We start from the raw sequence: 55,521 nt of genomic DNA on the forward strand, positions 1-55,521 counted from the left end.
GACCGGCGCGCCAGACCCGCAGTCACAAATACTTACATTTGCCAGAAGCAGGCGACACTAGAATCGAACCCGGCCATGAAACACCCCCACAAACTCAACGCTTTTGCCATTCCAGTGCGTATTTACTATGAAGATACCGACGCCGGCGGCGTCGTCTATTATGCCAACTATCTGAAGTTTTTCGAGCGCTGCCGTACCGAATGGCTGCGCGAGGTCGGCCATCAGCAGACAGATCTGCTGCGCGACCCCGGCATTGCTTTCGTCGTGCGCAGGGTCAGCGTCGAGTACCTGAAGCCGGCACGGCTCGATGATCAACTCGTCGTCGGCCTCGAAGTCGAGAAGATCAGCCGCGCGCAGATCTTTTTTCGTCAGCACATACGGCGCGCCGATCAGGCCGTCGCCGGCGGCTGGGAAGAGCTGGTCAGCGGCGCGATCCACATCGTTTGTGTAAACTCCGCGCTGATGAAAGCGACTCCGATCCCCGCTCTCCTGCGCTCCAAACTGGAATCTCTGCAATGAATGTCTCGCAAGACCTCTCGATCCTGCAACTGATCATCAACGCCAGCGCCGTCGTGCAGGGGGTCATGCTGCTGCTGGCTGCCGTCTCGTTCATGTCCTGGTACTATATCTTCCGCAAGTGGTTCACGGTGCGCGCGGCGCGCGCGCAAACCGAGCATTTCGAGCGTGACTTCTGGAGTGGCGGCGATCTCAACAGCCTCTATCAGAGCGCGATCAATGACCGTCACAGCACCGGCAACATGGAGCGTATCTTCGAGGCCGGTTTTCGCGAATTCACCAAACTGCGCAGTCAGAAGAACCTCGACCCGAAAGACGTGATCGACGGCTCGCGCCGCGCCATGCGCGCCACTTACCAGCGGGAAATGGACAGCATCGACTCGCATCTCGCCTTCCTCGCTTCGGTTGGCTCGGTCAGCCCCTACGTCGGTCTGTTCGGAACCGTCTGGGGAATCATGCATTCGTTCCGCGGCCTCTCCAACGTCGGCCAGGCGACACTCGCTGCGGTCGCACCCGGCATCGCCGAAGCGCTGGTCGCCACCGCCATCGGCCTTTTTGCGGCGATTCCGGCGGTGGTCGCCTACAACCGCTTCGCGCACGAAATCGATCGTCTCTCGTCGCGCTTCGAGTCCTTCATGGAAGAGTTCTCGAACATCCTGCAACGGCAGATGAGATAAGGCCATGCGTCCGCGTCGTCTGAAGAACGAAATCAACGTCGTCCCCTACATCGACGTCATGCTCGTGCTGCTGGTCATCTTCATGGTCACCGCACCGATGATGACCACTGGCACGATCGACGTCCCTTCGGTGGGCAAGGCGGCACAGACGCCGGGAGAAGCCCTGCGGGTAGACGTCACCGCTGACGGGAAGCTCACGCTGGTTCTCCCGGGGAAGTCCGATGGCAAGCGCGTGAGTCTCGGTGATCTCGGGGCAATGGTTGTCGCGGCGCAGAAGACTCCCGAACAAGCCGTGGTCGTTGCCGGCGACAAAAAGGTAAACTATAAGGCGGTGATGGATGTCATGGCAGCGCTGCAAAAGGCACAGGTCAAACGCATCGGCCTCCTCGTCGAACAGAGCGGGCAGTGAGTTACTGAGCGGTGGAAGCTGTCGACCAGATCATCCTGCCGCCGCAGGACGACCCCGCGAAATGGCCATCGCTGGTCCTCTCGGCGACCGTCCACTTGCTGCTCATCGCTGCGTTGTTCCTCGGCGTGCAATGGAAGAGCAAGCCGCCCAGCTCGGTCGAAGTCGAAGTCTGGCGCTCCGCACCGGCACCGACGGTGGTCAGCGAACCCGAGCCAACACTCGAAGCCAAGCCCGAAACCCGGCCAGCACCCGAGCCGAAACCCGAACCCAAGCCTGTTCCAAAACCCGAGCCGACGCCCGAACCGAAGCCCGAACCGAGACCGATTCCAAGGCCGGCGCCAAAGCCTGAACCCAGGCCGGTTGCCAAAGCAATACCCAGACCCGAACCTAAAGTGGAGCCGAAGCCACCAGCCAAGCCGGATATCGCGCTGAAGGAAGACAAGAAGCTCAAAGAGCCGGAGAAGAAGGAAGAGCCCAAGGTCAAGGAGCAGCCGAAGAAAGAGGAGCCCAAGGCCAAGGAACTGCCCAAGAAGGAAGAGCCCAAGGTCAAGGAGAAGCCGAAGAAAGAGGAACCCAAGGCCAAAGAACCGCCCAAGCAGGAAGAGCCCAAGGTCAAGGAGAAGCCGAAGAAAGAGGAACCCAAGGCCAAAGAACCGCCCAAGCAGGAAGAGCCCAAGGTCAAGGAGAAGCCGAAGAAGGAAGATCCCAAGCCGAAGGAACCTCCCCGGAAAGAAGCTCCAAAGCCCAAAGAGTCTCCCGGCAAGGATGAAGCGAAGCCGAAGGAGGTCACCAAACCTGCGCGCCCAAGTTTTGACGATGAACTGAACCGTGAAACGAAGCAACTGCAGCAACAGAAAGCTGGGCAGAAAGCGCTTCAGGACCAGCACGCCCGCGCCGAAGCCGAGGCGCGCCAACTCAAGCAACTTCAGGCTGAACAGGCGTCTGCCGACAACAAGCGCGGGCTCGCCGAATACATCGAAAAAGTGCGCGGCAAGATTCGCGGCAACATCTCTCTGCCGCCGGGCATCCAGGGAAACCCGCAGGCCGTGTTCGAGGTCACCCAACTTCCCTCGGGCGAGGTGCTCGAGGTCAAAGTTCGCCGGTCTAGCGGCAACCCGGCGCTCGACGCTGCCGTCGAGCGCGCCATCCGCAAATCCTCGCCCTTGCCCAAGCCTGCCCAACAGGAACTGTTCTCGCGCGTGCTGAGCATTCCCTACAAACCACACGACGATTAGAGCCCGCGGCCGGCTGCCGATGATCAAGACCATCGCCTTGAACGCCCATCAACTCGACCTTTTTTTCGATTCGCGCGAGGTCACGCTGGTCAACGAGGTGGTCGCTGCCTTGTGCGCGCACGACAGCGAGCGCGCGGCGCAGAGCATCGCCTGCCTGCGTGCCGAAGCGCCGGCGCACCGGGATCTGGAACTTTTCGACAGCCTGCTGGCTTTTCTGGCTCTGTTCGGGCAGCTATGCCGCGACGCCGACCTTGCCACGCTCGACCAGGAGGCCCTTGAAGAGGTGCTGGTGATTCTCGATACGCAGATCATCCCGTGTGCCAACGTCCTTGGCGCTGCTGCCAAGGGCTTCCTCAGGTTCTTCTGGCGGCAACTGGCGCGCGTCGCCAATCACCCTTTCGACCCGGCACGACCGCAGCTTCACGCCGCCGATCTGTTCCTGCACGCCGAAGCCTACGATGCGGTCGAAAAGGCGGCGAACGGCATCGTCGGCCACGCACGGGAGCGCGCAGTCCTGCGTTGGCGAGCCATTGCCCGTCATCGCCTGAGCGGCCTGAAGGGCGCACGCCCGCAGATCTTCTTCCTCGCCTGGCACGCTGCCGGCGATTTTCCAGCCGTGCTCAAGGAACTGAATGACCCGCTGCTCGACCGGAACTGGCTCGACTTTCAGGCCGACCTCGACGATCTGGACGCGAGCTGGTTTCCCGCCTGGTATCTCCTGCGCTACCCGGAAGCGGCGAGCGATGTTGGCACCACGCTCGTGCAAAGCATCGACCAAGGCAGCCAACCAGTCCCTGCGGCGCAGGCCTTCCTTCTCCTGACACGAATACTCGACCTCGATAAACTGGGCCACAGCCGCGCACTGGTCGAACAGCGCGAGCGGCTGCGAGCCATTGAGGGCGGATTTTTTGCCGCTTACATGCGCTCGAGAAGCGTCCAGCAGCGCTAGCTCCAAGGTGTCGCCGGCAAGAAGCGCGTGCCGTTTGCCGGTCGCTGGCGACATGATCACGTTTCGTTACCAATTGACAGCATTCAGAGGCGATATAATCGCGCATTCTGTCCTGGACTGCCCCATGTTTCCACTCGTGCTCAAACTCCGTCGGCTCGGCCTGCTCGCCGTCAGCACACTGGCTCTGCTGCAGGCGCCGGCGTACGCCCAACTGACCATCGAGATTACTGGCGCCGGGGCCAACCGCATCCCCGTGGCGATTGCCGAATTCGGCGGAGAAACAAGCGCTGCTCGCGTCGTGACCACCGTCGTGCGCGGTGACCTCGAACGCAGTGGCCTGTTCAAGATGGTCGACACCAACGGCATGGCCATGACCGAGGCGTCGACCCCGGTCTATGACGACTGGCGGAGCAGGGGCGCCGACGCGCTGGCGGCCGGCAGCATCGGCGAGACTCCTGATGGTCGAAAGGAGGCGCGCTTCCGCTTGTTTGACGTCAACAAACAGAGCATCCTGGGCGGATCTGCATTCGTCACCTCGAAGCCCATGCTGCGTGCCGCCGGCCATCGCATCGCCGACATGATCTACGAGAAGCTGACCGGTGAGCCGGGCATCTTTTCCACCCGCGTCGCCTACGTCGTCAGGGCCAGCGCGACGCGCTACGAGTTGCACATCTCCGACGCCGACGGACAGAACGAGCAGGTGGCGCTGATCTCCAAGGAACCGATCATTTCGCCAGCCTGGTCGCCTGATGGCACGCGCCTGGCCTACGTTTCCTTTGAAAACAAGAAACCGGTGGTCTACGCTCACTCGCTGGCCTCAGGGAAGCGTATCGTCGTCGCCAACTTCAAGGGCTCCAACTCGGCGCCCGCCTGGTCGCCCGATGGTCGCAAGCTGGCCGTAGTGCTGAGCAAGGACGGCGGCTCGCAGATCTTCACCGTCAACGCCGACGGTTCGGGCGTGCAGCGGCTGACGACCGCCAGCGCGATCAATACCGAACCGAACTTCTCTCCGGATGGGCAGTCGGTGTACTTCACCTCGGATCGTGGCGGCAGCCCGCAGATCTATCGCGTCGGCGTCGGCGGCGGCGAACCGCAGCGCGTGAGCTTCGATGGCAGCTACAATGTGACCCCGCGCCTGTCACCGGACGGCAAGTCGATGGCCTTCATCAGCCGGCGCGAAGGCAGTTTTCGTCTCAGCGTGATGGACCTTGCCAGCCGGCAGGTGCAGGTCCTGACCGACTCGCACAAGGATGAATCACCCAGTTTCTCACCCAACGGGAGGATGATCCTGATCGCCACCGAGCAAGGCGGTCGCGGTGTGCTCTCGGCGGTATCGATCGATGGCCGCATCAAACAGCGTCTTTCCATTACGGCGGGCGATGTGCGCGAGCCGGCGTGGGGCCCCTTCAACAAATAAGCATTCGTCGTCAGTCCGAATTTTCTGCAGGAGAAACACCATGAAGCAACTCGTCATCCCCGCCGCTCTGATCCTTTTGATCGCTGCCTGCAGTTCGACGCGCGAGGGCAGCGACCAGGCCGCCGGTGGTGGTGCGCCCGTCGAGACGCGTGGCGGGTCGGGAGGCGTGACCACGGTCACGACGGGCGGCGTCGAAACGCGCGGCCTGCCGGCAGCGCTCACCGATCCGCAAAGCATTCTCTCGAAGCGCAGCGTGTATTTCGATTATGACAGCTACGAAGTCAAGGCTGAATACAAGGATCTGGTGACCGCCCACGCCAAGTTCCTCACCGATAATCGCCAGTTCAAGATTCTGATCCAGGGCAATACCGACGAACGCGGCAGCCGCGAGTACAACCTGGCGCTAGGTCAGAAGCGGGCCGACGCAGTCAAGAAGATGCTGGCCTTGCTCGGGGCCCGCGAAGAGCAACTCGAATCGGTCAGCCTGGGCGAAGAAAAGCCCAAGAACGAAGGCCATGACGAAAGTGCCTGGGCCCAGAACCGCCGCGGCGACATGCTCTACACCGGCGAGTTCTAGGATGTCGGAGCCGTCGCATCGTCGCTGGGCCGCCCTGCAGGCGGGTGCGCTGTTACTCGTGGCCATCGGCGCGCAACCCGTGCGTGCCGGTATTCTGGATGACGACGAAGCACGCCGTCAGGTCAAGGACTTGTCGATCAAGACCAGCGAACGCTTCGACACCGTCTCCAAAGGACAGATCGAGCTGGCCAACCAGACGCAGGCGCTGCGTGAAGAGAACGCGCACCTGCGTGGCCAGATCGAGACGCTGACCTATGAGCTCGATTCGGCCAAGAAGCGACAACAGGACTTCTATATCGACCTCGACGGACGCCTGCGCAAGCTCGAAGCACCGCTGACGGCCAGCGTGGAGGCAAAGCCTGCCGAGGAGAACAAGGCCGCCGCCGAAGCGCCGAGAAAGCCAGCCAGCGACCCGGCCATCGAAACGCGTGAATACGAGGCCGCTCTCAATCTGTTCAGAGCCAAGAAGGTCAAGGAAGCTGCCGCGGCTTTCGACGCTTTTGCCAAAGCGCACCCGGACAGCACGCTGACGCCAAGTGCTTACTACTGGCTCGGCAACGCCCATTACGCGCTGGGCGACTGCAAGAAGGCGATCGATGCTCAGCGGGTGGTGGTCAGTAAATGGCCCGCCAACCCCAAGGCGCCCGAAGCGCTGCTCAATGTGGCCACCTGCCAGCACGAACTTGCCGACGCCAGGGGAGCGAAAGGTACGCTGGAAACGCTGGTCGCCAAGTACCCGGAAAGTACGGCGGCGGTCACCGCCAGGCAGCGCCTCAAGAAGTAGGCGGGTGAACGCCTCCCTACGACCGCTGTCGCTGAAAATCAGCGAGATCTTCCTGTCCCTGCAGGGCGAGACCTCCCGTGCCGGGCTACCGACCGTTTTTGTCCGCCTGACCGGCTGCCCGCTACGCTGCGTCTGGTGCGACACTGCCTACGCTTTTTCCGGCGGCCAGACGATCTCGCTTCCGGAAATCATCGAGCAAGTGGCGTGTCATGGCGTCAACCATGTTTGCGTGACCGGCGGCGAACCTCTCGCACAGCCAGCGTGCCTACCCTTGCTGAGCGCCTTGAGCGATGCCGGCTATGCGGTGTCTTTGGAGACCTCTGGCGCACTCGATGTGGCCGAGGTAGACGCGCGCGTTTCGCGCATCGTAGACCTCAAGGCGCCTGGTTCCGGCGAGTTTGGCCGCAATCGGTGGCAGAACCTGGCGCTGCTGACCGCCAACGACGAGCTCAAGTTCGTCCTCAAGGACCGGGCAGACTACGAGTGGGCGCGCCAGTTGGTCCTCGATCGCCGGCTGGCGGCCCTCTGTCCGCTGCTCTTCTCCCCGGTCGACGGTGAACTGCCTGCGGCAACACTGGCCGACTGGATACTCGCCGATCGCTTACCGGTACGCTTTCAGTTGCAGTTGCACAAGCTGCTTTGGGGTAACATCCGGGGCAAGTAATCTTTGCGAGCAAACTGCCGTGAACGCCGATCGCCGCCACTCTTCCCGCATCGCCTTTGCTTCACCGGCGCAACTGATTCTCGCCGACCGCAAGCTTGAAGTGCAGGTCCTGGACCTGTCCGTGAAAGGCGCGCTCGTCGGCTTGCCGGAGGACGCCGATGTCGTCGGCGGAGCCACTTCCGTACTGCACATCAACCTCGAAGACGGCGAGGAGATCTGCATGGAGGGCACGATTGCTCATGTCGAAGGTCGCCAGGCCGGCCTTGTTTGCCACTCGATCGACATCGACAGCGTGACCCACCTGCGCCGCCTGGTCGAACTCAACATCGGCAACGCCGACCTCCTGCAGCGGGAACTTTCGGCGCTGCTTGCCCAGCATTCAGGCTCTTGATCAGGCAGCTCCGGCTACCAGCAAGACTGAATAGGGCAGCGCTGGCGGGTCATTGCCGCATGGCGTTGCGCACTGCGTCGCCCACATTCTCTTGATCTCTGGCTACCAGATCGGCCAGAGGCCCCGGCTGAGCAAGTCAGTTGCTGCGCCACAGCTTGTCATGTGCGGCGTGTCAAGGGAGCGACGAATCTCTCGCCAGTCGCGCCTGCGTCAGTTCAGGTCGATCGCGTGCCGCTTCAGGTCGTCAAGGGTGACGATCAGCAAGCAGGCTTCATTGGTGGAACTGAGGACGACGCGCGGTGCCTTGCCGGCGTGCAGCGCTTCGCGCCAGCGCGCCGCGCACAGGCACCAGCGATCACCCGTTTGCAGGCCGGGGAATCCGAACTCGGGGCGGGGCGTGGACAGGTCGTTGCCGCGGGCTTTCGAGAAGTCGAGAAACTCGGCGGTCAACACGACACAGATCGTGTGACTGCCGAGATCCTCGTCGCTGGTGCTGCAGCAGCCGTCACGAAAGAAACCGGTCATCGGCCTCTCGCTGCACGACCCGAGCAAGCCGCCGAGAACGTTGCGCTGGCTGCCGCCAGTATCGTCTGGTTTCATGTGACTTCGTCGATCCAGGCCTGCTGGATTGCCTCGAGAATCTTCTCGCCGCAGTGGCGGGAATCGTCTTCGAAGCCGGGCAAGGCGAGAACCCAGTTCATCAGGTCGACGAAATTGATCTTCAGCGGGTCAAGCTCGGGATGGGCCTCGGCAAGTTCGATGGCCAGGTCGTTGATGTCGGTCCATTTCATCGCTTGCCCTCCTTGGTCATGTTGATGGAGTAACGCGGAATCTCGATCACCAGCGGTGTGTCGTTGACCATCGCCTGGCATGACAGACGCGAGTTCGGTTCCAGGCCCCAGGCCTTGTCGAGCAGGTCGTCCTCGACCTCGTCGGACGCTTCAAGCGCGTCAAAACCTTCGCGAACGACGACGTGACAGGTGGTGCAGGCGCACGACATCTCGCAAGCGTGCTCGATAGCGATGCCGTTCTCGAGCAAGTTCTGACAGATCGATTCGTCGGCTCGCGCGTCGATGACCGCGCCGTCGGGGCAGAGTTCGATGTGCGGCAAAACGATGATCCGGGTCATGCCACTTCTCCGGTCGTCGCGACGGCGGCTTCGCTATCCAGCTCGCTGATGTGGCGGCCGGCAAAAGCCCGGCGAATCGACTTGTCCATGCGTCGCGCGGCAAAATCCTTGGTCTCGGCTTCGAGGTCATCCATGGCCAGCACGATCTGCCGGCGGTTGTCGCCGAGCGTGGCATTCTGTAGTCTGATGATGCCGTTCTCGACGCGCGCCATTTCGTCGGCCGCCAGCAGATCGCCATCGGCCTTGAGCGCCGAGCGCACGGCTTCGATCAAGCGTTGCGCCTCGACCTGGGATTCCTTGAGTGCTCGGCGCAGCGCGTCGTCCCTGACGTGCGCCAGCGAATCCTTGAGCATGCCGGCAATCTCGTCGTCCGACAAGCCGTACGATGGCTTGACGACGATGCTGGCCTCGACTCCCGAAGTCTGTTCCTTGGCGGCGACCGCCAGCAGTCCGTCGGCGTCGACCTGAAAAGTGACGCGAATGCGCGCTGCGCCGGCGACCATCGGCGGGATGCCACGCAGTTCGAAGCGCGCCAGCGAACGGCAGTCGCTGACCAGTTCGCGCTCACCCTGAACGACATGTACGGCCAGTGCCGTCTGACCATCGCGGAAAGTGGTGAATTCCTGCGCGCGCGCGGTCGGGATCGTCGCGTTGCGCGGAATGATCTTCTCGACCAGGCCGCCCATCGTTTCGAGACCCAGCGACAGGGGAATGACATCGAGCAGCAGCCAGTCGTCGCCGGCAGCGCGGTTACCGGCCAGCAGATTGGCCTGCGTCGCGGCACCGATGGCTACCACCTTGTCGGGATCGAGATTGTTCAGCGGTTCCTGCCTGAAGAATTCACCGACGGCCCGCTGTACCTGTGGCATGCGCGTGGCGCCGCCGACCATCACCACGCCCTTGACCTCGCTCACCGACAGCCCGGCGTCGCGCAGCGCCTTCTTGACCGGCTGGATGGTCTTGGCGACCAGGGTCTGGGTGATTTCGGCAAAGGTTTCGGTGGTCAGCGTCAGATCGACCACCTCACCGCTGTTGAGCCTGGCCGTGACCGGCGCAGCGCCATGAAAGGTCAGGTACTCCTTGGCTTCACGGGCACGCGTCAGGAGCATGCTCGCATCCTCGACGGACAGGGGCTTCAGCTTGGCTGTTTCCAGGATCCAGCAGAAGATTCTCTGGTCGAAGTCATCGCCACCGAGCGCCGAATCGCCTCCGGTCGACAGGACCTCGAAGATGCCGCGCGAAAGTTTGAGGATCGAGATGTCGAAAGTACCGCCGCCGAGGTCATAGACGGCATAAACACCCTCGGCCGCATTGTCGAGCCCGTAGGCGATGGCTGCCGCCGTCGGCTCGTTGAGCAGTCTCAGAACCGGCAGCCCGGCGACCCTGGCGGCGTCCTTGGTCGCCTGGCGCTGCGCGTCGTCAAAGTAAGCCGGCACAGTGATCACGGCACCGACCAGCGGTCCGCCCAGCGACGCTTCGGCACGCTGGCGCAGCGTGCGCAGGATGTCGGCCGATACCTCGACCGGGCTTTTCAGCCCGGCGGCGGTGTGCAGGCGCAGCATCCCGCAGCCATCCTGAAAGACGTAGGGCAGCGCCTCGCGGTGGGCGATGTCGGCGAGCCCCCGGCCCATGAAACGCTTGACCGAAGCAATCGTGTTGCGTGGATCGACTGCCTGCCTGGCCTGCGCCTCGTAGCCGACCTCGCAGCGGCCGTCGGCAAGATAGCGGACCACCGAAGGCAGCAGGGGGCGGCCGAGCTCATCGCTGAGGGCGACGGCCAGCCCGCTGCGCACCGTCGCCACCAGCGAATTGGTCGTCCCGAGGTCTATGCCGACCGCCAGCCGGTGCTGGTGCGGCGCGGCTGAATCGCCCGGTTCCGCAATCTGTAGTAGTGCCATGAACAGGTCCTGGTGCTTGTTGCTGGTGGTTTGGCGGCGAGCGATCGACTTCGTCGTCTTACTCGTCCTACTCTTCGCACTCCGCGATGGCTTCATCGATCTCGACCAGCAATTTGTCGAGAAACATCAGCCGCCGCACGCGGTCAGCCGCCTGACCCAGGTCGTGCTGATCGTCGAGCAGCAGCGCGAGTTCCTCGTGGCGCTCAACGATATCGCGTTTCAGCCGATGGTGCAGATGCTCGAGTTCGTGGTGTTGGCCGGCGGCACGTGCTTCCTCCACTGCCTCGCGCCATTCCATCTGTTCAACGAGAAAGTCGGCCGGCACGTTTTCGCTGCCCAGGTCGTGCGCTGCCAGACGCAGCAGGTACTTCGCTCGCAGCAGCGGCTTCTTCAGCGTCTGGTAGCCCTCATTGACCCGCGTCGCCCACTGCAACGACAGGCGCTGCTCGGCGTCGCCGGCGCTGGCAAAGCGGTCGGGATGAACCAGCAACTGCATTTGCAGATAGCGTCGCTCAAGCAGTGCGGCATCCAGCCGGAACGTCCGCGGTAGCTCGAACAGAGAAAAGTGATCGGCGTTGAAGTCCATGGGAAACGGTCAGTCGAGCAGGTGAAGCGGCGGCGAGTGGAGACGAGTGGAGAGGGCGGGGCGGCCACCCTGGCGCCAGGGCGGTCAGACGTTGAAGCTCTCGCCGCAGCCGCAGGCGTCCTTTACGTTCGGGTTATTGAACTGGAAACCCTCGTTGAGCCCTTCGCGCGCGTAATCGAGCTCGGTGCCGTCGAGGTAGGGCAGGCTCTTTGGGTCGACCAGCACCCGCACCCCGTGCGATTCGAACTCGATATCGTCTGGCTGCGCGACATCGGCAAACTCAAGCTTGTAGGCCATGCCGGAGCAGCCACTGGTACGCACTCCCAGGCGCAGCCCGATGCCTTTGCCACGCTTGACCATGTAGTTGGCGACGTGACTGGCTGCCCGCTCAGAAAGTGTTACTGCCATTGATAACCTCCTGCTGTAAGTGCGTTGACGGGTGCGGCATTAACTGGACACATGCTCACTGTGCTTTTTCTTGTAATCGGCGACGGCGGCCTTGATTGCATCCTCGGCAAGAATCGAACAGTGGATTTTCACCGGCGGCAGCGCGAGTTCTTCGGCGATCTGCGTGTTCTTGATGTTCAGCGCCTGATCGATGGTCTTGCCCTTCACCCACTCGGTCACCAGCGATGACGAAGCGATGGCCGAGCCACAACCGTAGGTCTTGAACTTGGCATCTTCGATGACGCCACCCTTGCCAACCTTGATCTGCAGCTTCATCACGTCGCCACAGGCGGGTGCGCCGACCATGCCGGTAGCCACACCCTCCTCATCCTTGGCAAACGAACCGACGTTGCGCGGATTCTCATAGTGATCCAGAACCTTGACACTGTACGACATGCTGTTTCTCCTTTACTGCATTGATCAATGTGCGGCCCACTGGACCGTACTCAGGTCGACACCTTCCTGCACCATTTCCCATAGCGGCGAGAGTTCGCGCAGCCGGCCGATCTTGTCGTGCAGCAGCTTGATCGCGTAGTCGATGTCCTCGGCGGTCGTGAAACGGCCAAGCGTGAAGCGGATCGAGCTGTGCGCCAGTTCGTCCTCGCGGCCGAGGGCGCGCAAGACGTAGGAAGGTTCTAGCGAGGCCGAGGTGCACGCCGACCCGGACGACACCGCGAGATCCTTGATCGCCATGAGCAGTGATTCGCCTTCGACATAGGCAAAGCTGATGTTCAGATTGTGCGGCACGCGGTGTTCCATATCGCCATTGACGTAGACCTCGTCGATGTCCGAAAGGCCTTTGAGCAGACGGTCGCGAAGCATGCGGATGCGCTCGTTCTCGACGCCCATCTCCAGGCGTGCCAGGCGGAAAGCCTCACCCATGCCGACGATCTGATGCGTCGGCAGCGTACCGGAGCGAAAACCCCGCTCGTGACCTCCACCGTGCATCTGAGCGGTCAGGCGAATCCGCGGCTTGCGACGCACGTAGAGAGCACCGATGCCTTTCGGGCCGTAAGTCTTGTGCGCCGAAAAGCTCATCAGATCAACCTTCAGGGCGGCCAGATCGATCATCACCTTGCCCGTCGCCTGCGCCGCATCGACATGGAAGACGATTCCCTTCGCACGACAGATTTCGCCGATCTCGGCGATTGGCTGGATGACCCCAATCTCGTTATTAACGAACATCACCGAGACGACGATTGTGTCGGGACGCAGGGCCGCCTTGAAGACTTCGAGGTCGAGCAGGCCGTTGTCCTGCACGTCGAGGTAGGTCACTTCAAAACCCTGGCGCTCGAGTTCGCGGCAGGTATCGAGGATGGCCTTGTGCTCGGTTTTGACCGTCACCAGGTGCTTGCCCTTGCCAGCGTAGAACTGCGCTGCACCCTTGAGGGCCAGGTTATTCGATTCGGTGGCCCCCGAGGTCCACACGATTTCCTTGGGGTCCGCGTTGACCAGCCGGGCGACCTCGTCGCGCGCTGCTTCGACAGCCGCTTCCGACTCCCAGCCAAAGGAGTGCGAGCGCGAGGCCGGATTGCCGAATCTCTGGAAAAGATAGGGGATCATCGCCTCTGCGACACGCGGATCAACCGGGGTGGTGGCCGAGTAATCGAGATAGATGGGCAGTTTCAGCATTGCTTTTGCTCCGGGTTGTACGTGTTGTGCAAATTGTTGACTGTTCAGAGCTGCGCGCTCAGACGGCCATCGCGGTTAGCCGCTGCAGCCTGGAAACGGTTGCCTGCAGCGTGCTCAGGAAACCGTCGATCTGTTCTTGCGTGTTGCTGCCGCCGAGACTGGCGCGTACGGCGCCCCGTGCCACATCTGGCGTCACCCCCATCGCGCGCAGCACGTGCGAGGACTCGGGGTTGGCGCTCGAACAGGCAGCGCCGCTGGCGGTGGCGTAGCCGTCACGGTCGAGCTTTCCGACCAGCGTGTCGCCATCGAGTTCGGGAAACGCGAAATAGACCGTATTTGGCAGGCGCTCAACCGCCTGGCTGAAGAGCGTCGCGCCGAGTCCGAGCAGTCCCCGTTCGAGTCGCACGCGTAGCGTGAGCAGTCGCCGGGCCACAGCGATCCGGCGTTGAGCGGCCAATTCACACGCCACGCCGAAGCCGACGATCGCCGCCACGTTCTCGGTGCCCGAACGCAAGCCGCGCTCGTGGCCACCACCGGCTATCAGAGGCTCGAGCTCGACGCGCTTGTCGAGCACCAGCGCCGCAGCTCCCTTCGGACCGCCGATCTTGTGCGCCGAAAGGCTCAACGCGCAGACCCCGGCCGCGTTGAGGCGGCGAAAATCGACGCCAATCTTGCCGACCGCCTGCACGGCATCCGTGTGGAAGTATGCGCCCACACTTCGCGCCCGTTCGGCCAGGCACTCGATATCCTGCACCACGCCGGTCTCGTTGTTGGCCAGCATCACCGAAACGATTTTTGGCTTCAGCGCCATCACCGCTGCAAAGTTGTTTTCATCGACCCGCCCGTCGCCATCGACGGTCAACTGGCGCACGGTCCAGCCACGCTTGCCGAGTTGCTCGGCCGGTTTGATCACGCACGGGTGTTCGATGGCACTGACCGCCACGACGCCGGGTTTCAGGCACGCGGCGGCACCCTTGATGAAGAGGTTGTTGGCTTCCGAACCGCCACTGGTGAACACCACTTCGCTGGCGTGTGCGCCAACCGCCTCAGCCACCTGGCTACGCGCCTGGTCGATCGCCCGCCGCGCCGCGCGGCCGTACTCGTGCCCGCTCGAGGCGTTGCCGAACTGACCCGAAAGATAGGGCAGCATGGCCTCGACGACCGCCGGATCGGCGGCTGTGGTGGCGTTGTGGTCGAGATAGACGGGCGCAAACATGGCTGCTGGAAGCTCAGCTATTGAGCGCCATCGCCTTGGCACGCGGTCGTGCGCTGACCCGACGCCGCGCATCGTGCAGGACGGCGATCTCGCCACCCTGCTTCTTGAGCTGTTGCTCGACGAGTTCGTTCAGCGTCACCGAGCTCAGATACTCGAACATCTTGTCGTTGAGCGTCGACCATAACTCATGCGTCATACAGCGTTCGTCGTCGTGGCAGTTCTCACGGCCACCGCACTGCGTGGCGTCGAGGGGCTCGTCCACCGCGCGGATGATATCGGTGACGGTCATCAGGGTCGTTGAGCGCGCCAGACAGTAACCACCACCAGGACCACGCACGCTGTCTACCAGTCCGTAGCGACGCAGCTTGCCAAACAATTGCTCCAGATAGGACAGCGATATTTTCTGGCGCTCGCTGATTCCAGCCAGAGTTACCGGCCCCTCGCTGCAGCGCAGCGCCAGGTCGATCATCGCGGTCACCGCGAAACGTCCTTTGGTCGTTAGTCTCATCTTGTCTCCACCCATAATAGTTGATTGGATTGGTACACTATAGTGACTGCTTTCATATTAGTCAACTATTTTACTCAAGTATTGCGGATCGAACTGGTCGGCTGTCGCCAGTTCGCCTTCGACATCGACACCGGCCTTCTCCAGCTTCCTGAGCAGCAATTCGAAGCGCCGATCAACCGCCACTGCATGGTCGAGAAGGCCATGAATGGCCTTGGCCAGCGGGTCGTCCTGATCACCGGCCAGCGCGTACGCCGAGAAGCCCAACTGCCCGGCCATCTCCTCGCGCTTGCGGGCCTGCGCGCTATCGATGATGCGCGCCGGATTGCCCACCGCCGTCGCTCCCGCCGGCACGTCCTTGACGACCACGGCGTTGGAACCGACCTTGGCCGAAGCGCCGATCGTGATTGGCCCCAGCACCTTGGCGCCGGCACCGATCACCACGCCGTTCTCCAGCGTCGGATGGCGCCGGCCCTTGTTCCATGAGGTGCCACCGAGCGTGACCCCGTGGTACAGCGTCACGTCGTCGCCAATGACCGCCGTCTCGCCAATCACCACGCCCATTCCGTGATCGATGAACAGGCGACGTCCGATAGTTACTCCGGGATGGATCTCAATGCCGGTGAAGAAACGTGCCAGGTGCGAAACCAGGCGACCGAGCCAGCGCAAGCGGTGCGTCCATAACCAATGCGCGCGTCTGTGCGCGACCATCGCGTGAACGCCCGGATAACAGGTCAACACTTCCCAGAAGTTGCGGGCAGCAGGGTCACGGTCGAACACTGATTGGATATCTTCGCGCAGGCGGCTGAACATGTGAGAGAAAGTCCTTGTTCATGTAGGGGCAGGATACAATACCCTACTGTTTACGTCCACTATCGTCCTGCCTCGCCTCGCGCGACTCGCCCTTCCCAGTCAGCGTATGTTCTACCGCGTCGAGCAGCCCGCGCAGGATGTTGATCTCATCGCTTTCGAGTTCGGCTCGTCCGAACAGGCGCCGCAGCTTGGGCACCAGGCGGCGCGGGTGCTGCGGGTCGAGGAAGCCGCTAGCCACCATCACCCGCTCGAGATGCTGGTAAAAGCGCTCTACATCCTGATAAGCCGCCAGCGGCGTGGCAAAGGGCACGGCTTTGCTCACCACCGGCGGGCGACCACCAAAAGCCGCCAGGCGCAATTCGTAACACAACAGTTGCACCGCCGAAGCCAGGTTGAGCGAAGTGTACTCAGGGTTCGCTGGAATGAACACCGTCCGCTGGCAGCGCTGTACCTCGGCGTTCGACAGGCCCGCGGTCTCGTTGCCAAACAGCAAGGCAACCTCACCCTCGTCGGTCCTGGCCAGAATATCGGTCGCTGCCAGACGCGCCGGCATCGCTGGTGGGCCAAGGTTGCGATGTCGCGCCGACAGTGCGTAGGCATGGACGGTATCGGCCAGCGCTTCATCGAGAGTCGCATACACCTCGGCCTGCGCGAGGATGTCGTCGGCCCCTGCCGCTCGGGCGACCGCTTGGTCATCCGGAAAACGCTTCGGATTGACGAGCAGCAAGCGCGACAGGCCCATCGTCTTCATCGCGCGGGCCGCCGCGCCGATATTGCCCGGATGGCTGGTGTGCGACAGGACGACCCGGATTCGGTCGAGCGGCAAACCGGAAGAATGAGACCTTGCAGGCCTGTTCATATTAGAATCGGGGATCTTCCACACCAATCGGGCGGCACCGGCGGCGCGTCGGGTTGTTCACAATCATGCATCCAGCTCTCAACATCATCATCAAGGCGGCGCGGCGCGCCAGCCAGATCATCAACCGCGCATCGCTGGACCTGGGTCACCTGCAGGTCACGACCAAGCGCCAGAGCGACTTTGTCACCGAAGTCGACAAAGCTGCCGAAGCTGCGATCATCGAGGTATTGCGTGACGCGTATCCAGAATATGGCATTCTAGCAGAAGAGTCGGGCCTGACTGCCGGCCAGGCCAGCGGCGGCGAGTATCAGTGGATCATCGATCCGCTCGACGGAACGACCAACTTCATCCACGGCTTTCCGCAATACGCAATTTCGATTGCGCTGGCGCATCGCGGACAGATCACCCAATCGGTGGTCTACGACACGGTGCGCAACGAGATGTTTACCGCCAGCAAGGGTGGCGGCGCCTTCCTCAACGACCGCCGAATCCGCGTCAGCAAGTGCCTCAGGCTAGAAGACGCGCTGATCGGTACCGGCTTCCCCTACCGCGTCTATGACCACATCAACGCCTACCTCGCGATTTTCAAGGATCTGGCGAAAAAAACTTCCGGCATGCGCCGCCCTGGTGCCGCTTCGCTTGATCTGGCCTACGTCGCCTGTGGCCGCTTCGACGGGTTCTGGGAATTTGGTCTTTCCCCATGGGATATTGCCGGTGGCGCGCTACTGATAACCGAGGCCGGCGGACTGATCGGCGACCTTGCCGGCAACGAAACCTACCTGCAATCCGGCAACGTCGTCGCCGGCAATCCCAAGATTTTCGCACAACTGCTGCAGGTGATAGACAGCCACCGCACGCCTGCTCTGATGGCCTGAGCGGCGGCGACTGCCGCTCGTTGGAACTTCCGCAAGGAAGTTAGTCGTTGCCGACACGAATGATGAGCTTGCCGAAGTTCCTGCCGTCAAGCAGACCGATGAAGGCCTGGGGAGCGTTCTCCAGTCCGTCGACCAGGTCTTCGCGGAATTTCACCTTCCCCACCTTGAGCCAGGTGCTCATCTGGCTCAAGAACTCGCCGTAGCGCGGGCCGTAGTCGTCGAAGATGATGAAACCCTGCATCTTGATGCGCCGGGTAAGCAGCGTGCGGGTCAGCAAACCGAGCCGGTCCGGACCCGGCGGCAAGTCGGTGTCGTTGTAGTGGGCGATCAGCCCGCACAAGGGAACGCGTGCGCTGACGTTCAACAAGGGCAGGACAGCGTCGAAGACCGCGCCACCGACGTTCTCGAAGTAGACGTCGATGCCTTTCGGGCAGGCAGTTGCCAGTTGTTGGCTGAGACCGGTGCTGCGGCGGTCGATACAGGCATCGAAGCCCAACTCGTCGACCACGAAGCGACATTTGTCCTCGCCACCGGCGATACCCACGACGCGGCAACCTTTGAGCCTGGCGATTTGCCCCACCACCGAGCCGACAGCCCCGCTCGCTGCGGCGACGACCACCGTTTCCCCTGCTCTTGGCTGGCCGATGTCGAGCAAGCCCATGTAGGCCGTGAAACCGGGCATGCCGAGGGCGCCGAGGGCCAGCGAAGGGTGCGGCATCCGGGTATCGAGCCGGGTGAGATTCGTTCCGTTGGCGAGAGCATAGTCCTGCCAGCCGCCGTAGCCGACGACCAGGTCGCCTGCCTGATAGTCCTGGTGTCGCGAAGCTTCCACCCGTGCGATGGTGCCGCCGACCATCACGTCACCCACCGCCACCGGTTCGGCATAGGACGGTGCCTCGCTCATTCGGCCGCGCATGTACGGGTCAAGCGAGAGATACAGAGTACGCATCAGCACCTGCCCGGTTGAGGGAACTGGAACGGCGCCGGTTTCAAGGCGGAAGTTTTCCGCAGTCGGCGCACCAGCAGGGCGGGAGTTGAGGACGATCCTGCGATTGACGGTGTTGCCTTGGGCCATGGGGGGTCCACCTTACTATAACTTGCCCCCTTCTCCCCCTCGCCGGAACTGCTGTTCTGGGCCGACAAGCGGGCCGGTGGACTGCTCGAAGCCCTGCAAGTGGACTCCTGAATACCCGTAAATCGGTGGCCGATGGGGGGCGCACTGGCCAAGGCGATCGTTTACAGTCTGCGGCGGTGGCTGGCCTGTGTCTGGCTTACCGACACCCTGGAGAAGCTCCCCTCCTGGCCGAACAGCCGGCATCGACGAGTTGTTGCCTCTCAAACAATCCGCGTGATTGTGCGCACCCAGCGGTGGGTGCGCTGAACGCTTACACCACAAGCCTTTGAAGCGATGCTGTACTGCCGCATCAGGCCGCTGCCTAAAAACGCGGAATCGCTGGCGTCCCCACGGGGATTCGAACCCCGGTACCTACCGTGAAAGGGTAGTGTCCTAGGCCTCTAGACGATGGGGACCTGAACAGGTTTCCTTCGACTTGCTGGTGGAGGTACGCGGGATCGAACCGCGGACCTCTTGCATGCCATGCAAGCGCTCTCCCAGCTGAGCTATACCCCCTCGAAAGAAGGACGGATTATAGAGTTCCCGGCCTTCGTTGTAAAGCACTGCACTAGCACTGCTCCACCTGCAAGCAAGAATCTCAGATTCAGTCAACGGTCGTGTCTGGGGCTTTTGAGGAGTTACCTCCAAGGATACTTGAGACTTCGTTTCCACGTGCAAATTCCACTCGCGCTGGAAAGCGGAATGCGAAGAGAGGACAACAGCAAAAGTTGGCCAAGACTGCCCCATAGGAAACAGCCTGGCCGACAGGACTCTCGCTCTCCTCGTATCGAACGGCGTATCGTCGTCACTGACACGCGCAGTAAGTGCGGCTGCTTTCGCTGCCAGAGCAGAGTCTGTGTGCTACAGTCGCTGCCTTCCAGCCGGGGTGAATCGCTTGCCGGGCGGGCGACTGGCCGGGGTGCTCGAGCGCTGCCCGCCAACCACGGTAACTCACAGGAAAGCTGAAACCTGCAGGGAGAGATAGTCGATGAGTGTCCGTTCCGAGTTGTCGCGCTGGCTGGCCGGCGGCACGCCGGCATTCGCCGAATGCCACGTCCGCTGTGCTTCGGTTTCCGGCCTGCATCGCATGGCCTACACCGAATGGGGCGAGCGCGACAATCCGAACGTTCTGGTTTGCGCGCACGGCCTGACGCGCAATGGGCGTGACTTCGATGATCTGGCACGGTCGCTGGCCGCGGACTACCGAGTGGTCTGTCCCGATGTCGTCGGGCGCGGGCGCAGCGACTGGCTGCGTGACCCCTCGTGCTATGCCTTTCCACAGTATGTGGCCGACATGATGGTACTGCTTGCCCGCCTCGACGCCGAATCGATCCATTGGCTCGGCACTTCGATGGGTGGGCTGATCGGCATGTGGATCGCCAGTCAGGACGACTCGCCGATCACTCGCCTGGTGCTCAACGACGTCGGACCGCTGATCACGGCGGCGTCGCTGCAGCGGATCAGCGAGTACGTCGGTCGGGCACCGAGGTTCGACACCCATGAGGATGCCGAGAAGTACGTGCGTCTGGTCAGCCAGCCCTTTGGCCCCCTGAGCGACGCGCAGTGGCGCCATCTCACCGAATTCTGCCTGCAGCGTGCGCCTGATGGACGGCTCGAGATGCGTTACGACCCGGCCATCGGCGAGTCGTTCCGGCAGGCATTGAGTGCGGGCGACGTTGATCTGTGGCCGATCTACGACTGCATTCGCTGCCCGACGCTGGTTCTGCGCGGTGCCGAGTCGGATCTGCTGACGCGCGAAACGCTGCACGAGATGGCCTTGCGCGGGCCACGCCCGCAAACCGCAGAAATCGCTGGCGTCGGGCACGCACCGATGTTTCTCGACGCCGGCCAGATCGGGATCGTGCGCGATTTTCTGCTCGTCGTGTAACGGTGGCCCACATCGAGATCGATGGGCTGACGCTTGAATATCAGCTCATTGCAGCGCAGCGGACCGATCGCCCGCCGCTGGTCTTTCTCCATGAGGCGCTGGGCAGTGTGGCGCTGTGGCGTGATTTCCCGGCGCAAGTGGCACAAGCGACCGGCTGTCCGGAGTTGATCTGGTCGCGCATTGGTCACGGACAGTCGGCTCCGCTGGCCGCACCGCGGACGCCTGGTTACCTGCATGAAGAGGCGCTGCAGCGCCTGCCGCCGCTGCTCGCCGCGCTGGCCATTGAACGGCCGGTGCTGATCGGGCACAGCGACGGCGGTTCGATCGCCTTGATTTACGCTGCAGCTCTGCCGGATCGGGTAGCCGGCGTCGTCGTCCTGGCGCCGCACGAGTTCGTCGAGGACAAGGCGCTCGATGGCATCCGTCGTGCGGGTGAGTCGTATGCGCACAGCGAGCGACGGCAGAAACTGAGGCGCTACCACCGTGACCCGGATGCCCTTTTCCGCGCTTGGCACGACATCTGGCTGGCCCCGGAATTCCGCTCCTGGGACATTACCGGCTGTCTGCCGGCGATTCGTTGTCCGCTCCTGGCGATTCAGGGCGAAGACGACGAATACGCGACGATGCGCCAGATCGAGTGCATTGCCGAAGCGGCCCCCGATGTCGATCTGCTCAAGCTGGTTGACTGTCGTCACTCGCCACACCGCGACCAGCCGCGGTCGGTCATCGAGGCCCTTGTCCGCTTTGTTGACCGCCTGGGTGGATCATGAAGCACGTAATGGCGCGTGCGACGGTCACCGGTCAAAGCCGGCGCCCGTCGTACGTCGTACCCGCTGTGCCTATTTCTTCTCCGGCATGGCGGACGAATGATGGCTGGTAATCAGCCACTCGGCGCCATTCCAGCGATAGGTGTAGCTGTAGCGGCCGCTGACCACGGCGCCCGTCCTGGCAAAGGTGAAGGTGTACAGGCCGGCATCAAAAGCCGTGTTGCAATCCAACTCGACGAAGCGCAGATCGATTTTGCCGGTGGGCCGGTCTGCCAGGAAATGGTGGAAATAATCCTCTTTTTCAGCCGGGGTCAAGCGAGGCTTGTTGGAAACGGTGGGCAATAGGATCGACCGCTCGGCGTAGTTGGCTACCACCTTGTGCGCGTCGCCGGTCTGCAAGGACTGATTCCAGCGATCGAACAAGGCAGCGACTTCCTGTTCGGTCACTGCCTTGCAGCTTTCCGTTCGTGCGCCCTGCGCAGCGGGCGGCATTGTCTCCTGGGAAGCACATCCGGCAAGAGCCGCAGCCAGCGCAAACAAACCGATCAGTTTCATTTGAACGTTCCTTTGGTCGTGGGTTGATACAGGGCCGGCTAAGCATGCCTGCCGCGTCACTGCACTATTGGAAAAGCCACCGGGCCTCGGCTTTGCGACGCACCTCATAGGCTTTGATCTTGTCGGTGTGCAGCAGGGTCAGGCCGATGTCGTCGAGGCCATTGAACAAGCGGTGCTTTGACTCGCCATCGACGCTGAAGCGAATCGCCTCGCCCGCCGGAGTGGTCACGGTTTGCGCGCCGAGGTCGATGGTGAGTTGATAGCCTTCCCGAGCCTCGGTTTCCACGAACAGGCGTTCGACCACGTCGGCCGCCAGGACGATCGGCAGGACGCCGTTCTTGAAGCAGTTGTTGAAGAAGATGTCGGCAAAACTGGAGGCGATGATGGCGCGAAAGCCATAGTCTTCGAGCGCCCAGGGCGCGTGTTCGCGGCTCGAACCACAGCCGAAATTCTCGCGCGTGAGGAGGATCGAAGCCCCCTGGTAACGCGGCCGATTGAGCACGAAATCCGCGTTGAGCGGGCGGCCCGAGCAATCCCTGTCCGGCTCGCCGCGATCCAGATAGCGCCACTCGTCGAAAGCGTTGGGGCCGAAGCCGGAGCGCTTGATCGACTTGAGGAACTGCTTCGGGATAATGGCGTCGGTATCGACATTGGCGCGGTCAAGCGGGGCGACGAGACCCTGCAAAGTAGTGAATGGTTTCATTGCTTGTCTGCCTGAAGAATGACTTGGCCAGCGCCGCTGTCCGGTGGGGCGACGCCGATAAGTATGCCTGCGAGTAGGCGTGCTTTCGCCTTTGTGGCGGTCATTGCCGTGCCTCGTTCATCAGCCCGCGAATATCGACGAAATGCCCGAAGACCGCGGCGGCGGCGGCCATCGCCGGCGAGACCAGATGCGTGCGGCCGCCCTGGCCCTGGCGTCCTTCGAAGTTGCGATTGGAGGTCGAGGCACAACGCTCACCCGGTTCCAGGCGGTCGGCGTTCATGGCCAGACACATCGAGCAGCCGGGCTCGCGCCATTCGAAGCCGGCGGCGAGGAAATCCTTGTCCAGCCCTTCCGCCTCGGCTTGCGACTTCACCAGTCCGGAGCCCGGGACGACGATCGCCAGCTTGACGTTGCTCGCCACCCGGCGACCCTGCGCGACAGCCCAGCGCGCCACGGCGGCGGCCTGGCGCAGATCTTCGATGCGCGAATTGGTACACGAACCGATGAAGGCCTTGTCAATGGCGATCTCCGCGATCGGCGTACCGGCGGTCAGCCCCATGTACGCCAGTGCACGCTCCCAGTCGGCCTTCTTGACCGCCGTCGGGGCGTCGATCGGGTTCGGCACCCGGTCCTCGACCGACAACACCATTTCCGGCGACGTTCCCCAGGTCACCTGCGGCTTGATCAGCGCCGCGTCGAACTCGATGACCGCATCGAACGGCGCGCCTTCGTCGGAATGCAGGGTACGCCAGCAGGCTACGGCCTGCTGCCAATCGTCGCCCTTCGGCGCCTGTGGGCGGCCTTCGACGTAGGCGATGGTCTTCTCGTCCGCGGCCACCATGCCGGCGCGCGCGCCGGCTTCGATGGCCATGTTGCACAGCGTCATGCGGCCTTCCATCGACAGCGCGCGGATCGCGGCGCCGCCGAATTCGACCGCATAGCCGTTGCCGCCCGCGGTGCCGATGCGGCCGATGATCGCCAGAGCGACATCCTTGGCCGTCAAGCCGGCCGGCAGTTCGCCGTCCACCTTGACCAGCATGGCCTTCGACTTCTTCTGCCACAGGCATTGCGTGGCCAGCACCTGTTCGACTTCGGAGGTGCCGATGCCGAAGGCCAGCGCAGCGAAAGCGCCGTGCGTGCTGGTATGCGAGTCGCCACAGACCAGCGTGGCACCAGGCAGCGTGAAGCCCTGTTCCGGGCCGATGACGTGCACGATGCCCTGGCGGCTGTCGTCCATGCGGAATTCATTGAGGCCGAACTCGACGCAGTTGGCGTCGAGCGTTTCCACCTGGGTACGCGAGACCGGATCGACGATGCCCGCTGCGCGGTCGGTGGTCGGCACGTTGTGGTCGGGGGTCGCCAGAACCGTCTTCGCCTGCCACAGCCGCCGACCCGCCAGCTTGAGACCCTCGAAGGCCTGCGGGCTGGTGACTTCATGAACCAGATGGCGGTCGACATAGATCAGCGCCGTGCCATTGTCTTCCTGATGGACGACGTGCGCGTCCCAGAGTTTGTCGTAGAGGGTGCGTGCCATGATTGATTTGCCAGCGCGAAAAAAGGAGGGATGAATTATCGCATTGTCGGGGCGTCGGTCGTCAGAATTCAGCCCTTGTCGGGTGCGCCCTTGTCCACCAGGCGTATCAGCGCGTATTCCATGCTGTCGGACAGCGCTCGCCAACTGGCGTCGATGATATTCGCATTGGCGCCGACGGTCGTCCACGCTTCCGTGCCACTCTGGAAATCGATCAGGACGCGCGTGTTCGCCGCGGTGCCAGCGGTCCCGCCGAGAATACGCACCTTGTAGTCGGCGAGGCGGACCGTGCGCAGAATCGGATAATGATCGACCAGCGCCTCCTGCAGCGCGCTGGCCAGCGCATTGACCGGACCATTGCCTTCGGCGGCGGTGAATTTGATCAGTTCGCCCACTTTCACCTTGACCGTCGCTTCGGCGACCAGCCCGCGGCCATGCCGTCTTTCGGTGATCGCGAAATAATCGAGGAGTTCGAACGGGCGGCGGTAGTCAGCCCGCAGGCGGTGGAACATCAGCTCAACGCTGGCCTCTGCGGCCTCGAAGGTGAAACCCTCGTGCTCCAGGTGCTTGATCTGCGCGAGGACATGCTGCGCGGCCTCGTTGTCAAGGTCGAGCCCCATCCTGCGCGCCTGCAGAACGATATTGCCGCGACCGGACAACTCCGAGGTCACCGAGCGCATCATATTGCCCACTCGTTCCGGGTCGATGTGTTGGTAGGTGTCGGCCGATTTGAGAATCGCCGCCACGTGGATGCCGCCCTTGTGGGCGAACGCCGAATGACCCGTATAGGGCTGGTGGTCGTTGTGCTTGAGGTTGGCCACTTCCGCGACGTATCGCGAAAGAGTCGTCAGCTCGCGCAGCTTTTCTTCCGGCAGCACCGCGTAGCCCATCTTCAATTGCAGATTGGGCAGGATGGTCACCAGGTCGGCATTGCCGACGCGCTCGCCATAGCCGTTGATCGTTCCCTGCACCATGGTCGCTCCAGAACGTACCGCAGCCAGCGAATTGGCCACCCCGCAACCGGTGTCGTTGTGGCAATGGACTCCAATTTGCGCGCCGGGCAGACGCGCCGCCACCTCGCGCGTCATCGCCTCCATCTCCCAGGGCAGCCGGCCGCCGTTGGTTTCGCAGAGGACCAGCCAGTCGGCACCGGCTGCCGCCGCAGCGCGCAGGGTCGCCAGCGCATAATCCGGGTTGGCGAGGAAGCCGTCGTAGAAATGCTCGGCGTCGAACACCACCTCCTTGCCCCTCGCCTTCATCCAGGCGACGCTGTCGCCAATCATCGCCAGGTTTTCCGCCAGCGTCGTGGACAGCACCTGGGTGACGTGGTAGTCCCATGACTTGCCGACCAGAGTCACCACCGGCGTACCGGCAACGACCAGCGCGCGCAGGTTGGTATCGTCGTCGCAGGAGCCGTTGGGGTTGCGCGTGCGCCCGAAGGCGGCCAGTCGCGCCGGCAGGTTCATGCTCACAGCACGGGCAAAGAAATCGGCGTCCTTGGGGTTGGAACCCGGCCAGCCGCATTCGATGTAATGCATGCCGAAGGCCGCCAGTCGCTGCGCGATGGTCAGCTTGTCTTCAACGGAAAGCGAGATGTCTTCACGCTGCGAACCGTCACGCAGCGTAGTGTCATAGAGAAGGATCGAGGTCATGGGCAGGGTGGAGTTCAGGAAACTAGACAGACCCTATTCTAACGCAGGTGGCAAGTACCTCGTCAGCGTGTCGCTTTACCCGCCCCGCTTCATCCCCAGCCTGACCATGATGCTCTCGGCCGGACAGAAGCGAGTGAAGCCGCTCTGCAGCAGGTTCGCGCCGACGAAGACGGTGAACCACAGGAAGTATTTCGACACGAACAGCGGACTGTCCACGACGCCAAGAGCGAGTGAAATGAGGATGAAACTGCCGGCCATGATGCGGACGGCGCGATCGGTCGTCATGTCTGATGGTCCTTTCTGAACGCTGCGTAGTAAAGCACCGGGATCACGATCAGCGTGAGCAGGGTGGAGACGAAGATCCCGAAGATCAGGCTGATCGCCAGCCCGTTGAAAATCGGGTCGTCCAGGATGAACAGCGCGCCGAGCATCGCGGCCAGCGCGGTAAGCGCGATCGGCTTGGCGCGCACGGCGGCCGACTGGATGATCGCTGCGCGCAGATCGATTCCTTCCGCGACCTGCTGGCGGATGAAATCGACCAGCAGGATCGAGTTGCGGACGATGATGCCGGCGAGCGCGATCATGCCGATCATCGAGGTCGCCGTGTATTGACTGCCCAGCAGCGCGTGCCCCGGCATGACGCCGATGACGGTCAGCGGAATCGGCGCCATGATGATCAGCGGCACGAGGTAGCTCTTGAAATGTGCGACGACCAGGAGATAGATCAGGATCAGGCCGACCGCGTAGGCGATACCCATGTCGCGGAAGGTCTCGTAGGTTACCTGCCACTCGCCGTCCCACTTGATGCTGTAGGCTGCGTCGGGGGCGGCTGGCTGGCGGATGAACCACTCGCCGAGAGTTCCTGCGCCGTGGTCGAGACCGTCGAGCGACCGGCCGACGAGTTCGGCGCGCGCTGCGAACATGCCATAGAGCGGCGAATCGAGCTGACCACCCATGTCGGCGACGACGTAGACCACCGGCAGCAGGTCCTTGTGATATACGACCGTTTCGCGTGGCTGTTCGCGCACCTCGACCAGTTCCGAGACCGGCACCAGCCGGCCGGCACGCGAACGTACGCGGAGCTGGAGCAGCGCGTCGAGCGAACTCTGCTGTTCGGCTGGCAGCGTCAGGCGGACCGGAATCTCGAACTTCGACTCGGTGTTATGCACGGGAGTGACGTCCTCGCCGGCCAGCCCCATGCGCACCACCTCGACGATATCGCTCTGCGCGACGTCGAGCAGCGCCGCCTTGTTCTGCAGGACATGCAGAATCGTCTTGCTGCCTGCAGCGGTCACCGAATCGTCAACCCCGACGAGATCGGGCGTGCTTTCGAGGACCTTGCGCACTTCCCTGGCCACCGCGATCTGGCCCCGGTAATCGGGCCCGTAGACCTCGGCAACGATCGGTGACAGCACCGGCGGCCCCGGCGGCACTTCGACGACCTTGGCGTTGCCACCTGCCCGTCGGCCGATGGTCTCGACGGCTGCGCGCAGCGATACGGCAATCTCGTGGCTCTGTCGTTCGCGCTGCCGGTGGTCGACCAGGTTGACCTGCAGGTCACCCAGTTCCGGCGCAGCGCGCAGGTAGTATTGGCGGACCAGGCCGTTGAAGTTGATCGGGCTGGCGGTGCCGGCGTAGGCCTGGTAGTCGCTGACTTCCGGCACCTTGACGACCTCGGCGCCGATCTCGCGCAGCACGCGCGCCGTTTCCTCGAGCGGCGTGCCTACCGGCATGTCGAGAACGACCTGGAACTCGCTCTTGTTGTCGAAAGGCAGCATCTTGAGGACGACCAGCTTGAGGCCGGCGAGCGCCAGCGAGCCGAGGATCAGCAGCCCGATGGCGAGCAGCAGCCAGCGCCGTGCTCGCTGGCCGGTCTGGGCGTCGAGGAAGGGCGTCAGCAGGCGGCGGAACAGTCGCTCGAGGCGGCTCGCCACCGGCGCGTCGGCGGCAGGCGCGTGCGGCGCGGCGGCGAGCAGGCGTGCGGCCAGCCACGGTGTGACGACGAAGGCGACGGCCAGCGAGATGAACATCCCGAGCGACGCGTTGATCGGGATCGGGCTCATGTACGGCCCCATCAAGCCGGTGACGAAGGCCATCGGCAGCAGCGCGGCGATCACCGTGAAGGTGGCCAGGATCGTCGGACCGCCGACTTCATCAACCGCCAGAGGGATGATCTCGAGCAGCGGTTGGCCGGGCCGCAGGGTCTGCCAGCGATGGATGTTCTCGACGACGACGATGGCGTCGTCGACCAGGATGCCGATCGAGAAGATCAGCGCGAACAGCGACACCCGGTTGAGCGTGAATCCCCAGGCCCAGGAGGCAAAGAGCGTCGCCGCCAGCGTCAGGCTGACGGCGACGCCGACGATCAGCGCCTCGCGGCGGCCGAGGGCGAAGAAGACCAGCAGGACGACGAAAGCGGTGACGAAGAACAGCTTGCCAATCAGCTTCTGCGCCTTGTCCGTCGCCGTCTGGCCGTAGTTGCGGCTGACCGTGACCTCGACGCCTGCCGGGATCAGCGTCCCCCTGAGCGAATCGACGCGCGCGATCAGCGCATTGGCGACGTCGGCCGCATTGACGCCGGGCTTTTTCGAGATCTGCACGGTCACCGCCGGAAATTCACCGTCGCGGTTGGCGAACCAGACGTAGCGGCGAGGCTGATCCGGTCCATCCTCGACGCTCGCGACGTCGCCCATGAACACCGGCTTGCGCGCGTCGGCGCTGCCGCGAACGGCGACGACGAGCTGCCTCACGTCGGCCGCCGACTCGAGATAGGTGCCGGTCTGCACCAGCACTTCGCGGTTGCCGGCGACGACGCTACCGGAAGACTGCAGCGCGTTGCCAACGCGCAGCGCAGCGGCCAGATCCAGCGGCGTGACGGCGAAGGCGTTCATTTGCTCGCTATCCATCAGCACGCGCAGCACGTGATCGGGGCCGCCAAGAGTGGACACGTCGCGCGTCCCCGGGACACGCTTTAACTCGATTTCGGCCGCGCGCGCCACCTGCTGCAGATCGAACGCCGAGCGGCCTGGGTCAGCAGTCCAGAAGGTCAGCGCAACGATCGGCACGTCGTCGATGCCTTCCGGCTTGATGGTCGGCTCGAGCACACCGAGGTTCGGTGCCAGCCAGTCGCGATGCGAATTCACCGTGTCGTAGAGGCGCACGACGGCATCGTTGTATTTGACGCCAACGGCGAACTGCACGGTCACCACCGCCATTCCCGGTCGCGACAGCGAATAGACGTGCTCGATTCCCGACATGCGCGACAAGACCTGTTCGGCAGGCGTCGCCACCAGGTTTTCGACATCGCGGACCGATGCCCCGGGGAAGGGAATGAAAACGTCGGCCATGGTCACGTCGATCTGCGGCTCTTCCTCGCGCGGCGTGACCAGGGTCGCGAAAAGGCCCATCAGCAAGGCCACCAGCGCCAGCAGCGGCGTCATCTGCGAGCTGGCGAAAAGACGGGCGATACGGCCGGAAACACCCATCGGCTCAGTGACCCGGCGGGCTGGCGGATTTCAGATGGACGGCCGCCTTCACCGGATCGAGGACGACGCGCTCGCCGGCCCGCAAGCCGGCGAGCACCTCGACCTCGTTGATCCCGACCGGCTCGCCGAGGCGCAACTGGCGCAGGGAAAGCGTTCCCTGTTCCGCCTGCACATAGACCACGGCAAGCTCACCACGGCGCACGATGGCGGTCTGGGGCACGGTCATTTTGCTGGCCCGACCGATGACGAAGTGCACGCGCGCATGCATGCCGGGAACGATGTCGCTGATCCCGGCCGGCAAGCTGACGCGCACCGGCGAGACATGCGTCGCTGCGTCGGCAGTCGGCAGCAGGGTGACGCTGGCTGCATCTACCCATTTGCCCAGTTCCGAAAACTCGACCCTCGCCTGCTGCACGGCGCGCATCTGCGGCAAGCGGTACTGCGGGATACTGGCGGTGACCCGCAGGCCGTTCGGATCGTGGATGGTCAACAGCGGTTTGCCCGGCACTGCCATTTCCCCCAGTTCGGTCAGCCGCTGAGCGACGATACCAGAGATCGGCGCGCGCACCGTCGCATGCCCGGCGCCGACCGTGGCCTGCCCATAGGTCGCCTGTGCGGCATCGAGGTCTGCTCTTGCCTTGTCCACCGCCGCCTGGCTGACGAAGCCTTGCTGGCGAAGGCTCATGTTGCGCTGATAGGCGGCCTTGGCGTTGACATACTGCGCCGAGGCACCGGCTGCGGCTTCGAGCGCTTCACGGGCGTCGATCTTCATCAAGAGGTCGCCTTTGCGCACCGCCTGGCCGGCATCCACATGCACCTCGACGACCCGCCCGGAAACCTGCGCCGCCACCGTCGCCTGATTGACCGCTTCGACCAATGCTTCCGCGGGCAGCATCAGATCAACCGGATGGGGCTGGGCGATGATCGTTGGCAGGCCTTGCGCGTGTACCGTCAGCGAAGCGGCCGCAAGCAGGCTGACGAGCAGCGGCTGCCAGCCTGACCAGCGATGTCGAGCCTTGATTCTCATGCATATAAGGATATACTGATATACATGAGAAGACAAGGTCGGCGTATTGACTCTCCTGCTCGGTGTCAGGGCGATCACCTCAAAACGCCGGGCAGGTCGCCAATCGATGCCAGACGCCGCCAGTCGAAATGGGGACCCGGATCAGACTTTCGCCCCGGCGACACGTCGCGGTGCCCAACGACCGCGTCGACGGGGTAGTGAGCACTGAGCCGCGCGACCACCGTCAGGAGGCGCGTATATTGCACGTCCTCGAAGGGCAACTCGTCGCAGCCCTCCAGTTCAATCCCGACCGAAAAGTCGTTGCAGCGCTGGCGTCCATGCCAGGAAGAAAGACCTGCATGCCAGGCGCGCTGCCGGCAGGAGACGAACTGGATCAACTCGCCATCGCGCCGAACGAGAAAGTGGGCCGAGACGCGTAGCGCGCTGATCTGACTGAAGTAGGGGTGGGCAGCCGGGTCGAGTCGATTGCTGAACAGTTGTACGATACCGTCACCGCCGAACTGCCCCGGCGGCAAGCTGATCGCGTGGACGACGATCAGCGATACCGCCTCGCCCTGCGGACGGTCATCGTGGTTGGGCGATTCGAGACGAAGCGCATCGCCAAGCCAGCCGTCAGGACTGATGCCGGACGCGAGGTTGGAAAGCAGCCGGTTCACTCTTCGATACCGAGGCGTTCGATGCGATAGCGCAGCGAGCGAAAGGTCACGCCGAGCAGCCGCGCAGCGGCGGTGCGGTTGAACGATGTCTTGGCCAAGGCCTCAAGGATCGCCAGCCTCTCGACACGGTTGATGTAGTCGTCAAGCGTTTCGCCTTCACGGCCGGCGCTGTCGCTGACCGCCACTTGCGGCGCCAACTGAAGGTCGTCAAGCACCACCGTACCATTGTTGCACAGCGCTGTGGCGCGTTCGAGGATGTTCTCGAGCTCGCGTACATTGCCCGGAAAGCTGTACGCCTGCAGCGCCTGCATCGCCGGAGGTCCCAGGCACGGCGGCTGGGCGCCACAGATGCGCAGCAGCAGCGCCTCGACCAGGGGCGCCACATCTTCCGGGCGCTCGCGCAGCGGTGGCATCTTGAGCTCGATGACGTTCAGGCGGTAATAGAGATCCTGTCGAAACGTGCCGCTATCGACGCAGTCCTTGAGCATGCGGTGAGTCGCCGAGATGATGCGCACATCGACGGCTTCTTCGGCCGGACTGCCAACCTTGCGCACCCTCTTTTCCTGGATCGCGCGCAGGAGCTTGACCTGCATCAGCAGCGGCAGGTCGGCTACCTCGTCGAGGAACAGCGTCCCTCCCCGGGCGGCTTCAAAAAAGCCGCCGCGATCGCTGTCGGCACCGGTGAACGCGCCCTTGCGATAGCCGAAGAATTCGCTCTCCATGAGGTTTTCGGGAATTGCTCCGCAGTTCACCGGGATGAAGGGCGCCGCGTGGCGCGCGCTGTGATCGTGGATCAGGCGCGCAGCAAGCTCCTTGCCAGTTCCGGACTCACCGGAGATATAGACCGGAGCCTGGCTACGGGCCAGCTTGTCGATCATTTGACGAACGTGCTCGATCGCCGCCGACTCGCCGATCAGTTGCCCGCCAGAGACAAAGTCCTGCCCGCCGTCCACCGTGCCAGCCTGACGCGGAAGGCTGAGCGCCGACCGGATCAGGCTGCGCAGTTGCTCCAGCGACACCGGCTTGGCCAGATAATCGAAAGCCCCTGCCTTGAGCGCAGCGACCGCGTTCTGCGCGTTACCGAAGGCGGTGATCACGACCACCGGCGTAGCCCCATAGCGCTCGGCGATCAGCCTTACGATCTCCAGGCCTTCCCCGTCAGGCAAGCGCATGTCGGTCAGGCACAGTTGATAGTGCTGCTGTTCGAGGAATTGCCGGGCCTCGGCGACGCTTGCCGCACAGTCTGCAGATAGCCCCATACGCGCCATCGTCAAATCCAGCAGTTCGCGAATATCGGCCTCGTCGTCGACCACCAGCACCCTTGCCAAGTCGCCGCGCGGGCGACGCTCCGCCTTGCCTACCGACATCCGACAGCCCTCCCCAAAAGACGAAAATCCGCGCCCGGACCGACGCTGTCCAAGTCGAGTTGGGCCTCATTCGCGTCACACAACTCGCGCGCAATGTAGAGACCCAGCCCGGTGCCCCGATGATGGGTGGTGAAGAATGGCTCGAAGATCTGATCGCGGCACTCCTCACTCACACCCTCACCATCGTCGATGACGTGCACCTCCACCCAGCCTGCGGCGCGGGCATCACGAACCAGCAGGCGAACGCTGGCCAGCGAACGTCGCGAATGACGCAGCGCATTGCCGACAAGATTCCACAACACCTGATCAAAGTGGGAACGGTCGAAACAGAGCTTCGCCAGGCCAGACAATTCCAGGCTGACGACGTCGGCCGGCAGGTGCTCCCTGGCGCAGCATTCGTCGACGAAAGGAGGCAACACGTCGCGCAGGTCGATCAGCTCGCGATAGGCGCGATCACGGCGCCCCAGTTCGAGAACGTCGCTGACGATACGCTCCAGGCGCTGGGTGTTGTCCATCAGGATGCGCAGCAGACGCTCATACGTCTCGCCACGCCGCTCTTCGTGCAGCAGTTCGCCGGCATAACTGATGGCCGACAGCGGATTGCGGATTTCGTGCGCGATATTGGCAGTGAGACGCCCGAGGGCGGCCAGTTTCATCTGCCGCGCCTGCTCGCGCAACCGCCCCATGTCCTCGAGAAAAGCAAGCACGTCACGTTCCGAACTTTCGGTCGGGATGAAGCTGGCCCGCAACTCGAAGCCACTTGCCGGTACCCGCGTCAGGACCGCCGCTTCGCCGAGTCCCCGGCACCAATCGAAAAAACCCTGCGCTAGTTCAGGCGAGCAGGTGGCCAACCCGAGGTCGCTTGCCTCGTTGAGACCCAACATCTGCCTGGCGCGCGGGTTGCTCTGGCGCACCCTGCCGTCACGGCTGAGGACGAGAACACCGTCCTGCATCTCCTCGATCACCCGCTGGCTGATCATCGTCTGGTTGTTCAGATCGACGCCACGCTGACGAGCCAGGGCTTCGTTGGCGATCACCCGACGCGCCAGCAGGCGCGCCGACACAGCTACCGCAAAGAAGCCGGCACAGAAGATTCCGGCCTGGAAGAAGCCAGCCGCATCGAAGTCGTTCTGCAGGGCCCGGTACGACTGCTCAAACAGCACCGCCAGGGTAGCCATCGCGGCATAGAACAACACCAGGCGTCCCTGTCCGACCAGTCCGGCCCCGGCCAGCGTCACCAGCAACATCGAACCGAGGCCGCTACCCAGCCCACCGCCGGCATGAATCAGAATCGTCATGACCAGTACATCAATCAGGACGCTGCTGGTCAACTGCATGCTGGCGTGCTGGCGGTGGCGATACGCGAGAATGACGGCTGCCACGGTGCTCACCAGGTACAGACCGGCCGGCGCCAGATGCTGCAGACCGCGATCCGGACTGAGAACGGGAAAAGCTGATGGATAGAGCAGCGCTGAGAAGAAAAGCAGAGTGGCCAGTGCGAGGCGATAGAGGTTGAAGTAGCGCAGCGACTTCCAGTGCGTCTCGGAAAAACGCTCGACGCCGTCGTTCTCCGTGCGGGCCATGGCCGCTCAGGCGTCGTCCGAGCGAGGGTCGCGAAGATGGGCAGCGCAGCAGTAGTAACGCCCATTGGCCAGAATGCTCTCGCTGACCGGCTGATTGACGCCGCAGCGGGCGCACTGCACCATGCGCTCGGCTTCGCGCTGAGGCTTCTCGTAGGCAGAACCGCTGCGCAACTTCCGGGAATGGCGCCAGAGCCACCAGACAGCGAAGACCAGGGCGATCAGCAGTAGGATTTTCGTCATTGCCAGAGGAATCCTGCGGGACTGTCAAGCATAGCAGAATGTTCCGAGAAGGGATCAGGCGCTGCCCTTCGTTTCGGCAACAGGTTGTCGATATTGAGGAGGACTTGGCTAAGGACTTGGCGAAAGACTCGGAGCAGAACTGGAGCAAAGCCGCCTGAACTTTGCTCCAACATCCCGCAAGACAAATCGTCAGTTTCCGGTTTGTCTCGAAATCAGTGGTCGGGGCGAGAGGATTCGAACCTCCGACTCCTGCGTCCCGAACGCAGTACTCTACCAGGCTGAGCTACGCCCCGACCGAAGCCGCGCTAATGAGACCTAGCGACGGCGAAGAGGCATAATTCTAACAAGGAATCCTTGTATTGAGAAGCAGGCACGACATCCAGTGCAGCAGCAGCGAGTCCTGCCTCGTCGCCGGCTTTCCGTTTGGCATATTCCAGGGCGCCGGTGGCGCGGATTGCTTTCAAGACGAGAGGCAGGTCATCCCGGCCGCCACTCTCGATCGCGCTGCGCACGCAGGCCGCCGCTTCGGCGCTGCCATTCTGGATGACAAAAATCAGCGGCAGCGTGGGTTTCCCTTCAGCCAGGTCATCACCCAGGTGTTTGCCGGTCTCAAGCTCGGCCCCCGAGTAATCGAGGACATCGTCGATCAGCTGAAACGCCGTACCCAGGTGGATGCCGTAAGTCGCCATCGCCTGTTCAACGGCCGGAGTGCCGCCACCGATGATCGCACCCAGTTGCGCGGCGGCCTCGAACAATTTTGCCGTCTTGTAGCGGATGACCTGCAGGTAGCCCTGCTCATCGACATCGGCGTCATGGCAGTTCATCAATTGCAGCACCTCACCCTCGGCAATGACGTTTGTCGCATCCGCCAGCACCCGCATGACGCGCATGTCGCCAACCGCAACCATCATCTGGAAGGCACGCGAATACAGGAAGTCACCGACCAGCACGCTGGCCGAGTTGCCAAACATCGCATTGGCGGTTTCACGGCCGCGCCGCAGGTCGGAAGCATCGACCACGTCGTCATGGAGCAGCGTGGCCGTATGAATGAACTCGATCACTGCCGCAAGCTCCTGATGATACGTGCCGCGGTAGCCCAGCGCGCCAGCCGAGAGCAGGACCAGTGCCGGACGCAATCGTTTGCCGCCGCTCTGGATGATGTACTCGGCGACCTGCCGAACCAGAGCGACATCGGAATGCAGGCGCTGACGGATTACCGCGTCAACCGCCTTCATGTCAGGCTCGATCAGGTTGTAGAACTGCTCCATTCTCACGACACGGCACCTTGGCACAAAACTGCGGAATCTTAGGCGCCGACCTGCCTTGCGTCAAGCAACGCTTGCGTGAAAGAGTGCGCAAATCCCTTTGACGAGAAGGAAAACATACGTATAATGCGCGGTTCTTCGCTTCATTTTGTCTAGTTTTTTGGAGTCCAACATGTACGCGGTCATAAAAACCGGGGGCAAGCAGTATCGCGTTGTCAGCGGCGAAAAATTGAAAATAGAACAGATACCGGCAGAAGTTGGCGCAGAAATCACCCTTGACCAGATCCTCATGGTCGGCGAAGGCGAGACCGTTACGGTCGGTACGCCGATCATCGCCGGTGCCACGGTCAGGGCGACTGTGCTTTCACAAGGCCGTCACGACAAGGTTCGGATTTTCAAGATGCGTCGCCGCAAACACTACCAAAAGCATCAGGGGCATCGCCAGAATTACACCGAAATCCGGGTTGATGTGATTGCCGGCGGCGCGGCGCTGGTTCCTTCAGCCTGATTTGACAGGAGTCTGACTCATGGCACACAAGAAAGCGGGCGGCAGCGTACGTAATGGCCGCGACTCGGAAGCAAAGCGTCTGGGCGTCAAGCGCTATGGTGGTCAACTGGTTCGCGCCGGCAACATCATCATTCGCCAGCGTGGCACGGCCTATCATCCAGGCGAGAACATGGGCATCGGCAAGGATCACACGCTTTTCGCGCTGATCGACGGCCATGTCCAGTTCGCGATCAAGGGTGCGTTGCGCCGTCGTACGGTCAGCATCGTTCCTGCTGCCGTCTGAAGCCCTGTACGCAGGCTGCCTCACGGCAGCCTGTCCTGGACAAAGCCCTATCCTTGCCGATAGGGCTTTTTTGCTTTGCAGGGCAGGGCAGGTCCGCAGGACTATTTGTTTTCCCATCTGGCCACACGGAAAGACCCCACCATGAAATTCATCGATGAGGCGAAGATCTTCGTCGCCGCCGGCGACGGCGGCAACGGTATCGCCTCTTTTCGGCGCGACAAATATGAGCCTGAGGGTGGCCCGGACGGCGGTGACGGCGGACACGGCGGCAGCGTGCACTTCGTCGCTGACCGCAACGTCAATACCTTGATCGAGTATCGCTACGCGCGCAGGCATCGCGCCGGGCGGGGGCAAAACGGCGGCTCCAGCGACTGCTATGGCAAGCGCGGGAAAGACCTGACCTTGCGCGTGCCCGTCGGCACCGTGATTGCCGACGTGAACACCAACGAAGTCCTCGCTGACCTCGATGTGGACGGCAAGAAACTTCTGCTGGCCAGAGGCGGCCGTGGTGGGCTGGGCAACATCCACTTCAAGTCGAGCGTCAATCGCACGCCGCGCCAATGCACCCGTGGCGAGGCGGGCGAGCAGCGTGAACTGCGACTCGAATTGCGCCTGCTGGCCGATATCGGCCTGCTCGGTCTGCCCAACGCCGGCAAGAGCACCTTCCTGCGCGCCGTGTCGGCAGCCCGCCCAAAGGTTGCCGACTACCCCTTCACCACCCTTCATCCACACCTGGGTGTCGTGCGCCTGAATCCGAACCAGAGCTTCGTGATCGCCGACATTCCCGGCTTGATCGAGGGCGCCGCCGCCGGCGCTGGGCTCGGTATCCGCTTCCTCAAGCACCTGACGCGTACGCGCCTGCTGCTGCACATCGTCGACCTCGCACCGACCGACCCGGATGCCGACCCGATCCGCGATTGCCTGACCGTTGTTCGCGAACTCGAGCAGTACGATCCCGAACTGGCCCGAAAACCGCGCTGGCTGATTTTCAACAAGCTCGATCTGATTCCCGTCGAAGAGCACGAGAAGCGGATCGCCGACTTCCTGCACGCCGTCGGCACGCCTTCCAGCGAGTGTTTCCGCATCTGCGCCATCAGCGGCCAAGGCTGCCGCGAGCTGACCCAGAAACTGCAGCAGGCGCTCGATCAACTGCCAGTCGCACCAGCGGCCGCCGAAGCAAGCGACAGCACCCCTGCCGAAGGCTTTGCCGACGACGTGTTCGCCGACCACCAGGGTCTGTGAGCATGGCCATTACCCGCATCGCCTCAGCGCGCCGACTGGTCATCAAGGTCGGTTCCGCCCTGGTCACCAACAACGGCGAAGGCCTTGACCTCGCTGCCATCGACGAGTGGGCGCGACAGATCGCCGAGCTGCGACAGTCGGGGAGACAAGTCATTCTGGTCTCCTCGGGCGCCATTGCCTGCGGAATGCAGCGTCTTGGCTGGCGGAAACGTCCGCGCGCGGTGCACCAACTGCAGGCCGCAGCGGCGGTCGGCCAGATGGGTCTGGTGCAAGCTTATGAAAGCGCCTTTGCCCGCTACGCGCTGCACACCGCGCAAATCCTGCTCACCCATGACGACCTCGCCGACCGCAAGCGCTACCTCAATGCACGCTCGACGCTGAGCACTCTCCTCCAGTTGGGCGTCGTGCCGATCATCAATGAGAACGACACCGTGGTCACCGATGAAATCAAGTTCGGTGACAATGACACACTCGGTGCGCTGGTAGCCAACCTTGTCGAAGCTGATTGCCTGATCATTCTCACCGATCAGGACGGCCTGTTCACGGCCGATCCGCGCAGGGACACGGCAGCGACCCTGATCGCCGAAGCGCGTGCCGGGCTCCCGGCTCTGGAAGCCATGGCTGGTGGCGCCGGAACGCAGTTCGGCAAGGGCGGCATGATCACCAAGGTCATCGCCGCCAAGCGCGCTGCGCGCAGTGGAGCACACACAGCCATCGCCAGCGGCCGCGAACCGGACGTCCTCTTGCGCCTGGCCCGGGGAGATATGCTGGGCACGCTGCTGGTGTCGGAAACACCGGCGCTCACCGCGCGCAAGCAATGGCTCGCCGACCACCTGCAGCTCAACGGCCGCTTGACTCTCGACAAGGGAGCAATCCAGGCACTGCAGGAGGGAAAGAGCCTCCTGGCGATCGGGGTTCTTGCCGTGCAGGGCGAGTTCGAACGTGGCGCTGCAGTCGCCTGCGTCTGCGGCAACGGTCAGGAGGTTGCCCGCGGCCTGATCAATTATGGCAGCAGCGATTCACGGCGCATTGCGCGCCGTGCCAGCCAGGACATAGAAGACATCCTCGGCTACATCGACGAGCCGGAAATCATCCACCGCGACAACCTGATTCTCACCTAGCGGTCATCGGGTTGCGACGTGTTCAGTGCGGCGATTCGGCCAGCTTCTGATAGACGAAAGCCGTCAAGGCGATAGCCACGTCATTGGCCAGACCGGCAAACTGAAGACCATGCAGGAATTCGCCGTACTCGTCCTGCGACACTGAGCGGATAGCCGCATCAATTGAGGTCACGAACTCGATCTCCCTGATGTCAAAACGAAACTTGAGCGACAGAAGGTCGCCACTGCTGCCCAGCCGTGTTTTGGCCGACAATAAAGCGCCACTGACACTGAGGTTGGTCAACAGGCCTGCAGCGGTAACCGTCCTCATATCCTCCTGCATGACCACAGCGCAGATGATCCTGACGGGGACCCGCTCTCCCGCACGGACCACCAGACCTCGCACCTGCGACGGATAGCTGAGGTGCATGTGGGGGAAAGGGATGCTTGATGATTTCAGAACGTTGGCCGTAAAGGCATAGGCGTTCCTGCCGGCGAAGAAGCGAACGACGAATGCCTGGCCTTCGCGCACGTAACACAGGCGTCCTTCGGCTTCTGGAATGGTCACCAGAACGCTCCTGCCTTTCAGATAACCCACCAGTTTGACGTAGTACCGGGCTTCCGCCTGCTCGATCTGTGTCTGGATCTGGAACGAGTCGCCGATGGCCAGCTTGATCTCGTCAAGCGGCACAACGCGCTCGCTGGTCGGTTCCGGAATGCCCAGCTTGCCGGCATCACGTTCACCAGCCTTCGAATGATGAGGCGTTTGCTTCACCTGTGTACTCCCTGCATGGTCGCTTTGCCGTTAATGCATCATGCGGCGACAGCCTCTCCAGGACGAAACCCTGTTGTCCGAGAAAGCCCCGGCTACGCCGGTAAACCGCCCATTTCACAGGCCCGCCGATCTCCGTGTCGCCCGTATGAACTCCGATGATAGCAGCTAGGTCGAAGCGGGATACCAGAAATTCTTTCCGGCGATCAGATAGAATCCGGCGATTAGCGTAACTGCCCTCAGGGCGACGGGAGCTTGTATGGCTCGGCCAGAAAAGATTCGCCTCGGCGATCTACTCGTTCAGCAAGGTCTGCTCAGCGATGAGCAGCTCAGGTTCGCGCTCGACGAGCAAAAGCGCAGCGGGCGCAAGCTGGGCCGTATTGTGGTCGAAAGCTCCTTTGTTAGCGAAGAGGCCATTTCTCAGGCGCTGGCAAGGCAATTGCAGGTGCCGTACGTCGATCTCAAGCACTTCGATCCCAGGCCGGAACTGATCAAGTTGCTGCCCGAAGCGCAGGCACGGCGTTTTCGTGCCCTGGTGCTGGGCGAGGTTGCCGGCAGACTGCGGATAGGTTTCGTCGATCCGACCGACCTGCAGGCGTATGACGATATCTTCCGTCTGCTGCGTCGTGAACTCGACCTGGTGGTGGTTGCCGAGAGTCAGCTACTGGCGCTGATCGATCGCGTCTACCGGCGTAGCGAAGAAATCAGCGGCTTGGCCAAGGAGCTGACCGCGGATCTGGGCGATGTGCCGGTCGAGTTTGGCGACCTGCTCGGAACGGCCACCGGCGCCGAAGAAGCGCCGGTCGTCAAGCTGCTGCAAACGGTCTTTGAAGAGGCCATGCGCTCACGCGCTTCGGACATCCACATTGAGCCCCAGGACCGCTCGCTGCGCGTTCGTTTCCGCATCGACGGCGTCCTGCATGTGCAGACCGAGGCGGATGCCAAGATCGCATCGGCGCTCGCGCTGCGTCTGAAGTTGATCTCGGGGCTCGACATCTCGGAAAAACGGCTGCCGCAGGATGGACGTTTTGCGATTACGGTGCGCAACAACCCAGTCGACGTGCGTATCTCGACCATGCCGACGCAGTACGGCGAGTCGGTGGTCATGCGCCTACTCAACCAGAACACCGGGCTGCTCGGGCTGGAGCGGCTCAACATGCCGCCGCACACGCTGGCACGGCTGCGCCATGCCGTCCGTCGCCCGAGTGGCATGGTCCTGGTCACCGGCCCGACCGGGAGTGGCAAGACGACGACGCTCTATGCGACGCTGTCCGAACTCAACACCACGGAAAAGAAGATCATCACCGTCGAAGACCCGGTCGAATACCGCTTGCCGGGAATCAATCAGGTACAGGTGCACGAGAAGATCGATCTCTCGTTCGAGCGCGTTTTACGTTCCGCTCTGCGCCAGGACCCGGACATCGTGCTGGTCGGCGAAATGCGCGACCGGATCACCGCTGAAATCGGCATGCGGGCAGCGATTACCGGCCACATGGTACTGTCGACGCTGCACACCAACGACGCCATTTCAACGCCGATGCGGCTGCTCGACATGGGTGTGCCGCGCTACATGGTCGCGCTGTCGCTGCAACTGGTTCTTGCCCAGCGACTCGTGCGAGTGATCTGCGAAAACTGTGTCCAGCCGCATTCGCCTGAGCCACACGAGCGCGAATGGCTGCGCCACGAATTGGGCAACACCGTTGACCACCACCGCTTCGGTCAGGGGAAGGGTTGCGCGCGTTGCGCGGGAACCGGCTACCATGGGCGGACCGGGGTGTACGAAATGCTTGAAATGAGCAACGAGATCGTCGAAGCGATCGGCATCGACGACCCGGGAAGATTCATGCAGGTGGCGCGCAAGCAGATGGCCGGCGCGACCCTGCGCCGTGATGCCGTGCAACTGGTAGTGAGCGGGCGCACGACCATCGACGAAGCCATGCGCATCAGTAATCAGTTCGAGGATTGAAGGCTTTCATGGACCAACTGACTCTCATTGAACCGAGCGAGCTTGAGCAGCGGGCCAAAGGCAAAATATTTGTATTACAGTCCAATCATCAAGGATTTCGCTTGCAATTCGAGCACCCGAATGGGCGCTTGTATCAAGGAAATTCCATCGACTGGCTGAAATCTCTTGATGATGCATCCGTTGACCTCGTCTTTGCTGACCCGCCGTACAACATCAGGAAGGCCGAGTGGGATAGTTTCGATAGTCAGGAAGAATATATTGACTGGTCCATCCAATGGATAAGCCAGGTCTCGCGGGTATTGAAGCCTGCCGGCTCCCTGTACGTGTGCGGCTTCTCGGAAATCCTTGCTGACTTGAAGCACCCGGCGTGCCGATTTTTCCAGCATTGCCGGTGGCTTGTCTGGCACTACAAGAACAAGGCGAATCTGGGTCGTGATTGGGGCCGAGCACATGAAAGCATCCTTCATTTTCGGAAGTCTGATGCGGTCAAAATCAACATCGACGACGTGCGTACGCCTTACGGGGCACACACGCTCAAATACCCCTCGCATCCGCAGGCCGAAACAAGCGCCTATGGCAGGGGCGCAGACAAGGAACGCGACCATTGGACGCCACACGCCAAAGGGGCAAAGCCAAAAGACGTCATTGATATTCCAACCACCTGCAATGGCATGGGTGAAAAAACACCACACCCGACCCAGAAACCCGAAGAGCTGGTGCGTAAATTCGTTCTGGCATCGTCGAACAAGGGTGAACTGGTCATTGACCCCTTTTCCGGATCGGGCACCACGGCGGTCGTTGCCGAACAGCTCAACCGGCGATGGATGGCTTGCGATCTTGATGCACAGTACAACCAGTGGGCCATCGACAGGCTGCAGAGCGTTCTGCGCATGACCACCGAAGGCTGGATAGCGCATGACCGGAAAGTGGCCGAAAGAAGGGAATCCATCCGATGAGCGTTGCCGACCGAGCAAGAAAGTCACCAGCCGATCATGCCGACCTTCGCCTACAAGGGACGTAATAGCGGCGGGCAGCTCGTCGAGGGGGTGCTTGAGGGCGCCAATGCAGGCGCCATCGCCGACCTTCTGCACGGGCAGGGGCTGATGCCGGTCGACATCAGGGAATCGTCAGCCCCGGCGGCCAAATCCGCATCCAGCCTGAGTGCCGCCCTGTTCGCGCCAAAGGTTTCGACCATCGACCTGCTGCTCTTCAGCCGGCAGATGCACAGGCTGCTCAAATCAGGAGTGCCGATCATGCGCGCCTTGAATGGCTTGCGCGAGGCGGCGACCAATCCGACCTTGAAGGGCGTCATCGGCGAGGTGCGCGAAAGCCTGGAGGGCGGCCGCGAGCTGTCGCAAGCCCTGGCACGGCATCCACGCATTTTCTCGCCGTTCTACCTGTCGATGATTCGCGTTGGTGAAGCCACGGGTCTGCTCGAGGAAATTTTCTTCCGACTGTTCGAGCACCTCGAGTTCGAGCGTTACATGCGTGAACAGGTGAAGGCGGCGCTGCGCTACCCGAGTTTTGTCGTCGTCGCCATGGCGGTGGCGATCGTCGTCATCAATGTCTTCGTCATTCCCGTTTTTGCCCAGGTGTTTGCCGGCTTTGGCGCGGAGTTGCCGCTGATGACGCGCGCTCTGCTCGGGTTTTCCGCCTTGATGGTGAACTACTGGCCGCACTTGCTGGCCATCGTCATCGGCAGTGTGCTGGTCTTTCGCGCCTGGCTCGGGACCATCAAGGGCCGGCACGACTGGGACCGGATGTCCCTGCGCATACCGATTGCCGGCAAGATTCTGCACAAGGCAGCGCTGTCTCGATTTGCCCGCAGTTTTTCCCTGGCCATGCAAAGCGGCGTTCCCGTGATGCAAGCCCTGTCCAACGCGGCGCAAACGGTAGACAATAGCTATGTCGCACGACGTATCGAGAGTATGCGCGAGAACGTCGAGCGTGGTGAAAGCCTGTTGCGTTCGTCGATCAGCGCCGGCATCTTCAGCCCGGTGGTTTTGCAGATGGTCGCCGTCGGCGAAGAGTCGGGCGCCGTCGACGACATGATGAGCGAGATCGGCGGCATGTATCAGCAGGAGGTCGAATACGAACTCAAGACTCTTGGGCAGCAGATCGAACCGATCCTCATCGTATCGCTGGGCATTCTGGTGCTCATCCTGGCCCTTGGCGTGTTCCTGCCGATGTGGGATCTCGGCAAGACGGCGATCAGGCGCTGAGGAACGCCGCAGGGGCTTTGCGACACGATCAGAAAAGATCTGTCCCAAGTCTAAAGATGGCGGGTTCGAGGCCGATAAGGTCATTGTGTGGAAGCAGAATGATTCCCGGGTGGTGATTTTCTTTAGGAGATGCAAATGGAAAGCAGGCAACAAGGCTTTACGTTGATCGAACTGATCGTCGTGATCGTGATACTCGGCATTCTGTCGGCAACCGCTTTGCCCAAGTTTTTTGACCTGAGCAAGGAGGCACGCGCCGGCGTCATGCAAGGCGTCGAGGCCGCGATGCGCGGAGCCGACACGATGGTTTATGCAAAATCCGCGGCTGCCGGCACTACCGCCCTGGCTTCAAGCTCAGTCACAGTCAATGGGACTGCGGTGGCCACGGTTTATGGTTACGCCGGAAGCGCGACAGCATTGAACTCGGTGCTGACATTGAACCCGGTGGGCGATTTCGGCGTTGGCGCAATAGCCACCGACGGCAGCATTCAGCACAAGAAAGCCAAAGATTACGCGACCGCACCCGACACCTGCGCCGTGGTCTATGTGAAGGCCGCAGATGCAGTGACACCTCCTACCTACACGCTGACTTCAACCGGCTGTTAAGCCTTCCGGGTTGCTGCAGGATGAGGGAAGCCCGCCCCCATTTTCTCCGAGCGGGCACGCTGCATCCGGCGTGACGCCAAGAGTTGACATGCCGCGTTCGCCGGGTTTCACGCTCACCGAACTGGTCGTGATCATCGTCGTCGTCGCCGTGCTGGCGGCGATTGCCGTGCCGCGCTGGATCGGCAAGTCGGGTTTCGAGGATCGCGGCCTGCGCGACGAGACGGCGGCGGCTCTGCGCTACGCGCAGAAATCGGCCATCTCGGCACGGCGGCTGGTGTGCCTGAACTTCACCACCAGCGGCCTGACGGCGAGCGTGGCGTCCAGCTTCGCGGCGAGCGACTGCAGCGGCGGAACGGCGCTGGGCAGGCCGGGTGGCGGAACGTTGAACGTCGCCGGGACCGGTGGCGCAAGGTATTCCGTGCATCCTGGTGCAACGCTGACTTTCAGCCCGCTCGGTCGTCCGAGTCTCGGGACGACGATTGCCGTCGAGAATCTGCCGCCGACGCTCAACATCACGGTAGAGCCCGAGACCGGCTATGTGCATTGACCTCGATGGACTCCGTGCTGGCGCCGGCCAGCGCGGAGCCACGCTGATCGAGTTGATCGTCTTCATGATCATCATCAGCGTCGGCGTCGTCGGCCTGGTCAGTGTCACGGGCTCGCTGACGCGCGACAGCGCCGATCCGATGCTGCGCAAACAGATGCTTGCGATTGCCGAATCGCTGCTCAACGAAACGTTGCACCAGCCCCTTACCTACTGCGACCCGGACGATGCCAACTTCGCCACGGCGACCAGCACAGCGGGCTGTTTCGCTACCTCGCAGGACAAGGACGGCGTCGCCGCACTAAGCAGCGCGACGCCGTCCAGCGAAACGCGCTACGCCACTGCGCCAGCCGCGCAGTTCGACAATGTCGCCGATTATGGCGGTGCCACGAGTGCCAATGGTCGCCTGCACTCGCCGATCGACGACATCACCGGCGGCAACCCGGTCGCCGGCTACACGGCTGCGGTAGTCGTGACGCGAGCCGGAACGGCTTTCGGCCTGGCCAAAAATGGTGACGCACTGCAGGTCACGGTCACCGTCTCGCACGCCGGTCAGGATGACTTTTCGCTCACCGGCTACCGCTTCCGCTATGCGCCGCGCAACTGATCTCGCCGCGCGCCGACACCTGCGCGGCGTGACGCTGATCGAGATGATCGTCGCCATCGTCGTCACCGGCATCCTGTTGTCGGTGGTCAGCCTGTTTACGCGCAACCAGATCATGGCTTACTTCGACGTTGCCGCGCGTACCGAGTTGGCCGACGCGGCCGATACCGCGCTGCGCCGCAGCGCGCGTGACCTGCAGGCAGCACTGCCGAACAGCGTTCGCCTCTCGGGAAACTTCCTTGAGTTCGTCCCGATCAAGGACGCCGGCCGCTATCGCGCGCAAAGCGGTGGCGGCGCCGGCGACGACTGGCTGGATTTCAACGACCCGGCCGACCACTCTTTCGACGTCTTCGGGCCACCGGTCAACGTGGCTCTCGGCGATCAACTGGTAATCTATAACCTCGGCATTCCGGGGTCGGATGTGTATACCACCACCCTTGCCAACAGCAGTCGCCGGGCCATCGCGCCGCCCACTGGGACAGTCAGCAATCTGTCCTACACGGTGGGCGGCGCCCAGTTCCCGCTGGCCTCGCCGCAGAACCGCTTTCAGATTGTCGGCGGGCCAGTCAGCTTCGAATGCGCGCCGAATGCCGCCAGCCCCGATCTCGGCACCATCCGCCGGCACTGGTGCTACGCGTATACCGACCCGCAGCCGACGTCTTTCGGCGCCCTGGCAACCTATCCCGGATGCCCTGCGGTGCAATCGGCAGTCCTCGTCGCCGGCGTCAGCGCCTGCGCCTTTGCCTATGCGCCGGGCGCTCTGCAGCGCAACGGACTGGTGTCGATGAGTATTACCCTGACCCGCAACCACGAGAGCGTCATTCTGCTGCACCAGGTCGACGTGATGAATACGCCATGAAGCCGATGTTTCCTGCGCCGCGACCCAGAGGCTGTGCAAGAATTGCCGCAGCCCCAGCAGAGCGGGACGACGTACGCAAGCGCGATCCACTGATTTATTCGCCAGCGCTCGGCGGCCGCCAGCGCGGTGTGTCGATCATCACCGCCATCTTCATCCTGCTGCTCTTTGCCGCACTGGCCGCTTTCATGGCCAGCCTGGTGAGCACCGCCCACATCACGTCGGCACAGGACGTGCAGGGCGCGCGCGCGTACCAGGCGGCGCAGGCGGGTGTCGAGTGGGGGCTGTTTCAACTTGATCCGAATGGCGATGCCGCTGCCTTGCCGACCTGTTTTGCGGCCACGGTCCTGACGGCGATTCCCGGCTACAGCGTGTCGGTCGCTTGCACGCGCTATCCGGGAGCCGCGACCCCTTATGCCGAGAGCGGGCGTACGATACGCATTTTCGAGATCGTCGCCACCGCCACCGCAATCGGTTCGTCGCCGGTGATAGTCGAGCGGCAGGTGAAGGCGAGGATCGAAAAGTGTCGCGATGCGACCATCACCGCTGCTCCTTACGACTGCTGAGCGGGCATAGCCCGGAGATGCGATGAACGAGGAATATCCTGAATCGCGGTCAGTACGCGGGTGGTGCACGACGGTCAGTAGCGCGTGCGTCCTGGCCCTGTTCTTCCCGGCTGAAGGGCTGGGCGCCAACCTCTGCGTATCCAGAGCAACCGGTGACTGGAGCGCTAGCACCACCTGGAATAGCTGTGGTGGCGCAGTGCCAGCGGATGGCGATACGGTGACCATTGCCAGCCCCCACACGGTCACCCTGGACAGATCCTCGAATACGATTGCCTCACTTACCGTCAACAGCGGCGGCACAATCACCAGTTTTGGAAATTTTGACCTTTATCTGGGCGGAAACCTGGTGAACAACGGGCTACTGGATATGGCGTCCGGGAGTCGCACCAACACCATCTATCTCGTCGGAACCGACCTGACCTCGACCTGGTCCGGTACCGGGACGTGGAGCCTGGACAACGTCGATCTGAATGGTACGGGAAACAATAAGTGCACGGGAACTTGCAAGCTGGAGGTCACCGGGACGCCAACCCTGTCTTTCCTGACGACAAATGTTTTTTCCGGCAACTCGGTAAGCAAGCTCTTCAACAGCAACAACAACGCGGCGTTTACCGTTCAGTTGAATCGGGCGGGGAACCAGTCTCTGCAGACCACGGGCGCAAGCTATCCCAATCTGGTTCTTTCGGGCTCAGGAACCAAGACACCAGCCAGCGGTACGCTGACTATTCTTGGCAGGACCACAGTTTCGGCGGGGGTGACGCTGGATGCCGGCAATAACGATCCCACGATCAATATCGGAGGCGGTCTGACGATCGCTGGAACCTACACGGCGAGCAACAACAGCGCACGACCGCTGACGATTTCGGGCGATTTCACCAATTCCGGTACTTTCACAGGCAACACTGCACCGGTCAGTCTGGCGGGAAATTTCGCCAATAGCGGCACGTTCACTTCGGGGGCAGGGACCTGGACATTCAATGCCAGTTTGCCGAAAAGCATCACCGCCGGTACGCCAAGTTTTCAAAACATGGCGATCAACGGCAGTGGACTAACACTCTCGTCGGGCAACGTAACGGTCAGCGGGCTGCTGACCCTGACGAACGGCAATATCATCACGGGGCCGAATTCACTCGTCGCGTCGGCCAGTTGCCCCGCAGGTATCGGCCGCACAGCTGGGTACGTTGATGGAAACCTTCGGTTGACCTTCCCATCGGCCTCGACGACATGCACCTTTCACGTTGGAAACGGTTCCTACGCACCGATCGTCATCACGAATACCGGTGCGGGCACCTTAACCGGCAGCACGAAGGGCAGCGATTTGCCGCCCAGCGGAACGGCCGGTATCAGTGCCAGCCTGGACGTCAATCGTTACTGGACCTTGTGGGCTCCCGGCGACACCATTTCATCCAGCACCTACAGCCCAACATTCACTTTTGCAGCCGCTGACCTGGATTCCGGAACGACGACATCGTCCTTTATCGTCGGCAAACTGGTCGGCGGCACCTGGTCCAATCCCACTGTCGGCATCAGGACGTCGACGACAACCCAGGCCATCGGCCTTACCGGTGGTATCGCGGCCCAGACCACCTTTGTGGTTGGCAACGCAGCATCGGCGGTCGACCATTACGAACTGTCGCTGCCCACCAGCAGTATCAGTTGCCTGCCAACGACGGTCATGGTGACTGCCTGCGCCAACACCAGCAGCCCGTGCACCAGTACCGACACTTCGGCGAGCGGCAGCACCGCTACCCTGGCGACCACTGCCGGGACTTTGGCCGCCACCACGCTGACCTTCAACTCGGCAGGCGTCGCGACGACCACCTTGAGCTATCCGGCAGCGGCCAATGGCACATCGGTATCGATCACGCTTTCTGGCGAGCAAATCGCCGCCACCCATCCTCGCCAGTGTTGCCCGAACGGCATCAACTGCAGTGCAGCGAGTAGCTGTTCCACTGGTTTCGCTACGACGGGCTTCATCGTCGCCAGCGCTGCCAACGGCGTGGCGGCGACGATTCCTTCCCAGATCGCCGGTACTTCATCGAACACCTATTACTTGCGTGCCGTCAGGACCAACACCACGACCAAGGCTTGCGAGACGGCCCTGACCGGCAGCACGGCGGTCAACATGGCCTATGAATGCAACAACCCGACGACCTGCTCGACCAGCAACCTGATGAGCATCAATGGTGGCACCTCGACGACCATCGCGCGCAACGCCAATGGCAGCGTCAGCAGTTACACCCCTGTTGGCCTGGCCTTCGACAGCAGCGGCAACGCGCCTTTCACTTTCAACTATGGCGATTCCGGGCAAGTCCGAGTGTATGCCAGCAAACCAGCCAGCTCGCCATTTCTCGCCGCCTTGAACGGCTCGTCGAACGCCTTTGTGACCAGGCCAGCCGGCTTTTCTCTGACCGCCACCTGCGACAGCACGAGCACGACCAATGCCGCCAGTCAGACTTTGCCCAGCGTGACTGACCCCAGGTTTTGTGCGGCGGGAAGGACTTTCAGTGCGGCCGTTGCCGCTCGCACCTCGGGCGGGGTCGTGACGCCGAACTACGGACGGGAAAGCCCACCGGAAATCGTCGCTGCTACCTGGAGTCGGATACTGCCGACGACGCCCATGGGTGGCAGCGATGGCCTCTTGCCGTCAGGCGTGTTCGCCTTTGCCGGCGGCTTTAGCGGCACCTTCACCGCTAGCGGTCTCAAATGGAGCGAAGTGGGCATTCTCGCGGCTGCGCTGACCGTTAGCGACAGCGATTATCTGGGGGCCGGCAATGTCACTTCGACCGCTTACGTCGGGCGCTTCTATCCCGACCATTTCGACGTCGTCGTCACGCCGCAGTGCGCGGGCTTCGTCTATTCCGGGCGCGCCACTGCGTCGGCGCCGACCGGGCGGACAGGGCAGCCTTTTACCGTCAAGGCCACGGCAATGAACGGCCTCTCGGCACCCACGCCGACCACCAACTACAGCAGTGCCGCCGGATTTTCCAAGGATGTCGATCTGACGCTCTCGGCTGGTGGTGCCGTTGGCGCACTCTATGTCGATTCGACGCCGGGCGGTATCCGCGCCATCCCGGCGGGCAAGTTTGCCAGCGGCGTCGGGACGGTTGGCTACAGTGACCCTTCGGGCAAGATTTCCTATGTCTTCAATATCTTTCCGACCGTCCCCACGGCGATCGCCGTGCATGCGGACGATGTCGATAGCGCGCCGTCGACGGGAACGGACGGAGCGACCTCAGCACGCAGCGGCCGTTTGCAACTGGGGAGTGCATACGGGTCCGAACTCCTCGCCTTGCCGATTCCGCTGGAGGCTCAACATTGGACTGCCGGGGCCGCGGGCGGCTACTTTGTGACCAACCGTGACGACAACTGCACAAACTTCGCAGCGTCGAGCATCGTCCTGTCCAACTTTACGCAGAACCTGGCGGCCTGCGAAACGTATCTTTCGCCGGGGAGCACGGTCACGCTGGCCAAGGGCAAATCCCCTCTGCGGCTGACCGCGCCAGGTGCCGGCAATGACGGCAGCGTCAGCCTGGCGCTGAACGTCGGCAGTACGGCTGCCGGTTCGACGTGCATTTCATCGACACCCTCTTCGGCTGCGGCCGCCAACCTGCCGTGGTTCGGTAGCAGCAACCCGGCCGGGCGAGCCACTTTCGGGGTATTCAAGACGCCGTTGATTTATCGCCGTGAAAGTTACTGACCCGAGCTTCGGCGATGTGGCGCAGGCTGCGTGCCTGCGCCACAGGTGTGAACAATGGACAACACTCCGCTGTTATTTGCTGCGTTAGCAGGTATCCTTGCACGGACAAACTGTATTGAGCGATGCAATGCTGTCATTTTTCCCCGTTCGACGTCAGCCCGGCTGGATGGCGGTCCTGCCGCTTGGCGACCGCATTGCGCTGGCGCATGTCGTTCGCGGCGCCGGTGTCCGGCCGGAGGTTCGGATGCTGGCGTCTTTCCGCGTCGAAGGCAGCGAGGTCGACGCCTTGCGGCGCCTGCGCACGGCACGCCAGCTCAAGGCCTACGCCTGCACGACCTTGATGGCCAACGGCGAGTACCACCTCACGCAGCTCGATGCGCCGCCCGTTCCCCAGGCGGAGCGCAAGGAGGCGCTGCGCTGGGCGCTCCGGGACATGGTCAGCTATCCGCTCGAAAGCGCCTGTGTCGATGTGCTCGACGTGCCCAACGAGGCTCTGCCGCCCGGGCGGTCAGCCGGAGTTCTGGTAGTCTCGGCCGCCGAGCAGGCGGTGCGTTCGCGTGTCGCCGTTTTCGAGAAGGCAAAGACAGGTCTGGACGCGGTGGACGTTCCTGAACTTGCGCAGCGAAACGTCGCAGCCTTGCTGGAAGACGAGAACCGCAGCCTGGCTTTTCTCCGTATCGACGAAGCCGGCATGATGCTGACCCTGACTTTTCAGGGCGAGCTGATTGCCGTGCGCAGCGGCGTGATGAATACGCTTGAGTTGAACAGCGCTTCCCAGGATCAGCGCGCGCACGTCAGGGAGCGTCTGCTGCTCGATGTGCAGCGTAGTCTTGACCATTTTGATCGGCAGTACAGCCGAATTCCCATTTCCAGGCTGGTTCTGGCGAGTTCTCCGCCGGTCGAGAATCTCGCTGCCGAGCTGGGTGAAAATATCGACGTTCCGGTCCAGGAGATGGATCTTTCGTCGGTGATGGATTTCCCTGCCGTTCCGGAATTGAACGACTGCCAGTGTCAGGCGAGAAATATTCTGGTGATTGGCGCAGCACTGCGTACGACGCGTACTGCAGGTACTACACTAGGCGTCGCCAAGGAAGTGGCGTGAGTCAGCAGATCAACCTCTACGAACCCCGCTTGCGGCCGCGTCATGAACTGGCGATAGCGCGTCATCTGGGGATGGGTGCGTTGGCCTTGCTGGCACTGATGACGGCGATTTCGCTAGGGGCCAGCTTTGTAGTGAACGGGAAAAGCGAAGAGCTTCGTGTTGTTGAGAAACAGTTGGCCGACGAACGGGCAAAATTGACCGCGTTGAGCAGCACGGTTGCGCAGCGGCGCGTGTCGCCAGCGCTGGCCACCGAGTTGGCCAGCGCAAAGGCGATGCTCAGTGCCCACCAGGATGTCCTGCTCGTGCTGGAGTCTCGTAAATGGGGCAACAGGCAGGGATTTTCGGGCTTCATGTCTGCTTTCGCGCGACAGTCGCAAAGCGATCCCTGGCTGACAGGGTTTCTGATCACCGTCGGCGGTGATGAAATCGAAATCCATGGCCGCCTGCTCGACCCGGCAAGACTGCCGGCCTACGTGCAGCGCCTGAGCACTGAGCCGGTGTTTCACGGCCGTCGCTTTGCTGCGCTGGAAATGCGCGACGTTGATCCCGGCGATAAGAAAACCGATCCGCCGGCAATGGCCAGGGTGTCCGAGATCGGCGTGGCGCAACATGGGGAGGCCAAATTGCCGCGTTATGTTGAATTTGTTCTTCGCTCGGAGAATGCGGTGACCTTGAATGCCGCCGCGCGCACGGGAGATAAGCCATGAAGGAGCAATGGCTCAAATTCGCTGTGCGCTATGATGCGCTGCAATTGCGCGAGCGCTGGCTGCTTGCTGCGGCGATGCTTGGCGGCATCGTCCTGGTCGGCTACAGCCTCTTCGTCGAGCCGGTACTGAAGCGTTTGCAGCTCGCCGAGCGGAGTATGACCGAACAGCGCATGCAGATTTCCGTCCTGCAGGCGCAGCGGCTGGCGTTGCAGTCAGCCGAGCAGGACCCCGACCTTGTCGCACGCGCCGAATTGGCCGGCGTGAAGAATCAACTGGGCGAAGTTGGCGGCCGACTCGAGGCCATTGAAAGCGCATTGCTCCCCTCACAACGCATGCCCAGCCTGCTCGAGCAGATGATCGGACGCGATACGGGGCTGCGCCTGCTGAGCCTGAGAAGCCTGCCGCTTGCGCCTCTGGTGGACAAGAAGACCAGCGTCGATGAAACGGCGCCGGCAAAGTCCGTCGACAAGCCGGCAAATCCCGAGGTCGGCCTCTTCAAGCATGGTGTCGAGATCAAGCTTGAAGGCAGCTATCAGGCCTTGCTGTCGTATCTCGAGCGTCTCGAACAATCGAAGTCAGCTCTGCTGTGGAGCAGCCTCTCTCTGTCTGCCGAAAAGCACCCCAAACTGGTGCTGACGCTGACGGTATATACCCTGAGTCTGGATCGTGCATGGCTGATCGTTTGATGCCGGCATTGCACACCGCTGTGTCGTTGGCGCTGTGCACACTGACGACCGGAACACAGGCGCAATCGGTTCTGCCGGATCCCACCCGCCCGCCGGTCGGCATCTCGACGCCAACGCCGGATGCCGGGCCAGTCGAGCAGATCGCAGGCCCGGTCCTGCAGTCGGTGATGATTCCGAAGAAGGGCAAGCCGGTCGCCGTGATCGGCGGGCAGCAGGTCAGGCTGGGTCAGATGATTGGCCAAAGTCGCCTGATCAGGCTGACTGAACGAGAAGCCGTTCTCGAAGGCCCTGCGGGGATCGAACGGCTGCCGCTGACGCCCGGCATAGAGAAGAAAAAAGTCATGACCAGATCGCCGGCCGGCCAACGTGCGCAGAGTGGGGACCCCTCATGAAGTTAAGATCGATACTGCTGGTCATGCCGATGGCACTGCTTCTTGCCGCCTGTGCCAGCCAGCAGAAGACTCCGGGCACAAGCAGCTTCGAGCTGATCGGCAACGAAATGCAGCGGGCTGTGGACGCCAGATCGAAGGGGCTGGACGATGCCCTGAGCCGAGCCATGTTGCCGCCCTTGCAGCTTGATCTGCCCGACTCGGCGAAGCGCGTTGAGCCGCGTTTTGATCTCGCCGTCAGCAATGCGCCGGCCAGCCAGGTGTTCATGGCCCTGGCCAGCGATTCGCCGTACAGCATGCTGGTGTCGCCGGAAGTGACCGGCAACGTGACCGTTCGCCTGAAGAACGTGAACATACGTGAAGCGCTGGAAACGCTGCGCGATCTGTATGGCTACGAGTTCAGATTTCAGGGGACACGCATTTACGTTCAGCCCAACACGATGCAGACGCGCATTTTCCGGATCAACTATCTGGACGGAAAACGTCGCGGGCAGAGCGAGGTGCGCGTGATATCGAACACCATGTCCTCAGCGCAGCCGCCCACGGGGGCAAGCACAGGGGCGACCACGTCGACCTCCGCAGCGCCTTTTTCTCCAGGCAACTCGTCGACTGGCCCCAGCTCAGGCCCACCGAGTAGCCAAATATCGACCACCACGAACAGCGATTTCTGGCGTGATCTGACCACTGCGCTGACCAGCATTGTCGGCTCGCAGGACGGGCGTGCCGTGGTGGTCAACCCGGGTTCCGGGGTGGTGCTGGTCAAGGCTTTTCCGGCGGACCTCCGATCTGTCGAGGACTACTTGCGGATCACTCAGTTGATCGTCGAGCGGCAAGTGATTCTGGAAGCCAAGATCATCGAGGTGGAACTGAACGAAGAGTTTCAGTCCGGCGTCAACTGGAACCAGTTCGGCGGCACCAACAACCGTTTTGCCTATGGGCCAGTACAGCCGGGAGCTGTTCTGAATACCACGAACAGGGCCGGATTCGACGCCTCGAATGTCGTGCAGAATGGAGCGGGTGCGATCCTCGGGCCGGGAGTTGGCGTTCTGCCCGGGACGGGCGGGATTGCTGCGGCGACGCGGCTGGGCAGCGGTTTTTTCGGACTGGCGTTTCAGAGCGCAAACTTTGCCGCATTGCTCAACTTCCTGGAAACCCAGGGTAACGTTCAGGTCTTGTCGAGCCCGAGAATTGCCAGTATCAACAACCAGATGGCCGTGCTCAAGGTCGGCGTCGATGAGTTCTTTGTGACCAACGTAAGTTCTACGGTGACTTCGTCGGGCAACAACAACGTGACCACGCCGTCGATTACCCTGCAGCCTTTCTTTTCCGGCATTGCCCTCGATGTGACGCCGCAAATCGACGGCGAGGACAACATCGTTCTGCATGTTCATCCGTCGATCAGCCTGGTGAAAGCGAAGCAGACGGTGATTGATCTCGGCACACTCGGTCAGTTTACCCTGCCGCTGGCCAATAGTGCGGTCAACGAAACCGATAGCGTGGTGCGGGTGCAGGACGGCAACATCGTCGCCATCGGCGGGTTGATGAGGCAGGAGCAGTCATCGGATGCCAACGGGTTTCCCGGCACGACGGCTTCATCCACCTGGGGACTGTTGTTCGGCACGCGCAACAGCTATCTGAGAAAACGCGAACTGATCATCCTCATCAAGCCGACCATCATCCGCAACGACTCAAGCTGGAAGGACGATCTGATCGAGACACAGGGTCGAGTTCAGCAGCTCGATCCCCGCCTCGTCCGGCCCCAGGTGGGTCGCTAGCCGTGTGCTCGCTGCGGAGCGTACCTTGTATCTGAACCATTTCGGCCTCACCGAACTGCCTTTCGGGATCACTCCGGACACCAGTTTTGCTTACTCCGTCCAGTATCATCAGGAAGCACTCAATACCCTTCTGCTGGCCCTCAACGAGGGAGAGGGCTTCGTCAAGATCAGCGGAGAAGTCGGCACGGGGAAAACGCTGCTCTGCCGTCGGCTGCTGCAAACACTCGACGATGGCTGGGTAACCGCGTATCTGCCCAATCCCAATCTGGCTCCGGATACCCTGTTCCTGGCGTTGGCCGAGGAGTTGGGAATCACCGACGCCAGCGGCCTGGATCAGTATCATCTGGTACGACGAATCGGCCGGGTGCTGCTGGCCTATGCCGAAGACAACAAGCGCGTCGTGGTCTGCATCGACGAAGCGCAGGCGATGCCGGTCGAGACGCTGGAAGCCCTGCGCCTGTTGTCCAACCTGGAAACGGAGAAA

At 62.3% G+C, this 55,521-nt stretch carries 58 protein-coding genes, 3 tRNA genes and 1 pseudogene (1 of these 62 cut by a window edge); 33 read left to right on the plus strand and 29 right to left on the minus strand.

The window, feature by feature from the left end; translation table 11 throughout:
- The first annotated feature begins 75 nt into the window (after positions 1–75).
- The 10 genes from ybgC to ACCAA_RS00295 all read left to right on the plus strand — a co-directional run bounded on the left by ybgC (position 76) and on the right by ACCAA_RS00295 (position 7,619).
- Positions 76–519 (plus strand): tol-pal system-associated acyl-CoA thioesterase, encoded by a 444-nt coding sequence (gene ybgC / locus ACCAA_RS00255; RefSeq protein ID WP_186405247.1) that lies wholly within the window; start codon positions 76–78, stop codon positions 517–519.
- Entirely contained in the window at positions 516–1,193 is a 678-nt protein-coding gene (gene tolQ, locus ACCAA_RS00260; RefSeq protein WP_186405248.1) for a protein TolQ, read from the plus strand. The genes ybgC and tolQ overlap by 4 nt, the downstream gene beginning before the upstream one ends.
- A 4-nt stretch (positions 1,194–1,197) precedes the next feature.
- Positions 1,198–1,602 (plus strand): protein TolR, encoded by a 405-nt coding sequence (gene tolR, locus ACCAA_RS00265; RefSeq protein ID WP_186405249.1) that lies wholly within the window; start codon positions 1,198–1,200, stop codon positions 1,600–1,602.
- An 11-nt stretch (positions 1,603–1,613) separates the two neighbouring features.
- Positions 1,614–2,837: a cell envelope integrity protein TolA gene (gene tolA, locus ACCAA_RS00270; RefSeq protein WP_186405250.1), complete on the plus strand. Its 1,224-nt coding sequence runs from the start codon at positions 1,614–1,616 to the stop codon at positions 2,835–2,837.
- Positions 2,838–2,856: 19 nt separating this feature from the next.
- Entirely contained in the window at positions 2,857–3,786 is a 930-nt protein-coding gene (locus ACCAA_RS00275; RefSeq protein ID WP_186405251.1) for a hypothetical protein, read from the plus strand.
- A gap of 124 nt (positions 3,787–3,910) precedes the next feature.
- Entirely contained in the window at positions 3,911–5,203 is a 1,293-nt protein-coding gene (gene tolB, locus ACCAA_RS00280) for a Tol-Pal system beta propeller repeat protein TolB (protein WP_186405252.1), read from the plus strand.
- A 40-nt stretch (positions 5,204–5,243) separates the two neighbouring features.
- A complete protein-coding gene (gene pal, locus ACCAA_RS00285) occupies positions 5,244–5,780 on the plus strand; it encodes a peptidoglycan-associated lipoprotein Pal (protein ID WP_186405253.1) in 537 nt (178 codons plus the stop codon).
- Between the two features lies 1 nt (position 5,781).
- A complete protein-coding gene (ybgF, locus tag ACCAA_RS21825) occupies positions 5,782–6,564 on the plus strand; it encodes a tol-pal system protein YbgF (RefSeq protein WP_245754354.1) in 783 nt (260 codons plus the stop codon).
- Positions 6,565–6,568: 4 nt separating this feature from the next.
- Positions 6,569–7,228: a 7-carboxy-7-deazaguanine synthase QueE gene (queE, locus tag ACCAA_RS00290; protein ID WP_245754355.1), complete on the plus strand. Its 660-nt coding sequence runs from the start codon at positions 6,569–6,571 to the stop codon at positions 7,226–7,228.
- Between the two features lie 19 nt (positions 7,229–7,247).
- On the plus strand, positions 7,248–7,619 hold the full coding sequence (locus ACCAA_RS00295) for a PilZ domain-containing protein (protein WP_186405255.1): 372 nt from the start codon (positions 7,248–7,250) through the stop codon (positions 7,617–7,619).
- 210 nt (positions 7,620–7,829) lie between these two features.
- Here ACCAA_RS00295 and ACCAA_RS00300 read toward each other — a convergent pair whose 3' ends face one another.
- The 12 genes from ACCAA_RS00300 to ACCAA_RS00355 form a co-directional block, all read right to left on the minus strand.
- Entirely contained in the window at positions 7,830–8,219 is a 390-nt protein-coding gene (locus ACCAA_RS00300) for a DUF2237 family protein (protein WP_186405256.1), read from the minus strand.
- Positions 8,216–8,410, minus strand: a complete 195-nt coding sequence (gene iscX / locus ACCAA_RS00305) for a Fe-S cluster assembly protein IscX (protein WP_186405257.1) — start codon at positions 8,408–8,410, stop codon at positions 8,216–8,218. The genes ACCAA_RS00300 and iscX overlap by 4 nt, the downstream gene beginning before the upstream one ends.
- Positions 8,407–8,748 (minus strand): ISC system 2Fe-2S type ferredoxin, encoded by a 342-nt coding sequence (fdx, locus tag ACCAA_RS00310; protein ID WP_186405258.1) that lies wholly within the window; start codon positions 8,746–8,748, stop codon positions 8,407–8,409. The genes iscX and fdx overlap by 4 nt, the downstream gene beginning before the upstream one ends.
- Positions 8,745–10,646: a Fe-S protein assembly chaperone HscA gene (hscA, locus tag ACCAA_RS00315; RefSeq protein ID WP_186405259.1), complete on the minus strand. Its 1,902-nt coding sequence runs from the start codon at positions 10,644–10,646 to the stop codon at positions 8,745–8,747. Before hscA ends, fdx begins: the two co-directional genes overlap by 4 nt.
- Positions 10,647–10,713: 67 nt before the next feature.
- Entirely contained in the window at positions 10,714–11,232 is a 519-nt protein-coding gene (gene hscB / locus ACCAA_RS00320; RefSeq protein WP_186405260.1) for a Fe-S protein assembly co-chaperone HscB, read from the minus strand.
- Positions 11,233–11,316: 84 nt separating this feature from the next.
- Entirely contained in the window at positions 11,317–11,640 is a 324-nt protein-coding gene (iscA, locus tag ACCAA_RS00325; protein WP_186405261.1) for an iron-sulfur cluster assembly protein IscA, read from the minus strand.
- 39 nt (positions 11,641–11,679) lie between these two features.
- On the minus strand, positions 11,680–12,075 hold the full coding sequence (gene iscU / locus ACCAA_RS00330) for a Fe-S cluster assembly scaffold IscU (protein ID WP_186405262.1): 396 nt from the start codon (positions 12,073–12,075) through the stop codon (positions 11,680–11,682).
- Between the two features lie 24 nt (positions 12,076–12,099).
- A complete protein-coding gene (locus ACCAA_RS00335; RefSeq protein WP_186405263.1) occupies positions 12,100–13,311 on the minus strand; it encodes an IscS subfamily cysteine desulfurase in 1,212 nt (403 codons plus the stop codon).
- A gap of 58 nt (positions 13,312–13,369) precedes the next feature.
- A complete protein-coding gene (locus ACCAA_RS00340) occupies positions 13,370–14,527 on the minus strand; it encodes a cysteine desulfurase family protein (protein WP_186405264.1) in 1,158 nt (385 codons plus the stop codon).
- 13 nt (positions 14,528–14,540) lie between these two features.
- The gene (gene iscR, locus ACCAA_RS00345; RefSeq protein ID WP_186405265.1) at positions 14,541–15,035 is read right to left on the minus strand and encodes a Fe-S cluster assembly transcriptional regulator IscR; all 495 of its coding nucleotides are present in this window, start codon (positions 15,033–15,035) and stop codon (positions 14,541–14,543) included.
- A gap of 57 nt (positions 15,036–15,092) precedes the next feature.
- Positions 15,093–15,845 (minus strand): serine O-acetyltransferase, encoded by a 753-nt coding sequence (gene cysE, locus ACCAA_RS00350; protein ID WP_186405266.1) that lies wholly within the window; start codon positions 15,843–15,845, stop codon positions 15,093–15,095.
- A gap of 43 nt (positions 15,846–15,888) precedes the next feature.
- Positions 15,889–16,704: an RNA methyltransferase gene (locus ACCAA_RS00355; protein ID WP_186405267.1), complete on the minus strand. Its 816-nt coding sequence runs from the start codon at positions 16,702–16,704 to the stop codon at positions 15,889–15,891.
- Positions 16,705–16,769: 65 nt separating this feature from the next.
- Here ACCAA_RS00355 and ACCAA_RS00360 point away from each other — a divergent pair, with 65 nt between their 5' ends.
- On the plus strand, positions 16,770–17,579 hold the full coding sequence (locus tag ACCAA_RS00360) for an inositol monophosphatase family protein (RefSeq protein ID WP_186405268.1): 810 nt from the start codon (positions 16,770–16,772) through the stop codon (positions 17,577–17,579).
- A gap of 40 nt (positions 17,580–17,619) precedes the next feature.
- Here ACCAA_RS00360 and ACCAA_RS00365 read toward each other — a convergent pair whose 3' ends face one another.
- Complete coding sequence (locus ACCAA_RS00365) at positions 17,620–18,654, minus strand: NADP-dependent oxidoreductase (protein ID WP_186405269.1); 1,035 nt, start codon at positions 18,652–18,654, stop codon at positions 17,620–17,622.
- A 192-nt stretch (positions 18,655–18,846) separates the two neighbouring features.
- Here ACCAA_RS00365 and ACCAA_RS22650 point away from each other — a divergent pair.
- Positions 18,847–18,931 (plus strand): annotated as a pseudogene (locus ACCAA_RS22650) (transposase domain-containing protein); the annotation flags it as partial.
- 102 nt (positions 18,932–19,033) lie between these two features.
- On the opposite strand, the gene ACCAA_RS00370 reads toward ACCAA_RS22650, so the two are convergent.
- Together ACCAA_RS00370 and ACCAA_RS00375 are read right to left on the minus strand one after the other, a co-directional pair.
- Positions 19,034–19,109 (minus strand) — tRNA-Glu (locus tag ACCAA_RS00370).
- A gap of 24 nt (positions 19,110–19,133) precedes the next feature.
- Positions 19,134–19,209, minus strand: a tRNA-Ala gene (locus ACCAA_RS00375).
- Positions 19,210–19,681: 472 nt separating this feature from the next.
- On the opposite strand from ACCAA_RS00375, the gene ACCAA_RS00380 reads away from it, so the two are divergent.
- Positions 19,682–20,581 (plus strand): alpha/beta fold hydrolase, encoded by a 900-nt coding sequence (locus ACCAA_RS00380; protein ID WP_186405270.1) that lies wholly within the window; start codon positions 19,682–19,684, stop codon positions 20,579–20,581.
- Between the two features lie 2 nt (positions 20,582–20,583).
- Positions 20,584–21,351 (plus strand): alpha/beta fold hydrolase, encoded by a 768-nt coding sequence (locus ACCAA_RS00385; protein WP_186405271.1) that lies wholly within the window; start codon positions 20,584–20,586, stop codon positions 21,349–21,351.
- A gap of 69 nt (positions 21,352–21,420) precedes the next feature.
- Here the strand turns inward: ACCAA_RS00385 and ACCAA_RS00390 are convergent, their stop codons facing one another.
- From ACCAA_RS00390 to ACCAA_RS00450, 13 genes are all read right to left on the minus strand, one after another.
- Positions 21,421–21,903 carry a nuclear transport factor 2 family protein gene (locus ACCAA_RS00390; RefSeq protein ID WP_186405272.1) on the minus strand — a complete coding sequence of 161 codons (483 nt, stop codon included), beginning with the start codon at positions 21,901–21,903 and terminating at the stop codon, positions 21,421–21,423.
- A gap of 64 nt (positions 21,904–21,967) precedes the next feature.
- The gene (gene leuD / locus ACCAA_RS00395) at positions 21,968–22,606 is read right to left on the minus strand and encodes a 3-isopropylmalate dehydratase small subunit (protein ID WP_186405273.1); all 639 of its coding nucleotides are present in this window, start codon (positions 22,604–22,606) and stop codon (positions 21,968–21,970) included.
- A gap of 100 nt (positions 22,607–22,706) precedes the next feature.
- Entirely contained in the window at positions 22,707–24,140 is a 1,434-nt protein-coding gene (gene leuC / locus ACCAA_RS00400) for a 3-isopropylmalate dehydratase large subunit (RefSeq protein ID WP_186405274.1), read from the minus strand.
- A gap of 68 nt (positions 24,141–24,208) precedes the next feature.
- Positions 24,209–25,789 carry a citramalate synthase gene (cimA, locus tag ACCAA_RS00405; protein WP_186405275.1) on the minus strand — a complete coding sequence of 527 codons (1,581 nt, stop codon included), beginning with the start codon at positions 25,787–25,789 and terminating at the stop codon, positions 24,209–24,211.
- A gap of 75 nt (positions 25,790–25,864) precedes the next feature.
- Positions 25,865–26,074, minus strand: a complete 210-nt coding sequence (locus ACCAA_RS00410) for a YgaP family membrane protein (RefSeq protein WP_186405276.1) — start codon at positions 26,072–26,074, stop codon at positions 25,865–25,867.
- Complete coding sequence (locus tag ACCAA_RS00415; protein ID WP_186405277.1) at positions 26,071–29,274, minus strand: efflux RND transporter permease subunit; 3,204 nt, start codon at positions 29,272–29,274, stop codon at positions 26,071–26,073. The genes ACCAA_RS00410 and ACCAA_RS00415 overlap by 4 nt, the downstream gene beginning before the upstream one ends.
- A gap of 4 nt (positions 29,275–29,278) precedes the next feature.
- A complete protein-coding gene (locus tag ACCAA_RS00420; RefSeq protein WP_186405278.1) occupies positions 29,279–30,301 on the minus strand; it encodes an efflux RND transporter periplasmic adaptor subunit in 1,023 nt (340 codons plus the stop codon).
- A 74-nt stretch (positions 30,302–30,375) separates the two neighbouring features.
- A complete protein-coding gene (gene ampD, locus ACCAA_RS00425) occupies positions 30,376–30,948 on the minus strand; it encodes a 1,6-anhydro-N-acetylmuramyl-L-alanine amidase AmpD (RefSeq protein ID WP_186405344.1) in 573 nt (190 codons plus the stop codon).
- Positions 30,949–30,953: 5 nt separating this feature from the next.
- On the minus strand, positions 30,954–32,324 hold the full coding sequence (locus tag ACCAA_RS00430) for a sigma-54-dependent transcriptional regulator (protein WP_186405279.1): 1,371 nt from the start codon (positions 32,322–32,324) through the stop codon (positions 30,954–30,956).
- Positions 32,315–33,907: a two-component system sensor histidine kinase NtrB gene (locus tag ACCAA_RS00435; RefSeq protein ID WP_186405280.1), complete on the minus strand. Its 1,593-nt coding sequence runs from the start codon at positions 33,905–33,907 to the stop codon at positions 32,315–32,317. The genes ACCAA_RS00430 and ACCAA_RS00435 overlap by 10 nt, the downstream gene beginning before the upstream one ends.
- A 6-nt stretch (positions 33,908–33,913) precedes the next feature.
- Positions 33,914–34,147, minus strand: coding sequence for a PP0621 family protein (locus ACCAA_RS00440; protein ID WP_186405281.1), 234 nt, complete (start codon positions 34,145–34,147; stop codon positions 33,914–33,916).
- Between the two features lie 216 nt (positions 34,148–34,363).
- Positions 34,364–34,440 (minus strand) — tRNA-Pro (locus ACCAA_RS00445).
- A 12-nt stretch (positions 34,441–34,452) separates the two neighbouring features.
- Positions 34,453–35,415 carry a polyprenyl synthetase family protein gene (locus tag ACCAA_RS00450; RefSeq protein WP_425394433.1) on the minus strand — a complete coding sequence of 321 codons (963 nt, stop codon included), beginning with the start codon at positions 35,413–35,415 and terminating at the stop codon, positions 34,453–34,455.
- A gap of 169 nt (positions 35,416–35,584) precedes the next feature.
- On the opposite strand from ACCAA_RS00450, the gene rplU reads away from it, so the two are divergent.
- The 4 genes from rplU (at position 35,585) to proB (ending at position 38,566) form a co-directional block, all read left to right on the plus strand.
- A complete protein-coding gene (rplU, locus tag ACCAA_RS00455; RefSeq protein ID WP_186405283.1) occupies positions 35,585–35,920 on the plus strand; it encodes a 50S ribosomal protein L21 in 336 nt (111 codons plus the stop codon).
- 19 nt (positions 35,921–35,939) lie between these two features.
- Positions 35,940–36,203 carry a 50S ribosomal protein L27 gene (rpmA, locus tag ACCAA_RS00460; RefSeq protein ID WP_186405284.1) on the plus strand — a complete coding sequence of 88 codons (264 nt, stop codon included), beginning with the start codon at positions 35,940–35,942 and terminating at the stop codon, positions 36,201–36,203.
- 141 nt (positions 36,204–36,344) lie between these two features.
- The gene (gene cgtA, locus ACCAA_RS00465; RefSeq protein ID WP_186405285.1) at positions 36,345–37,445 is read left to right on the plus strand and encodes an Obg family GTPase CgtA; all 1,101 of its coding nucleotides are present in this window, start codon (positions 36,345–36,347) and stop codon (positions 37,443–37,445) included.
- 2 nt (positions 37,446–37,447) lie between these two features.
- Positions 37,448–38,566 (plus strand): glutamate 5-kinase, encoded by a 1,119-nt coding sequence (proB, locus tag ACCAA_RS00470; RefSeq protein WP_186405286.1) that lies wholly within the window; start codon positions 37,448–37,450, stop codon positions 38,564–38,566.
- A gap of 22 nt (positions 38,567–38,588) precedes the next feature.
- On the opposite strand, the gene ACCAA_RS00475 is transcribed toward proB, so the two are convergent.
- Complete coding sequence (locus tag ACCAA_RS00475; protein WP_186405287.1) at positions 38,589–39,320, minus strand: flagellar brake protein; 732 nt, start codon at positions 39,318–39,320, stop codon at positions 38,589–38,591.
- Positions 39,321–39,576: 256 nt separating this feature from the next.
- Between ACCAA_RS00475 and ACCAA_RS00480 the strand changes: the two genes are divergently transcribed.
- The 15 genes from ACCAA_RS00480 to ACCAA_RS00550 form a co-directional block, all read left to right on the plus strand.
- Positions 39,577–41,283: a GspE/PulE family protein gene (locus tag ACCAA_RS00480; RefSeq protein WP_186405288.1), complete on the plus strand. Its 1,707-nt coding sequence runs from the start codon at positions 39,577–39,579 to the stop codon at positions 41,281–41,283.
- Between the two features lie 8 nt (positions 41,284–41,291).
- Complete coding sequence (locus ACCAA_RS00485; RefSeq protein WP_186405289.1) at positions 41,292–42,239, plus strand: DNA-methyltransferase; 948 nt, start codon at positions 41,292–41,294, stop codon at positions 42,237–42,239.
- A gap of 36 nt (positions 42,240–42,275) precedes the next feature.
- A complete protein-coding gene (locus ACCAA_RS00490; protein WP_186405290.1) occupies positions 42,276–43,505 on the plus strand; it encodes a type II secretion system F family protein in 1,230 nt (409 codons plus the stop codon).
- A gap of 135 nt (positions 43,506–43,640) precedes the next feature.
- Complete coding sequence (locus tag ACCAA_RS22380) at positions 43,641–44,108, plus strand: prepilin-type N-terminal cleavage/methylation domain-containing protein (protein WP_186405291.1); 468 nt, start codon at positions 43,641–43,643, stop codon at positions 44,106–44,108.
- Between the two features lie 88 nt (positions 44,109–44,196).
- The gene (locus ACCAA_RS00500) at positions 44,197–44,655 is read left to right on the plus strand and encodes a prepilin-type N-terminal cleavage/methylation domain-containing protein (RefSeq protein ID WP_186405292.1); all 459 of its coding nucleotides are present in this window, start codon (positions 44,197–44,199) and stop codon (positions 44,653–44,655) included.
- Positions 44,645–45,259 carry a type II secretion system protein gene (locus ACCAA_RS00505; RefSeq protein ID WP_186405293.1) on the plus strand — a complete coding sequence of 205 codons (615 nt, stop codon included), beginning with the start codon at positions 44,645–44,647 and terminating at the stop codon, positions 45,257–45,259. Before ACCAA_RS00500 ends, ACCAA_RS00505 begins: the two co-directional genes overlap by 11 nt.
- Positions 45,243–46,115 carry a type II secretion system protein gene (locus tag ACCAA_RS00510; protein WP_186405294.1) on the plus strand — a complete coding sequence of 291 codons (873 nt, stop codon included), beginning with the start codon at positions 45,243–45,245 and terminating at the stop codon, positions 46,113–46,115. Before ACCAA_RS00505 ends, ACCAA_RS00510 begins: the two co-directional genes overlap by 17 nt.
- Positions 46,112–46,678, plus strand: coding sequence for a hypothetical protein (locus ACCAA_RS00515; protein WP_186405295.1), 567 nt, complete (start codon positions 46,112–46,114; stop codon positions 46,676–46,678). The genes ACCAA_RS00510 and ACCAA_RS00515 overlap by 4 nt, the downstream gene beginning before the upstream one ends.
- A gap of 22 nt (positions 46,679–46,700) precedes the next feature.
- Positions 46,701–50,378 (plus strand): DUF6701 domain-containing protein, encoded by a 3,678-nt coding sequence (locus tag ACCAA_RS00520; protein ID WP_186405296.1) that lies wholly within the window; start codon positions 46,701–46,703, stop codon positions 50,376–50,378.
- A 127-nt stretch (positions 50,379–50,505) separates the two neighbouring features.
- On the plus strand, positions 50,506–51,480 hold the full coding sequence (locus ACCAA_RS00525; protein ID WP_186405297.1) for a type IV pilus biogenesis protein PilM: 975 nt from the start codon (positions 50,506–50,508) through the stop codon (positions 51,478–51,480).
- A gap of 80 nt (positions 51,481–51,560) precedes the next feature.
- A complete protein-coding gene (locus tag ACCAA_RS00530; protein WP_186405298.1) occupies positions 51,561–52,187 on the plus strand; it encodes a hypothetical protein in 627 nt (208 codons plus the stop codon).
- Positions 52,184–52,873, plus strand: a complete 690-nt coding sequence (locus tag ACCAA_RS00535; protein ID WP_186405299.1) for a type II secretion system protein M — start codon at positions 52,184–52,186, stop codon at positions 52,871–52,873. Before ACCAA_RS00530 ends, ACCAA_RS00535 begins: the two co-directional genes overlap by 4 nt.
- On the plus strand, positions 52,858–53,265 hold the full coding sequence (locus tag ACCAA_RS00540; RefSeq protein ID WP_186405300.1) for a hypothetical protein: 408 nt from the start codon (positions 52,858–52,860) through the stop codon (positions 53,263–53,265). The genes ACCAA_RS00535 and ACCAA_RS00540 overlap by 16 nt, the downstream gene beginning before the upstream one ends.
- Positions 53,266–53,294: 29 nt before the next feature.
- Positions 53,295–55,037: a secretin N-terminal domain-containing protein gene (locus ACCAA_RS00545; RefSeq protein WP_245754356.1), complete on the plus strand. Its 1,743-nt coding sequence runs from the start codon at positions 53,295–53,297 to the stop codon at positions 55,035–55,037.
- Between the two features lie 25 nt (positions 55,038–55,062).
- Positions 55,063–55,521 carry the 5' portion of an ExeA family protein gene (locus tag ACCAA_RS00550; RefSeq protein WP_186405302.1) on the plus strand. It continues 375 nt past the right edge of the window, so the window shows 459 of its 834 coding nt (coding positions 1–459); the start codon lies at positions 55,063–55,065; the stop codon falls past the right edge of the window.

Origin of the sequence: Candidatus Accumulibacter aalborgensis, from assembly GCF_900089955.1 — a bacterium.
Taxonomy (GTDB): Bacteria; Pseudomonadota; Gammaproteobacteria; order Burkholderiales; family Rhodocyclaceae; genus Accumulibacter; species Accumulibacter aalborgensis.

What these genes read in the sequence shown, in the direction of transcription:
- rpmA (WP_186405284.1), top strand. Translation starts at nt 35,940, where the DNA reads ATGGCACACAAGAAAGCGGGCGGCAGCGTACGTAATGGCCGCGACTCG.
- ACCAA_RS00505 (WP_186405293.1), top strand. Translation starts at nt 44,645, where the DNA reads ATGTGCATTGACCTCGATGGACTCCGTGCTGGCGCCGGCCAGCGCGGA.
- ACCAA_RS00450 (WP_425394433.1), bottom strand. Translation starts at nt 35,415, where the DNA reads ATGGAGCAGTTCTACAACCTGATCGAGCCTGACATGAAGGCGGTTGAC.
- fdx (WP_186405258.1), bottom strand. Translation starts at nt 8,748, where the DNA reads ATGACCCGGATCATCGTTTTGCCGCACATCGAACTCTGCCCCGACGGC.
- ACCAA_RS00335 (WP_186405263.1), bottom strand. Translation starts at nt 13,311, where the DNA reads ATGCTGAAACTGCCCATCTATCTCGATTACTCGGCCACCACCCCGGTT.
- ACCAA_RS00540 (WP_186405300.1), top strand. Translation starts at nt 52,858, where the DNA reads ATGGCTGATCGTTTGATGCCGGCATTGCACACCGCTGTGTCGTTGGCG.
- ACCAA_RS00365 (WP_186405269.1), bottom strand. Translation starts at nt 18,654, where the DNA reads ATGGCCCAAGGCAACACCGTCAATCGCAGGATCGTCCTCAACTCCCGC.
- iscA (WP_186405261.1), bottom strand. Translation starts at nt 11,640, where the DNA reads ATGGCAGTAACACTTTCTGAGCGGGCAGCCAGTCACGTCGCCAACTAC.
- iscR (WP_186405265.1), bottom strand. Translation starts at nt 15,035, where the DNA reads ATGAGACTAACGACCAAAGGACGTTTCGCGGTGACCGCGATGATCGAC.
- ACCAA_RS00490 (WP_186405290.1), top strand. Translation starts at nt 42,276, where the DNA reads ATGCCGACCTTCGCCTACAAGGGACGTAATAGCGGCGGGCAGCTCGTC.
- ACCAA_RS00435 (WP_186405280.1), bottom strand. Translation starts at nt 33,907, where the DNA reads ATGGCCCGCACGGAGAACGACGGCGTCGAGCGTTTTTCCGAGACGCAC.
- cimA (WP_186405275.1), bottom strand. Translation starts at nt 25,789, where the DNA reads ATGACCTCGATCCTTCTCTATGACACTACGCTGCGTGACGGTTCGCAG.
- ACCAA_RS00520 (WP_186405296.1), top strand. Translation starts at nt 46,701, where the DNA reads ATGAACGAGGAATATCCTGAATCGCGGTCAGTACGCGGGTGGTGCACG.
- pal (WP_186405253.1), top strand. Translation starts at nt 5,244, where the DNA reads ATGAAGCAACTCGTCATCCCCGCCGCTCTGATCCTTTTGATCGCTGCC.
- ACCAA_RS00440 (WP_186405281.1), bottom strand. Translation starts at nt 34,147, where the DNA reads ATGACGAAAATCCTACTGCTGATCGCCCTGGTCTTCGCTGTCTGGTGG.
- tolR (WP_186405249.1), top strand. Translation starts at nt 1,198, where the DNA reads ATGCGTCCGCGTCGTCTGAAGAACGAAATCAACGTCGTCCCCTACATC.
- iscU (WP_186405262.1), bottom strand. Translation starts at nt 12,075, where the DNA reads ATGTCGTACAGTGTCAAGGTTCTGGATCACTATGAGAATCCGCGCAAC.
- hscA (WP_186405259.1), bottom strand. Translation starts at nt 10,646, where the DNA reads ATGGCACTACTACAGATTGCGGAACCGGGCGATTCAGCCGCGCCGCAC.
- iscX (WP_186405257.1), bottom strand. Translation starts at nt 8,410, where the DNA reads ATGAAATGGACCGACATCAACGACCTGGCCATCGAACTTGCCGAGGCC.
- hscB (WP_186405260.1), bottom strand. Translation starts at nt 11,232, where the DNA reads ATGGACTTCAACGCCGATCACTTTTCTCTGTTCGAGCTACCGCGGACG.
- ACCAA_RS00510 (WP_186405294.1), top strand. Translation starts at nt 45,243, where the DNA reads ATGCGCCGCGCAACTGATCTCGCCGCGCGCCGACACCTGCGCGGCGTG.
- rplU (WP_186405283.1), top strand. Translation starts at nt 35,585, where the DNA reads ATGTACGCGGTCATAAAAACCGGGGGCAAGCAGTATCGCGTTGTCAGC.
- cgtA (WP_186405285.1), top strand. Translation starts at nt 36,345, where the DNA reads ATGAAATTCATCGATGAGGCGAAGATCTTCGTCGCCGCCGGCGACGGC.
- ACCAA_RS00390 (WP_186405272.1), bottom strand. Translation starts at nt 21,903, where the DNA reads ATGAAACTGATCGGTTTGTTTGCGCTGGCTGCGGCTCTTGCCGGATGT.
- ACCAA_RS00360 (WP_186405268.1), top strand. Translation starts at nt 16,770, where the DNA reads ATGCATCCAGCTCTCAACATCATCATCAAGGCGGCGCGGCGCGCCAGC.
- ACCAA_RS00410 (WP_186405276.1), bottom strand. Translation starts at nt 26,074, where the DNA reads ATGACGACCGATCGCGCCGTCCGCATCATGGCCGGCAGTTTCATCCTC.
- ACCAA_RS00485 (WP_186405289.1), top strand. Translation starts at nt 41,292, where the DNA reads ATGGACCAACTGACTCTCATTGAACCGAGCGAGCTTGAGCAGCGGGCC.
- cysE (WP_186405266.1), bottom strand. Translation starts at nt 15,845, where the DNA reads ATGTTCAGCCGCCTGCGCGAAGATATCCAATCAGTGTTCGACCGTGAC.
- ACCAA_RS00430 (WP_186405279.1), bottom strand. Translation starts at nt 32,324, where the DNA reads ATGTCGGTAGGCAAGGCGGAGCGTCGCCCGCGCGGCGACTTGGCAAGG.
- ACCAA_RS00275 (WP_186405251.1), top strand. Translation starts at nt 2,857, where the DNA reads ATGATCAAGACCATCGCCTTGAACGCCCATCAACTCGACCTTTTTTTC.
- ACCAA_RS00525 (WP_186405297.1), top strand. Translation starts at nt 50,506, where the DNA reads ATGCTGTCATTTTTCCCCGTTCGACGTCAGCCCGGCTGGATGGCGGTC.
- leuD (WP_186405273.1), bottom strand. Translation starts at nt 22,606, where the DNA reads ATGAAACCATTCACTACTTTGCAGGGTCTCGTCGCCCCGCTTGACCGC.
- tolB (WP_186405252.1), top strand. Translation starts at nt 3,911, where the DNA reads ATGTTTCCACTCGTGCTCAAACTCCGTCGGCTCGGCCTGCTCGCCGTC.
- ACCAA_RS00500 (WP_186405292.1), top strand. Translation starts at nt 44,197, where the DNA reads ATGCCGCGTTCGCCGGGTTTCACGCTCACCGAACTGGTCGTGATCATC.
- ACCAA_RS00380 (WP_186405270.1), top strand. Translation starts at nt 19,682, where the DNA reads ATGAGTGTCCGTTCCGAGTTGTCGCGCTGGCTGGCCGGCGGCACGCCG.
- ACCAA_RS00355 (WP_186405267.1), bottom strand. Translation starts at nt 16,704, where the DNA reads ATGAACAGGCCTGCAAGGTCTCATTCTTCCGGTTTGCCGCTCGACCGA.
- ACCAA_RS00515 (WP_186405295.1), top strand. Translation starts at nt 46,112, where the DNA reads ATGAAGCCGATGTTTCCTGCGCCGCGACCCAGAGGCTGTGCAAGAATT.
- tolQ (WP_186405248.1), top strand. Translation starts at nt 516, where the DNA reads ATGAATGTCTCGCAAGACCTCTCGATCCTGCAACTGATCATCAACGCC.
- ACCAA_RS00420 (WP_186405278.1), bottom strand. Translation starts at nt 30,301, where the DNA reads ATGAGAATCAAGGCTCGACATCGCTGGTCAGGCTGGCAGCCGCTGCTC.
- ACCAA_RS00340 (WP_186405264.1), bottom strand. Translation starts at nt 14,527, where the DNA reads ATGTTTGCGCCCGTCTATCTCGACCACAACGCCACCACAGCCGCCGAT.
- proB (WP_186405286.1), top strand. Translation starts at nt 37,448, where the DNA reads ATGGCCATTACCCGCATCGCCTCAGCGCGCCGACTGGTCATCAAGGTC.
- ACCAA_RS00535 (WP_186405299.1), top strand. Translation starts at nt 52,184, where the DNA reads ATGAAGGAGCAATGGCTCAAATTCGCTGTGCGCTATGATGCGCTGCAA.
- ybgF (WP_245754354.1), top strand. Translation starts at nt 5,782, where the DNA reads ATGTCGGAGCCGTCGCATCGTCGCTGGGCCGCCCTGCAGGCGGGTGCG.
- ACCAA_RS00415 (WP_186405277.1), bottom strand. Translation starts at nt 29,274, where the DNA reads ATGGGTGTTTCCGGCCGTATCGCCCGTCTTTTCGCCAGCTCGCAGATG.
- ACCAA_RS00300 (WP_186405256.1), bottom strand. Translation starts at nt 8,219, where the DNA reads ATGAAACCAGACGATACTGGCGGCAGCCAGCGCAACGTTCTCGGCGGC.
- ybgC (WP_186405247.1), top strand. Translation starts at nt 76, where the DNA reads ATGAAACACCCCCACAAACTCAACGCTTTTGCCATTCCAGTGCGTATT.
- ACCAA_RS22380 (WP_186405291.1), top strand. Translation starts at nt 43,641, where the DNA reads ATGGAAAGCAGGCAACAAGGCTTTACGTTGATCGAACTGATCGTCGTG.
- ACCAA_RS00480 (WP_186405288.1), top strand. Translation starts at nt 39,577, where the DNA reads ATGGCTCGGCCAGAAAAGATTCGCCTCGGCGATCTACTCGTTCAGCAA.
- leuC (WP_186405274.1), bottom strand. Translation starts at nt 24,140, where the DNA reads ATGGCACGCACCCTCTACGACAAACTCTGGGACGCGCACGTCGTCCAT.
- ACCAA_RS00545 (WP_245754356.1), top strand. Translation starts at nt 53,295, where the DNA reads ATGGCACTGCTTCTTGCCGCCTGTGCCAGCCAGCAGAAGACTCCGGGC.